This is a genomic window from Nocardiopsis suaedae (assembly GCF_027706745.1).
Lineage (GTDB): Bacteria > Actinomycetota > Actinomycetes > Streptosporangiales > Streptosporangiaceae > Nocardiopsis_A > Nocardiopsis_A suaedae.
On the sequence record NZ_JAQFWP010000058.1, the window covers coordinates 1 to 47,072 of the forward strand.

Annotated in this window: 57 protein-coding genes; 23 read left to right on the plus strand and 34 right to left on the minus strand. The window is 73.5% G+C overall.

All coding sequences use genetic code 11. The features are described 5' to 3' along the window. Positions 1–65: 65 nt before the first annotated feature. Together O4U47_RS23820 and O4U47_RS23825 are read right to left on the minus strand one after the other, a co-directional pair. Positions 66–1,457 (minus strand): condensation domain-containing protein, encoded by a 1,392-nt coding sequence (locus O4U47_RS23820; protein WP_270680187.1) that lies wholly within the window; start codon positions 1,455–1,457, stop codon positions 66–68. Positions 1,458–1,775: 318 nt separating this feature from the next. Continuing rightward, the gene (locus O4U47_RS23825; RefSeq protein WP_270680188.1) at positions 1,776–2,378 is read right to left on the minus strand and encodes a CGNR zinc finger domain-containing protein; all 603 of its coding nucleotides are present in this window, start codon (positions 2,376–2,378) and stop codon (positions 1,776–1,778) included. Positions 2,379–2,471: 93 nt separating this feature from the next. Here O4U47_RS23825 and O4U47_RS23830 point away from each other — a divergent pair, with 93 nt between their 5' ends. Next, positions 2,472–3,170, plus strand: coding sequence for a haloacid dehalogenase type II (locus tag O4U47_RS23830; protein WP_270680189.1), 699 nt, complete (start codon positions 2,472–2,474; stop codon positions 3,168–3,170). A 62-nt stretch (positions 3,171–3,232) separates the two neighbouring features. Then, entirely contained in the window at positions 3,233–3,970 is a 738-nt protein-coding gene (locus tag O4U47_RS23835; protein ID WP_270680190.1) for a VOC family protein, read from the plus strand. Positions 3,971–4,043: 73 nt separating this feature from the next. Here the strand turns inward: O4U47_RS23835 and O4U47_RS23840 are convergent, their stop codons facing one another. Further along, the gene (locus O4U47_RS23840) at positions 4,044–4,529 is read right to left on the minus strand and encodes a cupin domain-containing protein (RefSeq protein WP_270680191.1); all 486 of its coding nucleotides are present in this window, start codon (positions 4,527–4,529) and stop codon (positions 4,044–4,046) included. 80 nt (positions 4,530–4,609) lie between these two features. On the opposite strand from O4U47_RS23840, the gene O4U47_RS23845 reads away from it, so the two are divergent. Beyond that, positions 4,610–5,470 carry a LysR family transcriptional regulator gene (locus O4U47_RS23845; protein ID WP_270680192.1) on the plus strand — a complete coding sequence of 287 codons (861 nt, stop codon included), beginning with the start codon at positions 4,610–4,612 and terminating at the stop codon, positions 5,468–5,470. An 80-nt stretch (positions 5,471–5,550) separates the two neighbouring features. Here O4U47_RS23845 and O4U47_RS23850 read toward each other — a convergent pair whose 3' ends face one another. Next, a complete protein-coding gene (locus O4U47_RS23850; protein WP_270680193.1) occupies positions 5,551–6,741 on the minus strand; it encodes an MFS transporter in 1,191 nt (396 codons plus the stop codon). A gap of 95 nt (positions 6,742–6,836) precedes the next feature. On the opposite strand from O4U47_RS23850, the gene O4U47_RS23855 reads away from it, so the two are divergent. Further along, positions 6,837–7,280 carry a winged helix-turn-helix transcriptional regulator gene (locus tag O4U47_RS23855; protein WP_270680194.1) on the plus strand — a complete coding sequence of 148 codons (444 nt, stop codon included), beginning with the start codon at positions 6,837–6,839 and terminating at the stop codon, positions 7,278–7,280. Positions 7,281–7,327: 47 nt separating this feature from the next. Here O4U47_RS23855 and O4U47_RS23860 read toward each other — a convergent pair whose 3' ends face one another. The 7 genes from O4U47_RS23860 to O4U47_RS23890 form a co-directional block, all read right to left on the minus strand. Then, positions 7,328–8,557: a GDSL-type esterase/lipase family protein gene (locus O4U47_RS23860; protein WP_270680195.1), complete on the minus strand. Its 1,230-nt coding sequence runs from the start codon at positions 8,555–8,557 to the stop codon at positions 7,328–7,330. 127 nt (positions 8,558–8,684) lie between these two features. Beyond that, positions 8,685–9,383: a TetR/AcrR family transcriptional regulator gene (locus O4U47_RS23865; protein WP_270680196.1), complete on the minus strand. Its 699-nt coding sequence runs from the start codon at positions 9,381–9,383 to the stop codon at positions 8,685–8,687. 246 nt (positions 9,384–9,629) lie between these two features. Then, positions 9,630–10,220: a TIGR03086 family metal-binding protein gene (locus tag O4U47_RS23870; RefSeq protein WP_270680197.1), complete on the minus strand. Its 591-nt coding sequence runs from the start codon at positions 10,218–10,220 to the stop codon at positions 9,630–9,632. Positions 10,221–10,289: 69 nt separating this feature from the next. Beyond that, positions 10,290–11,009, minus strand: coding sequence for a hypothetical protein (locus tag O4U47_RS23875; RefSeq protein ID WP_270680198.1), 720 nt, complete (start codon positions 11,007–11,009; stop codon positions 10,290–10,292). 193 nt (positions 11,010–11,202) lie between these two features. After that, a complete protein-coding gene (locus O4U47_RS23880) occupies positions 11,203–12,369 on the minus strand; it encodes an OmpA family protein (protein WP_270680199.1) in 1,167 nt (388 codons plus the stop codon). Positions 12,370–12,516: 147 nt separating this feature from the next. Next, complete coding sequence (locus tag O4U47_RS23885; RefSeq protein ID WP_270680200.1) at positions 12,517–13,446, minus strand: aminoglycoside phosphotransferase family protein; 930 nt, start codon at positions 13,444–13,446, stop codon at positions 12,517–12,519. A gap of 114 nt (positions 13,447–13,560) precedes the next feature. Continuing rightward, on the minus strand, positions 13,561–14,118 hold the full coding sequence (locus tag O4U47_RS23890) for a hypothetical protein (protein WP_270680201.1): 558 nt from the start codon (positions 14,116–14,118) through the stop codon (positions 13,561–13,563). Between the two features lie 198 nt (positions 14,119–14,316). Here O4U47_RS23890 and O4U47_RS23895 point away from each other — a divergent pair, with 198 nt between their 5' ends. Continuing rightward, positions 14,317–15,123 carry a helix-turn-helix domain-containing protein gene (locus O4U47_RS23895; protein ID WP_270680202.1) on the plus strand — a complete coding sequence of 269 codons (807 nt, stop codon included), beginning with the start codon at positions 14,317–14,319 and terminating at the stop codon, positions 15,121–15,123. After that, positions 15,120–15,434 carry a DUF397 domain-containing protein gene (locus O4U47_RS23900; protein WP_333563669.1) on the plus strand — a complete coding sequence of 105 codons (315 nt, stop codon included), beginning with the start codon at positions 15,120–15,122 and terminating at the stop codon, positions 15,432–15,434. Before O4U47_RS23895 ends, O4U47_RS23900 begins: the two co-directional genes overlap by 4 nt. Positions 15,435–15,493: 59 nt before the next feature. On the opposite strand, the gene tenA is transcribed toward O4U47_RS23900, so the two are convergent. Further along, entirely contained in the window at positions 15,494–16,150 is a 657-nt protein-coding gene (gene tenA / locus O4U47_RS23905; protein WP_270680203.1) for a thiaminase II, read from the minus strand. Between the two features lie 301 nt (positions 16,151–16,451). Here tenA and O4U47_RS23910 point away from each other — a divergent pair, with 301 nt between their 5' ends. Further along, on the plus strand, positions 16,452–16,874 hold the full coding sequence (locus tag O4U47_RS23910) for a hypothetical protein (RefSeq protein ID WP_270680204.1): 423 nt from the start codon (positions 16,452–16,454) through the stop codon (positions 16,872–16,874). A gap of 14 nt (positions 16,875–16,888) precedes the next feature. On the opposite strand, the gene O4U47_RS23915 is transcribed toward O4U47_RS23910, so the two are convergent. Further along, positions 16,889–18,007, minus strand: a complete 1,119-nt coding sequence (locus O4U47_RS23915; protein ID WP_270680205.1) for a winged helix DNA-binding domain-containing protein — start codon at positions 18,005–18,007, stop codon at positions 16,889–16,891. A gap of 302 nt (positions 18,008–18,309) precedes the next feature. On the opposite strand from O4U47_RS23915, the gene O4U47_RS23920 reads away from it, so the two are divergent. Then, positions 18,310–18,627, plus strand: coding sequence for a hypothetical protein (locus O4U47_RS23920; RefSeq protein WP_270680206.1), 318 nt, complete (start codon positions 18,310–18,312; stop codon positions 18,625–18,627). Continuing rightward, a complete protein-coding gene (locus O4U47_RS23925) occupies positions 18,624–19,601 on the plus strand; it encodes a hypothetical protein (RefSeq protein WP_270680207.1) in 978 nt (325 codons plus the stop codon). Before O4U47_RS23920 ends, O4U47_RS23925 begins: the two co-directional genes overlap by 4 nt. A gap of 239 nt (positions 19,602–19,840) precedes the next feature. Here the strand turns inward: O4U47_RS23925 and O4U47_RS23930 are convergent, their stop codons facing one another. The 4 genes from O4U47_RS23930 to O4U47_RS23945 form a co-directional block, all read right to left on the minus strand. Continuing rightward, complete coding sequence (locus O4U47_RS23930) at positions 19,841–20,440, minus strand: dihydrofolate reductase family protein (RefSeq protein WP_270680208.1); 600 nt, start codon at positions 20,438–20,440, stop codon at positions 19,841–19,843. Continuing rightward, positions 20,437–21,291 (minus strand): metalloregulator ArsR/SmtB family transcription factor, encoded by an 855-nt coding sequence (locus O4U47_RS23935; protein ID WP_270680209.1) that lies wholly within the window; start codon positions 21,289–21,291, stop codon positions 20,437–20,439. The genes O4U47_RS23930 and O4U47_RS23935 overlap by 4 nt, the downstream gene beginning before the upstream one ends. A gap of 134 nt (positions 21,292–21,425) precedes the next feature. Next, positions 21,426–22,187, minus strand: coding sequence for an ABC transporter permease (locus tag O4U47_RS23940; protein ID WP_270680210.1), 762 nt, complete (start codon positions 22,185–22,187; stop codon positions 21,426–21,428). Further along, complete coding sequence (locus O4U47_RS23945) at positions 22,184–22,834, minus strand: ABC transporter ATP-binding protein (RefSeq protein ID WP_270680211.1); 651 nt, start codon at positions 22,832–22,834, stop codon at positions 22,184–22,186. Before O4U47_RS23945 ends, O4U47_RS23940 begins: the two co-directional genes overlap by 4 nt. A gap of 211 nt (positions 22,835–23,045) precedes the next feature. On the opposite strand from O4U47_RS23945, the gene O4U47_RS23950 reads away from it, so the two are divergent. Continuing rightward, complete coding sequence (locus tag O4U47_RS23950) at positions 23,046–23,330, plus strand: YiaA/YiaB family inner membrane protein (RefSeq protein ID WP_270680212.1); 285 nt, start codon at positions 23,046–23,048, stop codon at positions 23,328–23,330. A gap of 43 nt (positions 23,331–23,373) precedes the next feature. On the opposite strand, the gene O4U47_RS23955 is transcribed toward O4U47_RS23950, so the two are convergent. Both O4U47_RS23955 and O4U47_RS23960 read right to left on the minus strand, forming a co-directional pair. Beyond that, on the minus strand, positions 23,374–24,816 hold the full coding sequence (locus O4U47_RS23955) for an FAD-dependent monooxygenase (RefSeq protein WP_270680213.1): 1,443 nt from the start codon (positions 24,814–24,816) through the stop codon (positions 23,374–23,376). A gap of 192 nt (positions 24,817–25,008) precedes the next feature. Further along, a complete protein-coding gene (locus O4U47_RS23960) occupies positions 25,009–25,731 on the minus strand; it encodes an NADPH-dependent F420 reductase (RefSeq protein ID WP_270680214.1) in 723 nt (240 codons plus the stop codon). A gap of 190 nt (positions 25,732–25,921) precedes the next feature. On the opposite strand from O4U47_RS23960, the gene O4U47_RS23965 reads away from it, so the two are divergent. Beyond that, positions 25,922–26,857, plus strand: coding sequence for a helix-turn-helix transcriptional regulator (locus tag O4U47_RS23965; protein ID WP_270680215.1), 936 nt, complete (start codon positions 25,922–25,924; stop codon positions 26,855–26,857). Positions 26,858–26,901: 44 nt separating this feature from the next. Here the strand turns inward: O4U47_RS23965 and O4U47_RS23970 are convergent, their stop codons facing one another. Further along, positions 26,902–27,258, minus strand: coding sequence for a VOC family protein (locus O4U47_RS23970; protein WP_270680216.1), 357 nt, complete (start codon positions 27,256–27,258; stop codon positions 26,902–26,904). A gap of 150 nt (positions 27,259–27,408) precedes the next feature. On the opposite strand from O4U47_RS23970, the gene O4U47_RS23975 reads away from it, so the two are divergent. Together O4U47_RS23975 and O4U47_RS23980 are read left to right on the plus strand one after the other, a co-directional pair. Further along, complete coding sequence (locus O4U47_RS23975; RefSeq protein ID WP_270680217.1) at positions 27,409–28,230, plus strand: TetR/AcrR family transcriptional regulator; 822 nt, start codon at positions 27,409–27,411, stop codon at positions 28,228–28,230. Between the two features lie 85 nt (positions 28,231–28,315). Further along, positions 28,316–28,822, plus strand: coding sequence for a methyltransferase family protein (locus tag O4U47_RS23980; protein WP_270680218.1), 507 nt, complete (start codon positions 28,316–28,318; stop codon positions 28,820–28,822). Between the two features lie 107 nt (positions 28,823–28,929). On the opposite strand, the gene O4U47_RS23985 is transcribed toward O4U47_RS23980, so the two are convergent. From O4U47_RS23985 to O4U47_RS23995, 3 genes are all read right to left on the minus strand, one after another. After that, positions 28,930–29,586, minus strand: a complete 657-nt coding sequence (locus tag O4U47_RS23985) for a maleylpyruvate isomerase N-terminal domain-containing protein (protein ID WP_270680219.1) — start codon at positions 29,584–29,586, stop codon at positions 28,930–28,932. Positions 29,587–29,721: 135 nt separating this feature from the next. Beyond that, positions 29,722–30,177: a DUF1801 domain-containing protein gene (locus O4U47_RS23990; protein WP_270680220.1), complete on the minus strand. Its 456-nt coding sequence runs from the start codon at positions 30,175–30,177 to the stop codon at positions 29,722–29,724. An 89-nt stretch (positions 30,178–30,266) separates the two neighbouring features. Beyond that, complete coding sequence (locus tag O4U47_RS23995; protein ID WP_270680221.1) at positions 30,267–30,776, minus strand: MarR family winged helix-turn-helix transcriptional regulator; 510 nt, start codon at positions 30,774–30,776, stop codon at positions 30,267–30,269. 184 nt (positions 30,777–30,960) lie between these two features. Here O4U47_RS23995 and O4U47_RS24000 point away from each other — a divergent pair, with 184 nt between their 5' ends. Further along, positions 30,961–31,872 (plus strand): dioxygenase family protein, encoded by a 912-nt coding sequence (locus O4U47_RS24000; RefSeq protein ID WP_270680222.1) that lies wholly within the window; start codon positions 30,961–30,963, stop codon positions 31,870–31,872. 92 nt (positions 31,873–31,964) lie between these two features. On the opposite strand, the gene O4U47_RS24005 is transcribed toward O4U47_RS24000, so the two are convergent. From O4U47_RS24005 to O4U47_RS24020, 4 genes are all read right to left on the minus strand, one after another. After that, positions 31,965–33,107, minus strand: coding sequence for an NAD(P)/FAD-dependent oxidoreductase (locus tag O4U47_RS24005; protein WP_270680223.1), 1,143 nt, complete (start codon positions 33,105–33,107; stop codon positions 31,965–31,967). Positions 33,108–33,186: 79 nt separating this feature from the next. Continuing rightward, positions 33,187–33,969: an SDR family NAD(P)-dependent oxidoreductase gene (locus tag O4U47_RS24010; protein WP_270680224.1), complete on the minus strand. Its 783-nt coding sequence runs from the start codon at positions 33,967–33,969 to the stop codon at positions 33,187–33,189. A gap of 38 nt (positions 33,970–34,007) precedes the next feature. After that, positions 34,008–35,174 (minus strand): acyltransferase family protein, encoded by a 1,167-nt coding sequence (locus O4U47_RS24015; protein WP_270680225.1) that lies wholly within the window; start codon positions 35,172–35,174, stop codon positions 34,008–34,010. A 429-nt stretch (positions 35,175–35,603) separates the two neighbouring features. Then, on the minus strand, positions 35,604–36,245 hold the full coding sequence (locus O4U47_RS24020; RefSeq protein WP_270680226.1) for a TetR/AcrR family transcriptional regulator: 642 nt from the start codon (positions 36,243–36,245) through the stop codon (positions 35,604–35,606). A gap of 118 nt (positions 36,246–36,363) precedes the next feature. Between O4U47_RS24020 and O4U47_RS24025 the strand changes: the two genes are divergently transcribed. Further along, on the plus strand, positions 36,364–36,831 hold the full coding sequence (locus tag O4U47_RS24025; RefSeq protein ID WP_270680227.1) for a GbsR/MarR family transcriptional regulator: 468 nt from the start codon (positions 36,364–36,366) through the stop codon (positions 36,829–36,831). Positions 36,832–36,873: 42 nt separating this feature from the next. Here the strand turns inward: O4U47_RS24025 and map are convergent, their stop codons facing one another. Next, a complete protein-coding gene (gene map, locus O4U47_RS24030) occupies positions 36,874–37,641 on the minus strand; it encodes a type I methionyl aminopeptidase (RefSeq protein WP_270680228.1) in 768 nt (255 codons plus the stop codon). Positions 37,642–37,727: 86 nt separating this feature from the next. Here map and O4U47_RS24035 point away from each other — a divergent pair, with 86 nt between their 5' ends. Continuing rightward, positions 37,728–38,015, plus strand: a complete 288-nt coding sequence (locus tag O4U47_RS24035) for a helix-turn-helix domain-containing protein (RefSeq protein WP_270680229.1) — start codon at positions 37,728–37,730, stop codon at positions 38,013–38,015. 39 nt (positions 38,016–38,054) lie between these two features. Here the strand turns inward: O4U47_RS24035 and O4U47_RS24040 are convergent, their stop codons facing one another. After that, positions 38,055–38,693 (minus strand): pyridoxamine 5'-phosphate oxidase family protein, encoded by a 639-nt coding sequence (locus O4U47_RS24040; RefSeq protein ID WP_270680230.1) that lies wholly within the window; start codon positions 38,691–38,693, stop codon positions 38,055–38,057. Between the two features lie 141 nt (positions 38,694–38,834). On the opposite strand from O4U47_RS24040, the gene O4U47_RS24045 reads away from it, so the two are divergent. Both O4U47_RS24045 and O4U47_RS24050 read left to right on the plus strand, forming a co-directional pair. Next, positions 38,835–39,344, plus strand: coding sequence for a methylated-DNA--[protein]-cysteine S-methyltransferase (locus O4U47_RS24045; protein ID WP_270680231.1), 510 nt, complete (start codon positions 38,835–38,837; stop codon positions 39,342–39,344). Then, a complete protein-coding gene (locus tag O4U47_RS24050) occupies positions 39,341–39,889 on the plus strand; it encodes an HIT family hydrolase (protein WP_270680232.1) in 549 nt (182 codons plus the stop codon). Before O4U47_RS24045 ends, O4U47_RS24050 begins: the two co-directional genes overlap by 4 nt. Here the strand turns inward: O4U47_RS24050 and O4U47_RS24055 are convergent. Next, on the minus strand, positions 39,825–40,082 hold the full coding sequence (locus O4U47_RS24055; RefSeq protein ID WP_270680233.1) for a hypothetical protein: 258 nt from the start codon (positions 40,080–40,082) through the stop codon (positions 39,825–39,827). The two genes, O4U47_RS24050 and O4U47_RS24055, sit on opposite strands and share 65 nt — an antisense overlap. A gap of 324 nt (positions 40,083–40,406) precedes the next feature. Between O4U47_RS24055 and O4U47_RS24060 the strand changes: the two genes are divergently transcribed. Beyond that, positions 40,407–41,615 (plus strand): macrolide family glycosyltransferase, encoded by a 1,209-nt coding sequence (locus tag O4U47_RS24060; protein ID WP_270680234.1) that lies wholly within the window; start codon positions 40,407–40,409, stop codon positions 41,613–41,615. Positions 41,616–41,726: 111 nt separating this feature from the next. Continuing rightward, positions 41,727–42,089 carry a VOC family protein gene (locus tag O4U47_RS24065; RefSeq protein ID WP_270680235.1) on the plus strand — a complete coding sequence of 121 codons (363 nt, stop codon included), beginning with the start codon at positions 41,727–41,729 and terminating at the stop codon, positions 42,087–42,089. Positions 42,090–42,233: 144 nt separating this feature from the next. Here O4U47_RS24065 and O4U47_RS24070 read toward each other — a convergent pair whose 3' ends face one another. Then, complete coding sequence (locus tag O4U47_RS24070; protein ID WP_270680236.1) at positions 42,234–42,692, minus strand: Lrp/AsnC family transcriptional regulator; 459 nt, start codon at positions 42,690–42,692, stop codon at positions 42,234–42,236. 63 nt (positions 42,693–42,755) lie between these two features. On the opposite strand from O4U47_RS24070, the gene O4U47_RS24075 reads away from it, so the two are divergent. The 3 genes from O4U47_RS24075 (at position 42,756) to O4U47_RS24085 (ending at position 44,408) form a co-directional block, all read left to right on the plus strand. Next, positions 42,756–43,475, plus strand: coding sequence for an AzlC family ABC transporter permease (locus O4U47_RS24075; protein ID WP_270680237.1), 720 nt, complete (start codon positions 42,756–42,758; stop codon positions 43,473–43,475). Beyond that, the gene (locus tag O4U47_RS24080; RefSeq protein WP_270680238.1) at positions 43,472–43,798 is read left to right on the plus strand and encodes a branched-chain amino acid transporter permease; all 327 of its coding nucleotides are present in this window, start codon (positions 43,472–43,474) and stop codon (positions 43,796–43,798) included. The genes O4U47_RS24075 and O4U47_RS24080 overlap by 4 nt, the downstream gene beginning before the upstream one ends. A gap of 154 nt (positions 43,799–43,952) precedes the next feature. Then, complete coding sequence (locus tag O4U47_RS24085) at positions 43,953–44,408, plus strand: SRPBCC domain-containing protein (RefSeq protein ID WP_270680239.1); 456 nt, start codon at positions 43,953–43,955, stop codon at positions 44,406–44,408. Between the two features lie 171 nt (positions 44,409–44,579). Here O4U47_RS24085 and O4U47_RS24090 read toward each other — a convergent pair whose 3' ends face one another. The 3 genes from O4U47_RS24090 to O4U47_RS24100 form a co-directional block, all read right to left on the minus strand. Next, positions 44,580–45,509 (minus strand): ribonuclease Z, encoded by a 930-nt coding sequence (locus O4U47_RS24090; protein WP_270680240.1) that lies wholly within the window; start codon positions 45,507–45,509, stop codon positions 44,580–44,582. An 86-nt stretch (positions 45,510–45,595) separates the two neighbouring features. After that, on the minus strand, positions 45,596–46,312 hold the full coding sequence (locus tag O4U47_RS24095) for a cation transporter (protein WP_270680241.1): 717 nt from the start codon (positions 46,310–46,312) through the stop codon (positions 45,596–45,598). Then, positions 46,312–46,650, minus strand: coding sequence for an ArsR/SmtB family transcription factor (locus tag O4U47_RS24100; protein WP_270680242.1), 339 nt, complete (start codon positions 46,648–46,650; stop codon positions 46,312–46,314). Before O4U47_RS24100 ends, O4U47_RS24095 begins: the two co-directional genes overlap by 1 nt. Positions 46,651–47,072 lie beyond the last annotated feature (422 nt).

Consider the following 47,072-nt stretch of genomic DNA (forward strand, 5'->3'; position numbering starts at 1 on the left):
GGGGGGGGGGCCCCCCCCCCCCCCCCCCCCCCCGCCCCGCTGCTGTGCCCGCCCCGGGGCGGGGGTCAGAACTCGCCGGTGTCGGCGAGGCCGGTCAGGACCTCGGTCAGGGTGGTGGTGAGTGCGGCCTTGGTGCGGTGGGCCTGTGGGGTGTCCGCGTAGATCGCGTTGACGTGCATGCCGGTCGCGTTGCGGTGGAACCAGAAGCAGATGCCGTTGCTGTGCGAGGCCCACACGTGCTTGCGGGCCTGCAGGGCGTGCTGGCGCTCGCCGCCGGGGCTGCGGCGGAAGTCCAGGTAGGAGAAGAAGTTCACCGCGTACGGCCAGGAGCGCAGGTCGGCGTATTCGGGGGCGAGCAGCTGCCAGGCCTTGACGAAGGGCACGTCCAGGTGGTCGCGCATGGCGCTCGCGGCGTCCCGGACCCCGGCCACCACCTGCGCGAAGCCGGCCCCGGCCGGGACCGGGAACTCGATGGGCATGGTGTTGACGAACCAGCCCATCGCCTCGGCGTAGCGGCCGCGGCCCCGGTCGCTGACCGGCATCAGGCCGCGGTACACCTCGGGGCCGCCCTCGCGGCGCAGCGCCTCGCCCACCGCGGCGAGCACCCCCATGAACACCTTGCCGTCGGCCTTGCGGCAGTGCGCCTCGAAGGCCTCGGCCCCCGCATCGGTGAGGAGCGTGTCGGTGTCGTTGACGGTGCCGTACATCTCCCCCGGCGCCACGCCCAGGTCGAGCGGGAAGGGCGGGAAGAACCCGCCGTTGCGCCGCATGAACGCCTTCCAGTGGTCCAGGCGGGCGTCGTCGGCGCCGAGCGAGGCGTACCGGAGGCGCTGCTCGTGGCCGAAGTCGAGGTAGCTGCCGACCTCGGGCAGGTCGGGGGCCGCGCCGCGGGCGGCGGCGGTGTAGGCGGTGGCGATGTCGTTGACCGCGATCGGGCTGGACAGCCCGTCGGAGACCAGGTGGTCGAAGCCGAGGAAGACGGTGGTGGACCCGGGCCGGACGACGGCGCCCATGACCAGCAGCGGCCACGACAGCGTGTCGATGCGGTGGAAGCAGCCGTCGACGTGGTCGCGCACCCCGTCGCGGGTGGTGACCGGGCCGATGTCGACCGGCTCCAGGACGGCGTCCCCGGCGGCCATCGGCCGACAGGTCAGGTCGCCGGAGAGGTGCCGGAACTCGCAGCGCAGCACCTCGTGGCGGCGCACGAAGTACAGCAGCGCGGCCTCCAGCGCCGTGCGGTCCAGTGGGCCGGGCAGTTCGAAGGTGCAGGCCACGTAGGAGCCCAGCGGATCGTCGTCGGCGCGGGCGTCCAGCGCCGCGCTGAAGTGCTTCTCCTGGTTGAAGGAGCCGTTCCTGTCCTCCCACGCGGACGTCCCGTGGGACCGCGGCGTGCGCAGCCTCCACTCGACGACGTGTCCGGGGGCGATGTCGAGCTCGGTGATCGGGGCCTGAAGCACCGGTGAAAGACCTTTCGGTTGTCGGCGGCCCTCCCGCGGCGCCTGCGGCCGGACGGGAGATCGGGTGATGCGGGCGCGGGACCCGTGCGCCGCTGGAACCGGCGGAGTGTTCCGGCTGTCCCGAAGGGGGGAAACTCCGCACCGTTTCCATTCGGTCGCTCAAAGCTACAAGTCCGTCCCGGGTGCGGTCAGGCGGATTGGCGAAATTGGTGACGCGTTGCGGCATTGCGCCTCTGTGGGCCCCGGGGGCGAGGTCCGGGCGCGCAGCACGATGGTCTCCGGATGCCTTCGGCAGGCCCCGACCGGAGGGGCGCCCGCCTACGACGGGTGGGCCTTGCGGGCGCGGTGGTTGGCCACGTTCACCCGGTTGCCGCACAGGCCCGGCATGCAGTAGCGGCGGCGCCCGGGCCTGGTCGTGTCGATGAAGGCTCCCCGGCACGTCGGTGCCCCGCACGGGCGGAACCGCTCCTCCCCCAGCGCGCGCACGGTGCCCAGGATGCCGATCCCGCAGACCAGCGACAGCGCCTCGGCGATGCCCGCGCCTTCGCGGAGGCGGACCGCCCAGTCCGTCCGGCCCGGGTGTGCGGGGTCGGCGACCAAGGTGGGCCCGCCGCCGGGGGCCGTCAGGCCCGTCGCTCCGGAGATGAGGCGGTCGCGGTCGGGGCGGTCGATCAGCGCGCGCACGGGGCCGCGCAGCGCCCGCACCGCGTCCAGGTCGGCGGCGCCCGCGCGTCGCGCCAGGGCCGACAGAGATGCTCCGGTCCCGGGGTGCGCCGCCCGCCCTCCGTGCCGGTCGGCGAAGTCGACGAGGGCCGCCGCGTCGGGTAGCCGGTCGGCGCCGCGCCACACCTCGCCGGTGGTGTTGACCAGCTCGGTGGCGACCCCGGCCGCCCACGCGTAGTCGTCCAGCGCCGCTTGCATCCCGTGCCGACCTCCGACTAGCTTCGGTTAAAGACCATTTTACCCCTTACATGGCCGGTCGGCGTCCGCCGGTCGGCCGAGGAGGCCCCGCCCATGCCCGTTCCGCACCCCGACGCCCTCGTGTTCGACGTGCTGGGCACGCTCGTCGACGAGCCCGCCGGGATCCGCACCGGCATCCGCGGCTCCGCCCCGGCCCTCGACGACGTCGCCACCGAACGGCTCCTCGCCCTCTGGCAGCGCCGCATCGAGCGCGAGCAGGCCCGCATCGCCGACGGCGAGCGCCCCTATCGGGACTCGGCGGCCCTGGACCGGGAGGCCGCCGAGCAGGTCGCCGCGGCCGCCGGGGCCGGCGCCACCGGCGGTGCGGACGCCGTCGAAGCGCTGGCCCGCTCCGCCCGGCGCCTGCCGCCGTGGCCCGACACCGCCGCGGGGCTCGCCCGCCTCGCCGAACGCTTCCCGCTGGTCGGCCTGTCCAACGCGAGCCGGGCGGCGCTGCTGGAGCTCAACGCCCACGCCGGGCTGCGCTGGCACCTGGCCGTGTCCGCCGAGGACGCCCGGGCGTACAAGCCGTCGCCGGAGGTGTACCGGCTGGCCGCGGAGGCCTCAGGGCACCCGCCCGAGCGGCTGCTCATGGTCGCCGCGCACGCGTGGGACCTGCGCGGAGCGCAGAAGAGCGGCATGCGCACCGCCTACGTCCGCCGCCCGGTCGGCGACCCGCCCGCCCCTTCCGACCGGTTCGACCTGTACGCCGAGGACCTGGCCGACCTCGCCGAGCAGCTGGGCGGCCCCTGAACCCGCCCCGCGGTGCCGGAATACGGTCGCGTTCCGCGGGGGCCTCTGGAAGACTCCCGGCCATGGCTCTCCGATTCGTTCAGGTGAACATCAACGCATCCGATCCTTCGCGTTTGGGGCGGTTCTGGGCGGACGCCCTCGGCTGGGAGGTCACCAATGACACCTCCTACGAGGTCAACCTCGAACCGGCCGGGTTCGCCTACCCCGAGCCGAGCGCGCTCGTGATCGACCTCGTTCCCGTGGACGACCCGAAGACCGTGAAGAACCGCGTGCACCTGGACCTGGCCTCGCACTCCCCGGAGCACTACGCCCGGACCGTGCGGCGGCTGGAGGGGCTGGGCGCGACGCGGATCGACATCGGGCAGGGCGAGCGGTCCTGGACCGTCCTCGCCGACCCCGAGGGCAACGAGTTCTGCGTGCTCGAACCGCGTGACTCCTACAAGGACACCGGCCCGATCGCGGCGGTGGCGATCGACTGCGCCGACCCTGCGGCCCAGGCGCGCTTCTGGAGCGAGGCCACCGACTGGGAGGTCCAGGACGTGGAGGAGGACGGCGCGAGGCTGCGCTCGTCCGCCGGGGTGGGACCCTACGTGGAGTTCATCCCGGTCCCGGACGCGAAGGCCGTCAAGAACCGCGTCCACTTCGACCTGCGCCCCTACCCGGGCGACGACCAGGCCGCCGAGGCCGACCGCCTGCGCGCGCTGGGCGCGAAGGACGTCAACGTCGGGCAGAAGGACGAGCCGTGGATCGTGCTCGCCGACCCCGAGGACAACGAGTTCTGCATCCTCACGGCCAAGTAGTCCCCCGCTCTCAGGGGCGGGCCGCCGGGCGGCAGCGCGGCGGCCCGCAGGCACCTGGGCGCGCGGGCGTCCGTCAGACGGCGGGCCCGGTCGCGTAGCGGCTCATCGCGTCGAGGTTGGCCTCAGGCGTCAGCGGGCGGCCGTCGGCCAGTGCTTCCTGCAGGTCCCGGAAGTACTGCACATAGAAGTCGGGCGTGAACGTGCTGAGCATGCGGGCGGGCCGGCCGGTCACGTTGGCGAAGGTGTGCGGGGCGCCCGGCGGCACCACCACCAGCGTGCCCGCCACGGCGTCGTGCTCCTCCTCCCCCACAGTGAACCGCACGGTCCCCGAGAGGATGTAGAAGCCCTCGTCGTGTCGGGCGTGGCGGTGCTGCGGCGGCCCTTGCGTGTGCGGCGGCACCACGGATTCGGCGATGGCCAGCCGGTGCCCGGTGGTGCCTCCGTCCTCAAGGACGCGCATGCGCGTGGCGCCCAGAACGATCGTCTCGCCTTCGCCGGGCCCCACCACGGAGACGCCGGGGGCGGCCTGGGGCACGCCGGTGTTGGATTCGTCGGTCATGCCCACGAGTGCACCGCCTCGGCCCGCCGGTGTCCAAGACCCGATCCGCAGCGCCGATACCCCGCGGATATCGTCGCACCATGGAGCTACGGGCCTTGCACTACTTCGTGACGGTGGCCGAGGAGCTCCACTTCGGCCGCGCCGCCACCCGCCTGCACATGAGCCAGCCCCCGCTGAGCCGTGCCATCAGGCGGCTGGAGGCCGACGTCGGGGCGCCCCTGTTCACCCGATCTCCCTCCGGCGTCGCGCTCACCCCTGTGGGAGCGGTGCTCCTCGACGAAGCGCGGGCATTGCTCGACCACGCCGACCGTGTCCGCGCGCGCGTGGGCGCGGCCGCCGGTGCCAGGGCCCTCACCGTCGGCATCCTGGGCGGTGTCGCCGACCCGGGGACGGCCCGCCTGGCCGCCGCCTTCCGCCGCCACCACCCCGGCGTCGACGTCCGCGTCCGCGATACCGACCTGACGGATCCGACGTGCGGGTTGCACGCCGGGCTAGTCGACGTCGCCCTGACCCGGGCCCCGTTCGACGAGACCGCCCTGGCGGTGCGCACTCTGCGGACCGACCCGGTGGGGGCGGTCCTGCGCACCGACGACCCGCTGGCGGGCCGCGACCGGCTGCGGCTGGCCGACCTGGCCGGCCGCCGCTGGTTCCGGTTCCCGCAGGGGACCGACCCCCTATGGCGGTCGTACTGGAACGGCGGCAGGGAGCGCGAGGGCCCCGTGGTGCACGCCGTCCAGGAGTGCCTGCAGGCCGTGCTGTGGAACGGCACGGTCGGCCTGGCTCCGCTGGGGCACGACCTCCCCAAGGGGCTGGCCGCCGTTCCGGTGTCCGACATGGCGCCGAGCCGGGCGGTGGCGGCGTGGAACGAGGGCGACGCCAATCCGCTGGTGCGGTCCTTCGTCGAGGCCGCGACGGCCGCCTACGGCCGCCGCGGCTCCTGAACGCCTCCATGGGGGCGGTGGACGCACCACCCGATCACCCTCCAGACGGTTGCACCACCACGCCGAGTGCCGACAGGAGGTCATACACGCGCCTGGGGCGCCGCCCCGGCGCCGTGAGCGGCAACGCCCGACCGGGCCCGCGCCCAGACGAGGAAGGCGAGCAGCGCGTACGCGGCCCCCGCCAGGCTGGAGGCCCACCACCCACAGGCGGTGTAGGCCCAGGCCGTGGTGACCGCTCCGAGGGCCGACCCCAGGGAGTAGAACATCATGTACGCGCCGATGACGCTGCTCGCGCGGTCCGGGTGCGCCGCGGTCAGCAGGTGCTGGTTGCCGACGTGCACGGCCTGGACGGCGAAGTCCAGCAGGACGATCCCCGCGATGAGGGGCAGCAGTGTGGGCCCGGTCTGGGCGATGAGCGCCCAGGAGGCGACCAGCGCCGCGAGGGACCATCCGCTGGTCTTCCGGGCGTGCCCGCCGTCGGCCCACCGCCCCGCACGGGAGGCGCCGAGGGCTCCGGCGAGGCCGGCCAGCCCGAAGAGTCCGATCGCGCTCGTGCCGAAGGACCAGGGCTCGGCCCCGAGCGGGAGGGCCAGGCCGCTCCAGAGGGTCCCGAAGGAGGCGAAGAGGAAGAAGGCGACGGCGCCCCGGCCGAGGAACAGCCGGTCGGTGGCCACGAGCCGCGCCATTGCGGCGATCACCTGCCCGTACCGCTCCCGGGACGCCCTGGGGTCCGGGGGCAGGCTCAGGCGCACGGCCACGGCGAGCACGAGGCAGAGGAGCGCGAGCACCAGGTAGACGGCGCGCCAGCCGGCCGCGTCGCCGAGGACGCCCGCCAGGACGCGCACCCCGAGGATGCCGGTCACCACCCCTGAGGTGACCGCGCCGATGCTGCGCCCGCGCTCGCCCGGTGCGGAGACGGCGGCGACGTAGGCCACCGCGACCTGCACGACGACCGCGAAGAGCCCGGCTGCCGCCAGCCCCGCCGCCGCGACCGGCCCGTCGGGGGCCAGGCCCGCGGTCACGGCGCCGGCGGCGACGAGCACGAGGTGCGCGGCGATGAGCCGCCGCCGGTTCACGACGTCGCCGAGGGGTACCAGCAGGACCAGCCCCGCGACGTAGCCGAACTGCCCCGCGGCGGCCAGCCACCCCAGCGCGCCGGGCGCCACGCCCAGTTCCGCGCCCGCGGCCTCCAGGACCGGCTGGATCGCGTACACCGTGGACACCGCCACGGCGCACACCGCGGCCAGGACGGTGCGCCGCGCACCCGTCACGCCCGACACCGCGCCACCCCCAATCGGTTTCATTTTGAAACCCCTGCAGGCTAGGGCAGAATGGTTTCAAAGTGCAACCGATAAGGAGGGGTCCGATGGCCGCCACCGGAGCCGACCGCGACTGGACCGACCCCGCATGCCCGGTCGCCCGGACCGTCGACCTGGTCGGCGACCGGTGGAGCCTGCTCATCGTGCGCGACGCCATGGAGGGGCCCACATCCTTCACCGACTTCCGGCGCCGCCTCGGGGTCGCCCGCAACATCCTCAGCGACCGGCTCCGCAGGCTGGTCGACCACGGGATTCTGCGCACCAGCCCGAGCGGCAGGCGGCACGTCTACGAGCTGACCGAGGCCGGAAAGGACCTGTTCACCGCCATCGTGGCGCTGAGGCAGTGGGGAGAGCGCCACGCCTTCGCCGACGGCGAGCCGCATTCGCGCCTGGTCGACACCGAGGGCCGGCCGGTCGCCGAGCTCCGCCCCCAGGGGCAGGGCGGCGCCCCGGTCACCGGCGAGACGACCCGGGTGGAGCGGGTGGAGTAGGCGCCGCCCTCTCGGGCGGGCCGTGTCGGATCACGGGCTGCATCGGATCAATCGAACAGGGAGAGGTCGATGGACCGCGCAAGCGCCGCATAGCCCGCGTCGTTGCCGTGGATGTGGTCGCCCGCGTGTAGGCCGCTGCGGATGCGGGCAGGGTCGTCGGGGTCGCGCCATGCGGCGTCGAAGTCGAGTACGCCGTCGAAGGCGCCGCTCGTGCGGATCCATGAATTGACCCGCCGACGTGCTCTTTCGCCCTCGGGCGAGTACATCTCCGAGCCGCCGTAGGGGGCGATGGTCGCCGCGTAGCTCTTCACGCCGTGCGCACGGGCCCGAGCCGCCGGCTGGAGGTGGGCGGCGATGATGTCGTCCGCGGTGACGGGCCCTCCAGAGAGCATGTCGAGGAACCCGGCCGTCTCCGCGGTGCGCGGGGCGAAGGAGAAGACGAGGTCGTTGCCTACCGCGATCACCGTGTGGCCGAGGCCCGGCGTGGCGAGGACGTCGCGGTCGAAGCGGGCGAGGGCGGCGGTACCGATGCCGTCGGCGAGCATGCGGTTGCCGCCGATGCCCTGGTTGACCACGCAGGTCGTCCGTCCGCCGCGAGCCGCCAGGCGCTCGGCGAGCAGGTCGGTCCAGCGCCGGTCCGCGCCGGGGGTGGAACCGGTGCCGTCGACACGGGAGTCCCCGAGCACCGCCAGTGCCCGGGTCGGCGCCCCGGGCTGCACTTCCACGGCTGTGATCAGGGCCTGCGCGGACAAAGGGGCGGCTTCCTCGGGCAGCGAGGCGGACGCGGCCGCGTCGCCGGGGATCAGCCAGCCGAGCGTGTGGAAGGTCCCGTGGCACGTAGGGGTGTCGACGCGGCCGGGCAGGTAGAGGCTGATGGCCAGCCGCGACAGCGCGGGAGCCGGCAGATCGACGGGATCGCTGAGGACCGGTGCGCCCGCAGGGACGGTGATCGCCGGCCGACCGCTGAAGGCCACCGCATGGACGCTTCCGTCCGGGACTCCGCCGTCGGTGTCGGCGATGGCGACGCGGGCGGCGCCGATGGTCAGCGGCGCGGTCCCGTACTCGTTGCTGATGCGGAGGCGGACGCGCCGTCCGCCTCCGCTGATACGGACGACGTGCCGCAGCGTCGCGTTCTCGAAGGGCTCGACGAAGCCGACGGAGTCGTCCGGCGCCTGTGGTGAGGCGCCCCAGGTGCGGACCCACGGAACCCACGGGGTCGTGTCGGGGGCGGAGTCTTCCGGGCCGGAGCGGGGGTCGACGGCGCTCTTCATGGTCATTGCCCTTCGGTCGAGGACGGAGAGGACGGAACAGCCGGACGGGGCCGCCCCCGCGATGACCACGCCGTGCATGGGGGGCTTCCTTCTGGAACCGGCACGGGGGCCGCCCGCCCCCGGGTACGGCGGGTCATCGCAGGTGAGTGAGGCCGTCGAGGATGACGGTGATGCCGGTGAGGAACTGCTCGCGGTCGTCGTGCTCCCTCATCTGGCCGACGATGGCGTGCATGAACGGGTACTCCTCGGGGTCGAGTTCCTGCCACGCCGCCGAGGTCGCGCCGAAGAACTCCTCACGGTCCGCATCAGTGCCGATCCCTGATGTGTCCCCCTCGATCCGGGCGTTCTGGCTGACCGCCCCGAGGATGTAGTGCACGATCGTGGAGGCCGCGTCGAACCAGCGGGCGCGCGGCACGCCCAGGGCGCCCGCCTGTCGGCCGATCCGCTCGAAGATCCCTACCGTCACCGGGCCCATCGGGTAGCGGATGACCTGGAGTGTCAGGCGCGTGGCGAGCCAGGGGTGCTCTGCGATCGCATCGAACAGGGCCAGGGCGACGGCGCGGATCTCGTCCGTCGGCGCCGCCCCCGCTCGGGCGGGCCTCGTCGCCAGGGCGGCGGTGACGACGTCCTCGGTCGCCGCGTCCAGCAGGTCGTCCCGCTTGCCCACGTGGTACGCGATCGCGCCGGCCCCGGTGGACAGGCGCTCGCTCAGCGCCCGGACGGTCAGCGCGCCCTCGCCGCCCGCATCGAGCAGCTCGACGGCGGCCTCGATGATCCGCCCTCGGGAGAGCACCTGGTTACGCCGCTGAGTCCGGCGTGCTCGCGTCGGCATGCGCCCATGGTGCCATGTTTGGTGCACTGTGCCAAGTTAGTGCAGTGCACCAAATGCCCCGCACTCCGCTCCGCCGCACCGGCCGGGGCTCCGGTTCGGCCGGGACATGCGGCGCGGGGCGGCAGGCCGCGGCGGCCGCACGGCCGGGCCAACCGGTCGATCCCGCCGTTCTCGGTACACGCGCGTTCGCGGATGCCCTCCCGCACGTCGCGGGACCGCCGATGGGCCCCGCCCTGCGGCGCCTGATCAGGGGCGGCGTCCCGTGAAGGAGGCCAGGCGGGTGTAGATGTCGGCGTCGTCCGGCACCGGCACGACCGGGCCGAATGGGCCCCGCTCGTCGCGGACCTGCGGCGGCGCGAACTTCGAGAACCCGTCGAGGGCCCACGCGGCCAGGTCGGGGTCAAGGTCGGCGAGGCGCCCCGTCGCGTGGGCGAGGTCCCAGGAGTGGACGGTCAACTCGCAGGTGTAGGCCTCCACGGCGGTCCGGCCGGGCAGGGTGGCCCACGTCAGTTCGATCATGCGGTCGAGCTTCTCGTCGTCGGCCCACACCTCCTCGACCTCGCTGCGGCCGCGGGCGAAAGCGTCCGCCCAGCCGTCGTCGGCGATGCCGTCGATGACGTCGGGCACGTCGCCCGCGTCGCCGCCCCGCCCTGCGCGGGCGAACTTGTGCAGCACCGCCACCACGTGCCCCAGCAGCGCTCGGACGTCGTAGTCGGCGCAGGGGGTGCGGCCGGTCAGCTCATCGGGCCCCACTGCCGCGACCTGCCGCTGGGCCTGGTCGAGCGCCCTGGCGAAGGTCGGGCGGGGGTCGTCGGCCGTGCTCTGCTCTGTGGTCATGGCCGGACCCTACGAGGCCCCACCGACAGGCGGTACCGGCCATACGTCGGTTGCCGGGCCGTGTGCTCCTCAGGCCAGCGGCCGCCAGTCGAGCGCGTCCTTCCAGCGCTCGTGGCCCTCGGCGTAGCCCTGGAAGGCGTGCACCATCTCGTCGGGGTCCGAGACCAGCACGCGGAAGTGCCGGTCGGCGCTCCCCTCCCGGTACTCCAGCCCGAAGACGCCGTCCGGAAGCCTGCCGGCCCGTTCGCCGACGCCGACCTGCATGAACCAGCCGGGCCGGGTCTCCAGGCAGGCGAACCAGTTCCGGTGGTCGACCTGGCCGAGCAGCGCGGGGAGCTCGTCGGGGCGGGGGTCGGCGACGATGCCGCCGTCGCGGAAGTCGAGGCGGGAGCCGTCGGGGGCGACGATCTCCTCCGGGTTGTGGATCCGCATCGCCTGCGGGTCGAAGCAGACCAGACCGTGCGTCTCGGCGAGCTCGACGATGAACGGGGCGGCCTTCGGCGCATCGGAGAAGCCCATCGTCGTGATCACGAAGAGCCCGGGGACGTGTTCGGGGGTCATGCTCCAGGGAGAGGCCTCCGCGTCGGCCTCCGCCAGTCCTTCCAACGGGGGGTACTCGCTCAGGAGGTCGTCGCGGAACGCGTCGACCCGCTCGTCCGTCTCGATCCCGAGGTCCTCCCGGCCGACGTCCGCCGCCCTCTCGTCGCCGCACAGCCACCGGTAGGTGCGGAGGGCGTGCGGGGACGTGAGGGGCCGGGTCTCACGCCACACGCCAAGGTCGAAGCTCATCGTCTGCGCTCCCGGGTCGGCTTCGTGATCGAGCGCACATCAGACGTGCCGACGGGTGGGGCCGTTCCCCTCCCCCGCCCCCCGTTGTTGGTCTCGGGAGAAACGACGCCAAAACCACGCCTGTAGCGTCGTTTCTCCCGAGCTCATCGAGGGGCCGGGCCAGGAGGGTGCGCCGGCGTATCGGCGCGGGCGCCTAGATCTCGGCGGAGATCACCACACGCCGGTTCTTCTGCTTGCCCTCGTCGTCGTCATTGGAGGCGACCGGCTTGCTCTCGCCGTAGCCCGTCACGGTGAACCGGTCCGCGTCCAGCCCCGCCTCGTCGACGAGCCAGTCCACCACCGACTGGGCGCGCCGCTCGGACAGGTCCTGGTTGTGGTCCTCCCCGCCGTCGGCGTCGGTGTGCCCGTCGACCTTGATCGGGGCATCCGCGGGAAGCTCCTGGCCGATCTGGTCGGCGACCTCGGCGAGCGTCTCCTCCGCGTCCTGGCGGACCTCGTCGGAGTCGGTCTCGAAGAGCACGTCGGCGTCGACGTTGAAGGCGATGTCCCCTTCGCCCTCAAGGATGTCGACCTCGCCGACCCGGCGGGCGTCCAGCCGGTCCGCGTCGATCTTGACGGAGTCGACCCTCACGGAATCCACCCTGACCGACGGCACCCGGACCGACGGGATCTGCGTTCCGTCCTCCAAGCGCGCGCTCGACCGCATGATCGACGACCGGAGGACCGAGGACCGCAGGATCGACGAGCGCAGGATGGACGGGCGCAGCACCGAGCCGATCAGCCCGCCCTCCCCGGCCTCCTCCTCGGTGATCTGGCACACCTCGTCGGCCTTGGCGCCCTCGGTCTCGACGCCCTCGGAGGTGACCGCCTCGGCCACCTCCTCCTCCAGCTCGACGTCGCCGTACTCGAACGCCGGGATCGTCGTCTCGGGGATGGTGACCTCGGGCAGCGCCGTCGGCGGGATCACGGCCTCGCCCAGGCACCCGGCCGGGGCCTCCTCGACGGTCGCGCACTGGGCGGGCACGCGCTGGTCGGGGATCTCCACCCCGGGGATCTCCTGCTCCTCCTGCACGACCTCCCCCGCCTCGTTCTCGATCTCGGGGATCACCACGGGTTCACTGGTCGTCCCGGGGATCTCGACGGCCTCGATGAAGACGCTGTCGCCCGTGCACGCGTCCGGGTCGGCGTCCTCGGCCTCAAGGGGGTTGGCGGCCTGCTCCGACGAATCGCCGTCGGCCCCGTCCCCGCCCGAGCCGCCGCCGGACGAACCTCCGGTTCCGGAGTCGCCGCCGGCGGAGCATCCGGCGGCGAGGAGCGCGACGGCGAGCGGCAGCGCGAGCAGTGGAAAGCGGCGTTTCACAGATGTCCTCCGTCAGTTGGTCATGGGGGCGACGGGTAGGACGTGGGAATCGGGGCGCCGGTTCTAGGGACGACGGCCACAACCGGCCCCCACGAAGGCCTGATCAGGGTCCACTCTCCCGAGACCGACATCGGCGCCGCGTTGGCCTCAGTCCAGGTCGTCGAGGATCTGTTCCAGGTCGCGCAGGGCGGCCTCCGCACGGTCGGGCTTCGCCTGGAAGTAGGGGTCGTCGGGGACCGGCAGGGACGAGGCCAGCGCCCACCCGCGACCGCGCGCCCACGTGGCGTCGTCGACGCCCAGGGCCTCCCGGAACACGCCCCGCGCCTCGGCGGGGAGGAACTTCCACGCCGGGAGGAGGTCGACGGCGGGGTCGCCCACGCCCACCGTGCCGAAGTCGATGACCGCGCTCAGGTTCCCGTCGACGGACAACAGGTTTCCGGTGGCGAGGTCGCCGTGGAACCAGACCGGGGGCCCGTCCCAGGGCGGCGCGGCAAGAGCGTCCTCCCAGGCGGCGGTGGCCCTGTCGGTGTCGACCAGGCCCTTGAGGCCTTCGATCTTGGGCCGCACGCGGGCCTCGACCGCGATGGAGTCGCGGTCGTCGCCCATGGGGACGCCCCGGAAGGCGTTGCTCGCGCGCGGGCCCGGACCGCCGGTGGCGTCGACCTTCTGCAGGGCGGTGATGAAGGCGGCCAGGTCGAGCGCCGCGCGCTCGGGGTCGGCGAGCGCGGCGCCCTCAGCGGTCGCCCCGTCCAACCAGCGGTAGACCGACCAGGGGAACGGGTACCCCGCGCCGGGCTCGCCCTTGGCGAGGGGGCAGGAGACGGCCATGGGGAGCTGCGGCGCCAGGAAGGGCAGCCACCGGTGCTCGCGCTCGACCTGCTCGGCCCAGCGCCCGAAGCGGGGCATGCGCACCGACATGTCGTCGCCGAGGCGGAAGGTCGCGTTGTCCATTCCGGAGACGGGGACGGGTGTGACGGGCAGGTCCGCCCACTGCGGGAACTGCTCGGCGATGAGGCGGTGGGCCAGATCGGCGTCGATGGGGACTTCCACGTCGTCGTCGGTGTCGTCGGTGGACATGCGCGCATTGGCTCCTTGGAGGAGGGGGCGGTGGGCGGCTGAGAGTTCGGGCCGCGTTCTTTCTAAGGCGCGCGGGAAAGGGCGCGCAATGGATTTTCGCTGCGGCGGCGGGTGTCACGGGATCGGGTGCGCGTAGCGCTCCCAGGCGCCGTTGCGCAGGTAGCGGAGGAGGGACCAGCCGAAGCGGGCCCCGGCGAGCGCCGTAGTGCACAGCAGGCGGCCGGTGGTCGCGTCGACCTCCCAGACGTCGAGAACCCCTCCCCCGGTGCGCAGCCGGTAGACGAGGACCGCCGAGCCGTCGAGGGCGTCGATCCGGCCGCGCGGCGGCAGGGCGCCGGGGTGGTCGACGGGTATCGGTTCTGGCTCTCGGTCGGGCGTCCGCGTGGGCTGGTCCGGGTGCGCGGTGGGGCGCGAGCTGGTGACGGCGGCCGCGAGGAGCCGCGTCGCGTCGGCGTGCCCGAGCCCGCCGAGGCGGAGGGTGTCGGCGGCGACGCCGTAGGAGACCCGGGAGACCTGGAGGGCGTCACCGCACGCGAGGCTGAAGGGGCGCTCGGGGTGGGCGTGGTCGCACTCGACGGTCCACCCGTCGGAGGTGACGGTGGTCCGGAAGCCGGAGACGTCGACCCGGACTTTTCGGTGGTCGGGAGGTAGGCCGGGACGGTGGAGCGTCATATGACCCTCACCCACCACATAATGCAGATGTAGGGACGAATCCGGTGTTTTCTGGGGCGCTTCATGGCCATCGACCTCCCGGTTGGGTGATGGCCCCAAAGAAACAGATACACCGGCTGACCTGCCATGATGGATACATCTCTGGGTCTTTTTGGGGAATGGGTAGCAGTCCGGAGCCGCCTGGTTCACCCTGTATCCATGGGTGAGCGGGTGCATGAGCAGTGGGTGCGGTGGGGGCGTGAACTGGGGCGGTTGCGGACCCTGGCTGGGAAAAGTCAGGGGGACGTGGGGTCTGATGTCCAGCGGAGCCGTCAGCAGGTCGGCAAATTGGAGAAGGCGACTCGGACACCATCCCGGGACGATGCGCAGAAACTCGACACGGCCCTTGCTACAGGCGGTGTGCTTGAACGGCTCTGGCTTGAGGCGGCACGCGCTGGCGGCTTCCCGGACGAATGGCGTGACTTCATAGGGTTGGAACGGAAAGCAGTCGAAATCCACGAGTATCAGATGGTGCTCGTTCCCGGACTGTTGCAGACGTTCGACTACGCCCGGATGCTCCTGAGGCGCGCAAGGGTTCGGCGCACTAATGAGCAATTGGACATGCTGGCCAGGAATCGTACGGAGCGTTTAGGTGCGCTCGACAACGGCCCTGAGCTCTGGTTCGTACTCGATGAGATCGCACTCACCAGGACGTTGGGGACTCCAGCGGTCATGCGAGACCAGCTCGACCATCTGATTCGATTGATCGACGCCGAAGCGGTGAAGATATCGTTGATGCCGACCGATGCCCCGCATCATCCGGGGCTGAACGGTGCCTTCCGGACGATGATGCTCTCCAATGGGGAACATGTAGCGCACACCGACCACCTCTTCGGGGAGACGCCGGTCAGCAGTCCGGAGCGCGTGGCCGCCTGTATGAGTCTGTTCAGCAACCTCTTGGCCGAGGCACAGAGCCCCGGAAGGTCAGCGGAACACATCAGGAACATACGGAAGGGGTTTGAGTGATCGGCAACGATGGACGGCATTGGCGTAAGAGCAGCTACAGCGACGGCGGGGGAGGCAACTGCCTGGAAGTGTCACTAGCCGCCTGGAACAAGTCCAGCCATAGCACAGGTGCCAACACCTCGTGCGTGGAGGTCGCCCTCCCCTGGCAGAAGAGTAGCTACAGCGGGGCCAACACCAACGCGTGCGTCGAAGTGGCCAGAGGGGCGAGAACCCTCGTCCGGGACACCCAGAACCGCCCCCTCGGGCACCTCGCCTTCCCCTCCTCCGAGTGGCAGGCGTTCCTCAGGGCCACCTCCGTTAGAGCCCTGTAGCGCGTAGCGGCCCCGCACCCCCAGCGCGCGGGGCCGCCCGTCGCCTACTCCCTCAGGCCTCAGTCCCCGAAGGGCCACGCCTCCTTCTTCCAGGCGGCGTCCCAGAACTTCCACTCGTACGTCGTCGCCTTCACGAACGCCTCGCGCATGCGCTCCACGGTCGGCTCGTCCGACCGCTCCGCAATGGCGTCCGTGATCTCGCGTGCCTTGCGCGTCGACTCGGCGAACGCCTCGTCCGCGTACGTCGAGATCCAGTCGCCGTACGGGTGCCCCGCGAGGTCACCGGCCTTCTCCATCAGCCGCGACCCGACGTCCATGTACACCCAGAAGCACGGCAGCACCCCCGCCGCCAGCTCCCCGTATCCCCCGGTCTGCGCCAGCGACATCAGGTACGACACGTACGCCGTCCCGGTCGGCGAGGGCTTCGCCCCCTCGACGCTGCCCACGTTCCCCTCGTGCAGCGCGCTCTCCACCACGATGCACTCGTGCGCCGACTTGGCGTAGAACGCGATCTCCTCCGACCGGTCGGCCCGCGCGGCGGTCGTGGCCAGCGCGCGCGCATAGCCGTGCAGGTACAGCGCGTCCTGGACCATGTAGTAATCGAACCGGTCCCGCTCCAGGGAGCCGTCGGCCAGCCCCTTTACGAACGGCAGTTCATCGATGGCCGCGCGGGTCTCGGCGGTCGCGTCCCAGACCTCATTACAGAATCCGCCCACAGCAGGCGTCCCTTCGCTAGTTCGAGCTAGTGCAGGTTCGACGGGTGTGATCTCAGCACCGGCGGCGGTCCCGCAGCGCGGAACCCCGCCGACGCACCCCGCGCCGTGCCCCAGACCCTACAATTCGGCCTTTTCCGCGTCCGCCCGGGGGCGAGCCGGGGGCGGGGCGGGCGTACCGGGCGCAACGGGTGCGATCCGGCCGGGAACCTCCTCCACGGCACCCGCGTCGGACCCTCGTCACCGCTCGCTGTGGGCGGTCCCATTCCCCGTTTCCGCGACCTCACCGAGTTCGGAGGACTCCTTGTCCGTCCTCATCACACTCCGCCTGATCCCGATCGTGATCCTCGCTTCGATCTCGTGCGCCTTCGGCCTGTACTCCATCGCCACCGGGGAGGTCGAGCGCGGGCTGCAGTCGCTCGGCGCCGGCGGCTTCCTCTTCCTGCTCGGCGCCGCCTACTTCTTCGTCACCCGGGCCAGGGCCAGGCAGATCAACGACCGCCTGAACCGCAGGCAGGCGGCCAAGGCCGCCCAGCAGCAGCAACAGCACCACCAGCAGTACTACCCGCAGCAGCATGCCCAGCAGTGGCCGGGGCAGGCGCACGGCCACCCGCAGCAGCAGTGGCACGGCCAGCCCCAGCACGGCGGGTGGCACGGTACCCCGCAGGGATACCCGCAGCAGCACCCTCAGCAGCCCTATCACCCGCCCTACCCGCCGCAGCACTGAGCGCGGGGCGCCCTTCAGCCCTTCGGCGCCCCCACCCGCACCCTGCGGCTGCCGCCCTCCGACAGGAACGACGCCGTCTCCTCCCCCTCAGCCCCGACAGCCTCCCGCTCGGCGCGGTCCAGCGCCCGCAGCGGCGTGACGACGACGGTCTCCTCCTCGACGTTCCAGGTCGCCGACACCCGCCCGTCCGCCAGGACGACGCGCTCCCCGGCCACCGACACCCACCGGTGGTCGTCGTCGATGATGCGGCCGCGGTCCTGGTAGCCAAGGACCGCGTTGTCGAAGGCCGGGAGGAACCGCACCGGCGCCGGGGTGGCGGGGTCGGGGCGCGAGGCGTCCGGCAGGTCGAGCAGTTCCCGGCCGCGCTCGTCGCGGAAGGACACCAGCTCGCCGCGGACCGCCTTCACCGCGCCCGGCAGCCCCGCCAGGCCGCACCACGCGCGCAGGTCGGCCGAGGACGCGGGTCCGTACGCCGCCAGGTAGCGCCGCACCAGCTCGCGCCCGACCGGGTCGGAGCCGTCGGCCCCCTCCGGCGCGGCCAGGTCGACCTCCCGGCCCGCCCAGGCCGCCAGCGGGACGTTGCGCACTCCGCCCTTCTCGCGCCACAGTCCGCGCGGCGGGAGCTGCACCACCGGGACGAGTCCCATCAGCATCTCCCCCAGCGCGCGGGTGCCCGCCTGACCGACCGCGTCCGGGCGGCGCTCGGCGACCGCCCGGACCAGGTCGGCCGACGAGCGGCCCTGCCCGTCGGCCAGCACCTCCCGGCCCGCCGATGCCAGCGCCTCCAGGTCGACCCCGTCCAGTTCGTCCCGGTAGGCGGTCGCACCGCGCTGGAGGAGCATGGACTGGTGGCGGGGGCGCCAGGCGACCGCGTCGTCGGTGGTGACGAGGTGGACGGTGCGGCGCATCAGGTGGGTCCGCGCGACCTTGCGGTCGTTCAGCAGCCCCGACAGCTCCCCGGGGGCGAAGCCGCGCAGCCGTGACCAGAGCCCGATGAACGGCTCCTGCGGCTCCTGGGCCTGCAGGCCGCACAGGTGGGCGACGGCGTCGAGCGCCGTCGTGTCGGCCCGTTCCAGGAGCATCTGCCGGGCGAGCGTCGCGCGGTTGAGCTCCCGGGCGGTCAGAACGGTCATCGGGGCGTGCTCCCTCTCGGTCGTCGGCGGACGCCGGTGCCCCGCTTCGGCGCGGTGCGGCCGCGGCGGGCGAGCGGCGGTGTCCCTCCTGCTCTGACCCCACCTTCACACGCCTTCAGGTCAGATTCTGTCCTCAAGGCCAGGGGTGATCCACCTGACCGACGGGAGCAGACCGATTAGCCTGCCGGGCGGGGGCAGGTGCGCGAGGCGCGCTCCGAGCGAGACCCGCCGGTTCGCGCCCTGCCTCCCCGATACAGGTCGACCGCCTCTCTCACCCCCCGTCAGGAGAGGAGCACACCCGAATGGGCGAGAACGACGAGCCCCGGCCCAGGCGGCGCCGATGGCGGCTGTGGAGGAGGAAGGAGACCGCCGAGGAGGCGGGCGCCGAGCCACAGCCTCAGGAGAGACCACCGTCCCGGTACCCGCCGCCCGACGGGGGTCCTCCCGTCGGTTCCCCTCCGGACGGGGGCCCACCGCAGCAGGGGCTCCCCGGGCACGCCCTGTCCGTTCTGTGGTTCCACTGCGAAGCGCACGGCGAGGAACTGGCCGTCGACTACTTCGACCCCCGCGACCCTCCGCGTTGCAGCCACGGCGACCCCATGGCCAGGAAACCTGAGTGAACACACTTCTCGAAGTCGGCCTCGGCAGCGCCGAGAGGATCCTCGGCTCCCGCTTCCTCCTGGCGTTCCTGCTGCCCGTGGTGCTCGCCGCAGGCGCCTCCGGGGCGCTCGCGATGGCCGCGGCCGACGCCTCCCCCGGCGACGCCCTGCGCGCATGGCAGGGCTTCAGCGCTTCGAGCCAGCTGATGGCCGCCCTATGGGCGGTGCTCTCGCTGGTAGGGGCGGCCTACCTGCTGGCCCTGTTCCATCTGCCCTTCCTCCGCCTGCTGGAGGGCTATTGGCCGGAGACCGCCCTGCTGGACGGTCTGCGCGAGCGCCGGACCGAACGGCACCGCCGCGCCGCCGAGGAGCGGTGGCGGCAGGTCGCCGAGCTGCACGCGAAGCAGGAGCACACCCGGGCGTCGGCCCTGGCGGGCGAACTGGCCGCGCGCTACCCGCCCCGGCCCCACCTGGCGGACGGGTGCCTGCCCACGGCCCTGGGCAACCGCCTGCGGGCGATGGAGTTCTATCCGCTCGACCGGTACGGGATCGACTCCGTGGTCATCTGGCCCCGGCTGGTGCCCCTGCTGCCGCCTGAGGCCACGGCCCGCGTCACTTCGGCGCGCACGTCCTTGGACGTCGCGGTGACCCTCCTCGGGCTCTCCGCCGTCTTCGGTACGGCCTGGCCGCTGGTCCTGCTGGTGCTGGAGGGCCCCGGTCTCCTCGCGGCCCTCTCCCTGCTCGCCTGGCTCCTGGCCTGGGGCGCCTACCGGGCGGCGCTCCAGGCGGCGACGGCCTACGGCCAGGAGGTGGCCGTGGTGTTCGACCTCCACCGCACCGCGCTCCCCCGCCACCTCGGATTCGCGGTGCCGGTGAACCCCGCCGAGGAACGGCGGATGTGGGACGACCTGGCCCAGTTCTACCTGCGCAACCTCCCGCTGCCGGACCGCTCGGCCCACGGCGGGGCGGCCGCAGGAGGCCTTGGCGCGCAGTAAGGGCGCGTGCGGATGGCGGGCGGAGCGCTGTGGGCCCGGACCCGCGAACCCGCTGCCGATCTCGGGGAACCCGTTCTTGGGATGTCCGTTTCAACCCCGGCTCGCCGGAGATCGACAAGGGCGCGTCCGCCTGTCCGCGCGGGTTCTGAGGGGCCTGCCCCGCCCCTGGTCGGCGCGGCAGGGGACGGTGTCCGCTGGAGGGAGGGACGCGCCCCGGCCCCGCGTGCTCCGCCGCGTGCTCAGCGGACCCGGTCGTAGACCAGGGCCATCACCCCCGGGTCGCCGGCCTCCTGCTCGACGAGCGTCCACTTCGTGGCCGGGAGCCCGTCCTCGAACAGCCGCTGCCCGCCGCCGGCGACCTCCGGGACGATGAGCAGGTACAGCCGGTCGACCAGGTCGGCCTCCAGCAGCGGCTTGATGATGCTGGAGCTGTTGTTGGCGAGGATGTCGCCTCCCTCCTCGGCCTTCAGGTCGGCGACGACCTCCGGGGCCGGGGCGTTCACCACGCGCGTGCGCTCCCAGGGCGCCTCGGCCAGCGTCCTGGAGAAGACCACCTTCTCCGCGTCGACCAGCCACGTGGCGTATCCGCGGTCGTGCGGGTCGGCGGTGTCGTCCTCGGCGAGCGGCGGCCAGTAGGCCATGAACCCCTCGGCGTTGAGGCGGCCGATCAGCGCCGTGCTCGCCTCCGGCCAGATGCGGGACATCTGCCTGCGGGCGACCTCGGACCCGACGTAGGGCGCGAACGCGGCGAAGTCGCCGGGCCCACCGGGTCCGTTGTAGCGGCCGTCGATGCTCAGTACCAGGTTGGCGGTCACTCTGCGGCCGTTCGCGGCGGTCATGTCGTTCTCCTCGTGTGGGTCGTGTGCGTGGGGCCCGGCTCGGCGGCGAGGGCCGCCGCGAGCCGGTCGAGGGTCTGGCCGAAGCCGATCTCGATTCCCGCGACGAAGTCGGCGGAGCCCGTCGTGCTGTCGGTGATGCGGTAGTGGACGCCCAGGTCGGTTCCGGCGGCGGTCGGGGCCAGGGTGATCTCGACGCGGGCGGTGAACGCCGGTGAGCCGTCGGGCAGCAGCGGCGAGGACCGGTAGGCGAGGCGCTCGCCGGGGCGGACCTCCTCCACCGTCCCCTCCGCGTACCCGGCGACCGGGTCGGAGCCGTCCGTGTCCTCGGCATCGCGGTAGGCGTGCACGATGCGCCCGCCCGGCCGCGCCTCGAAGACGAGCTCGCTGATGCGCAGGTCCTCCGGCGTCCACCAGCGGGCGAGCAGGTCGGCCTCGGTCAGGTGCCGCCAGACCTGTTCGGGTGGGGCGGGGAGTGCGCGCCGGAACGTGAACGTGCGGCCGTCGGCCCACCCCGGCCCTTCGGCGGCGGCGCGCTCGGTGCGCAGGCGGTCGTCGTAGGCGTCGAAGGCCGCGTAGGCGCCTCCGGCCCGTTCGGCGGTGTCGGCCAGCCGGTCGAGCGCGGCCGCCAGCTCCCGCAGCGGGGCCGAGTCGAGCGCGTAGATGCGGCGCGTGCCGCTGCGCTGCGAGGTGACGACGCCCGCCCGTTCCAGGGCCTGCAGGTGCTTGGTCGTCTGCGGCTGGCGCGCCCCGGCGAGCCGCGCGAGCACCCCGACCGGGCGGGGGCGCTCGGCCAGCAGGGCCACGAGCCGCCACCGGGCCGGATCGGCCAGTGCGGAGAGGAGTGCGTCCATGCACCGAAGTATTCCCCATAGAGAATATTCGTGTCAAGGAATACATTGGGGCGCATGGCGGTTCCCGTCTCCGTTCGGGCGCTCAGGGCGGCGAGGCCACGGAACCGCACGCCCCGTGGCCCCCGCCGCGGCCGTCACTCCTCGGGCGCCTGGGCCGGACGGAGCCGGTGCGCGGCGTCGAAGGCGGTGAACTGGGCGAGGTAGGTGGTGAGCACGGCGGTGACGGTGGTGGTGCCGAGCAGCATGTACATGACGATGATCTGGTAGCGGACCGCGGTGAGCGGGGCGACACCCGCCAGGATCAGACCGGTCATGGCCCCGGGCAGGCTGATCAGTCCCACGACCTTGGCCGCGTCGATCGCCGGGATGAGCGCTGTGCGGGCGGCCGCACGCGTATGGGGCGCGAACGCCTGCCGGGCGCTCAGCCCCAGGCACAGGCGCGCCTCGATCGCGGGACGGGCCTCGTCGATGGCGGCCCGCACCTGGCGCAGCGACAGTGTGGCGGCCTGCATCGCCCCGGACACGACCATGCCGCCCAGCGGGACGATCGCTCGGGGGACGGGAGCGATGACACCGATGGCCAACAGCAGAGTGAGCGTGGCGGTGCTGCCCGCGGCGACAAGGCGCGCGCGGTGCAGGCCCCGCCCGCGGTACCCGGCCACCTGCCCGGCCAGCACGACCATCGCGCCGACCCAGGCCAGGGACCCGGGCACCCCGGCCACGGCGAACACCACGCCCAGCACCGCGCCGACGGCGGCCAGCTGCAGCGCGGCGCGGGCCGCCGCCCAGACCAGTTCCCGGGTCAGTGCGAGGCGCCGGGCGTGGGCCAGGGCCACGGCCAGCGCGACGAACACGGTGCACAGCGCCACCGCGCCCCATGACGGTGCCGCGGTCATGGTTCCTCCGGCAGGTAGTCCAGGGTCTGGGGCGGCCCGTGTTCGGCCAGGCGGCCTCGGTCGAGCACGAGGACGGAGTCGGCGGCGCGGACCCAGCGGCGGTCATGGCTGACGGCGACCACGCTGGTTCCGGCGGCCGTGAGGGTGCGGGCCAGGTCGAGCATGACCTGGGCGGCGGCCCCGTCCAGCGCGCTGGTGGGTTCGTCCAACAGCAGCACCTCGGGCTGCAGCGCCAGGGCGCGCGCCAGGCACAGGCGCTGGGACTGGCCCCCGGACAGGCCGGCGGTGGTGCGGGAGAGGAGTTCTTCCGGGAGGCCGACGCGGTCGAGAAGGCCGGCGTCGTCCCGGCCGAGGCCGGGGCGCCCGACGCGCAGTTCGGCGGCGACGCTGTCGGTGAGCAGGACCGGGTGCTGGGCGACCAGCACCACGCGGCGGCGCAGGGTGAGCACATCGAACTCGTGCAGGGGGCGGCCCTGGAAGGCCAGCCGCCCGCGGGCGGGCTCCGCCAGGCGGTTGAGCAGGCGCAGCAGTGTGGACTTCCCGGCGCCGCTGGGGCCGGTGACGACGGTCAGCCGGCCCTGGCCGACGTCGGCGTCGATTCCGTCGAGAAGAGGGGTCCCCTGCCGGTCGAATCCGACATCGGTCATGGAGAACGGCACGCTCGCACACTCCCTGTCCCGTGCGCCCCACATACGGATCGTCATGAAATCACGGGCACCCCTGGCACGGGGGCGGTGGGCGTGCTGAGCGGCCGCTCGGCCGAGGGGACGGAGGCGTCCGAGGCCGTCGCCGAGCCGTTCGGCGCGATTGAGTAGCCGTACTCATCCCCGCGGCCCGCGGGCGGGGCATCCTGGCGGCATGACGACACCCCCTGTGAACTCCAAGGTCACCCCCGCCTTCTACCTCCAGTCGGTCATCGCCTTCGGCGTCTCCAGCACCGGGATGTGCGCCGGTGTGGCACTGCTGCCCGTCGACATCTGGATCCGGGCCTTCCTGGGGATGGCGCTTCTCTTCGTGATCACCTCGACGTTCACCCTCGCCAAGGTCATCCGCGACCGGCAGGAGGAGGCCGCCATCGCGGCCTGGACCGAGCAGGTCCAGGCCTACTCCTCCGGCAACCAGCACGCCTTCGCCAAGAACTGAGGCCACGGATGCGGCGCCGTCCGGAAGGACCGTCCGGACGGGGTCAGCCGCCGGGCGCGCCGAACCAGCGGGTGAGGTGCGCGTCCAGGTCCTCCTGGTCGTCGCCGACCCAGGCCGCGTACCCGTCCGGCCGCACCAGGACGCACGGCGCATCCAGCGCCGCGGCGGGCGCCGCGACGCGGTCGACCCGGTCCTTCCAGCCGTCGGCGGCCAGGCGGCCGGTGCGGTCCAGCAGCAGGCCGCGGCCGAGGTGCATCAGGCCGTAGAGGCGGCCGTGCCCCAGGTCGAGGTCGGGCATGCGGCGGCCGACCAGGTCGGGGCCCACACCGAAGTCGTAGCGGATGCCGGTCGCGGTGATCTTCTCCAGCAGGCGGCGGTTCACCGCGTCGAAGCCCATGAGCTCGGTGACCAGCCTGCGCACGGCCTCCGGTCCCGGCCCGGCGGCCAGCAGCACCCCCTGTGCCCGCGTGTTGTCCAGGACGTCCGCGGCGGCCGGGCGCCGTTCGGCCTCGTAGCTGTCCAGCAGGGCCTCCGGCGCCTGGCCGCGGACCTGTGCGGCCAGCTTCCACCCCAGGTTGAACGCGTCCTGGACGCCCAGGTTGAGGCCCTGGCCGCCGGTGGGCGGGTGGATGTGCGCGGCGTCCCCCGCCAAGAGCACCCGCCCGGCCCGGTAGCGCTCGGCCAGCCGGGTGGCGTCCCCGAAGCGGGACGACCAGCGCAGGGTGTGCACGCCGAAGTCGGTTCCGGCCACCTCGCGCAGCCGTCGGGCGAACTCCTCGAGGCCGGGCGGTTCCGCGCGGCCGCTGATCCCGGCGGCGGGGACGATGACGCGGTAGGTCCCTCCCCCGATGGGCCTGAAGCTGAAGGCCCCGCCGGTCTCGTCGACCTCGGCGGCCCTGGCCGCGATCTCCTCCTGCGGCGCGTCCGCCTCCATCTCGCCCATCAGCGTCTCGGTCCGCGAGGGCTCGCCGGGGAAGCCGACGCCGAGCTGTTTTCGCACCGTGCTGCGCGCGCCGTCGCAGCCGACGAGGAAGCGCGCGCGCAGGCGTTCGCCGTCGGCCGTCTCGACGCCGACCCCCTCCTCGTCCTGCCCGAAGATGGCCACCGCGCGGCCGCGCCGCACCTGCGCCCCCAGGGCGGTGGCGTACTCTTCGAGCAGGTGCACCAGGACCGGCTGCGGGATGCCGAGCTGGTAGGCGTGCGCGGAGCCCAGGTCCTCGGGTGCGGGGCGGGCGATGGCCGCGAAGGAGCCGCCGACCGGGCGCCGCCTGCCGTGGGCGAGGATGCGGTCCAGCAGGCCGCGCATCGCCATCAGCTCGATGCTGCGGATGTGCAGGGAGACGATGCGGGCCGCTGAAACGGGCTCGGTCCCCTTCTCCAGGACGATGACCCGGATGCCGTGCAGCCGCAGTTCGGCGGCCAGGACCGCGCCGGTCGGGCCGCATCCGGCGATGATCACGTCGTGGGCGGGGCGGGGAGGTCGCATGGGTGGCCGCCTTTCGGGAGCGCCTTGTCGTCGAGGCGCTCCCGGCGGCCTACCTCAACCGCCCGACCGCGACCGGAAGGGGAGCACCCGTGCTGCGTTCATGGGTCTCACCTCCCGGGGTGGAGTCGCGGTCGTCAGGGGCAAGCTACAGGCCCGGTCCTCCCCGGTTCCACCCCTTTTCCGGCCAAGGGGTCACATGTCCCGGTAGCGCTTGGAGCGGGCCAGGGCCTCCCGCACCTTCTCCGCCGAAGCCGGGGCGCCGGGGCCCGCGTCGAACTCCTTGTTCGGGCCGGGGGTGTCGTACCCCTCCCCGATGTACAGGGCCGTGTAGCCGGCCGTGTCCCGCTGGAAGCGCCACCCCTCGGCCAGCGGACCGGCGTCCACGGTGTCGTAGCCGAGCGAGTCCAGCAGCCGGGCCGCCTCCTCCTTGGCCCCGGCGTCGTCCCCGGCGATGGGGAGCGCGGTCCGCTCCGGGGCCCCTGCCCCCAGGTCCGGCCGTGCCAGGTTGCGCAGGTGCTCGAAGTAGATGTTGTTGAAGCCCTTGACCACCTTCGACTCCGGCAGGTGGGCCTGCAGCATCTCGCTGGTGGTCGTGGTCTCGGCGTCCAGGTCCGGGATCCGCCCGTCGCGCTCGGGGTAGTAGTTGTTCGTGTCGATGACGGTCTTGCCGCGCAGCTCGGCCACGGGGACCGAGGTGTAGGCCTCCAGGGGGATGGTGACGACCACGATGTCCCCGGCGGCGGCCGCCTCGGCCGGTGTCGCCGCCGTGGCCGACGGGCCCAGGTCGGCGACCAGGTCCTTCAGGGTGTCGGGGCCGCGCCGGTTGCTCAGCACGACCGTGTGCCCGGCGTCGACCGCCAGGCGGGCGACGGTGCCGCCGATGTTGCCGCTTCCGATCAGTCCGATGGTGCTCACAGCACGGTCTCCTTCGGTCCGGGTGTCCGGTGCCGACCCGCCCGCGGATCCGGGGCGGTGTCGGCCTCACCACCCACCCTCGCGCCCGGCCGGGCCGCGCGGGCGCCGTAGACGGGCCCGCCCGAACCTGGGTCCGACTGGGCCACCCTCGGCGGGCCGGGCGGCGCCACGTGCGGTGATACTGGGCCGCATGGACGGAAACTCCGAACTCGGCGGATTCCTGCGCTCGCGCCGCGCGCGGCTGAGCCCCCAGGAGGCGGGTGCGCCCCTCAGCGGCGGGGTGCGCCGCGTCCCCGGCCTGCGGCGTGAGGAGGTCGCCCACCTGGCCGGGGTGAGCACGGACTACTACACCCGGCTCGAACAGGGGCGGCACCCGCACGTGTCGGAGTCGGTCCTCTCGGCGGTCGCCCGTGCGCTGCGCCTGGACGGTGTCGAGCGCGACCACCTGTTCGAACTGGCGCGCCCCCGCACCGACGCGGGGGGCTCGGGCGCGGGAAGCGGGGGCGTGCAGCGGGTGCGGCCGGAGGTCCACCGGATGCTGGAGGTCTTCAACGGCGTCACCCCCGCCCTCGTGGTCAACCACCGCAAGGACGTGCTGGCGGCCAACCGGCTGGCGCGGGCGCTGATCGCCGATTTCGAGGCGCTCCCCTACCGTGAGCGGAACCTGGCCCGGCACGTCCTGCTCGAACCCGACGCCCGGGAGCTGTACGCGGACTGGGAGGGGGTGGCCGAGGAGGTGGTGGCGAACCTGCGCCTGTCCAGCGGCCGCCACCCGGAGGACCGGCTGCTCAACGAGCTGGTGGGCGAGTTCATGGCCAAGGTCCCCGAGTTCGCCGGCTGGTGGGACCGGCACCGGGTGGGGCAGTGCTCCTATGGCCCCCAGCGGTTCCGCCACCCGGTCGTGGGGGCGCTGACGCTGCAGCACGAGACGTTGGCGCTCCCGGCCGACGAGGGGCAGACGGTGTGCGTGTACACCGCCGAGCCGGGGTCGGAGTCCGAGCGCACCCTGGGCCTGCTGGCGAGCTGGAGCATGACCGACGGCACACCGGACACGGCCCCGGACCGGGGGGGGAGCGGCGGCCGCCGGGCGGCGCTCGAACGCGTTCTGAAGGACGGCCCGGAGTAGGCCCGGAGTAATCGCCACGCGGCCGGGCCCGGCCGACGCCTCCGTCAGGCGGCCTGCGTCCATACGGCCAGCACGTTTCCGGCCGGGTCGGCGAAGTGGAAGCGGCGGCCGCCGGGGAAGGCGAACGGTTCGGTGGTGACCGTTCCTCCGGCGGCCTCGACGGCCGCGCGGGAGGCCTCCAGGTCGTCGCTGTAGACGATCACGAGCGGCCCCCCGGGTTCGACCGCGTCGACGCGGGCGAGGCCGCCGGCCTCGGGGCCGCCGTCGGCCCCCTTGATCCCCGCGTAGGCGTCGCCGTAGTCGGTGAACTCCCAGCCGAAGGCGGCCCCGTAGAAGCGCTTGGCGGCGGGCAGGTCGGTCACGCCGAATTCGATGTAGTCGATGCGGTGGTGGCGGTTCATGCGGTGATGCTAGCCGTCGGCGGCGACGGTCTCCGGGCGCGGCGGCCGGACGGCGCGGCGCGGGCGGGGCGGGCGGATCTGCCTGGGGCGACGGGGGAACCGCACTCTGACACGTGACACGACGCTAGATATGGTCTAGTATCAGGTGTCATGAAGGATCGAGTTCCCCAGGAGTTCGTCGACGCCGCCCTCGCCGCCGCCCGCGAGCGCGGGACCGACGTCGCATCGGTGCCGGTGACCGCCATCGCGGCCGCCGCCGGGGTGTCCCGCAGCACGCTGCTGCGGCGCCTGGGCGGCACCCGGGCCGCGCTCGACGAGGCCGTGCGCGCCGCCGGGGTCGACCCCGGCGCCCGCACCCCCGTGCGCGAACGGGCGATCACCGCCGCCGCGCGGATCATCGACGAGCACGGGCTGGGCGCGCTGACCATGGACGCCGTCGCCGACGCGGCCGAGTGCTCACTGCCCGGCCTGCACGCCGTCGTCGACGGCCGCGACGGCCTCCTCGCGGCGGTCTTCGAGCGCTACGGGCCGGTGCGCGAGCTGGAGCGCCTGGCCGCCGAGCCGCCCGAGGGCCTGGAGGGCACCGTGCGGGCGCTGCACGCCGCGCTCGCCGCCGCCTTCCAGCGCCGCCCCCGGGTGATGCCCGCCCTGCTCGCCGACACCGCGAGTCGCCCCGACGGTCCCGGCAGCGCGATGTTCCGGGCGGGCTTCCCGCGCCTGTTCGCCGCCATGGGCGGCCTGCTCCTCCCCCACGTCCGCGCCGGACGCGTGGTGCCGATGCCCCTGCCGCTGCTCATCCAGCAGATCCTCGGCCCGGTGGCGGTGCACCTGATGCTGCGCCCGGTCCTGGAGACGCGGGACGAGGTGGAGCTGCCGCCGCTGGAGGAGACGTGCGAGGTGCTCGCGGACGCGTGCCTGCGCGCGATCGCGGTGCCGGGAGCGGGCTCCGCGGGCGGAGCGGGCGGGGCCTGAGCCCCTCGGAGGACGGCGGGAACCGAGAACGGCAGGACGAGAAACACGACGGAATCGACGGTCACGAGAGAACGGAGAAAGTGCCATGCGTTCCATCAAGGCGGCTGCCCTCGGCAGCACCCTGTTCTTCATCGCCGCCCCGGGCACGGTGGTCGGCGTCATCCCCTGGCTGATCAGCGGCTGGCGGCTGCCCGAGGCGTCGGCGGCGTGGATCCCCGCCCAGGCGGTGGGCGTGCTCCTGATCGGCGTCGGCGCGGCCGTCCTGGTCCACGCCTTCGTCGAGTTCACCCGGGCCCGGGGCGTGCCCATCCCCGCGGTCCCCACCGAGCACCTGGTGGTCGACGGCTTCAACCGGTTCGTGCGCAATCCGATGTACGTGGCCATCGTCGGGGCCCTCATCGGCCAGGCGCTGCTGTTCGCCTCGGCGGGGGTGCTGGTGTACACGGCGGTGGCGTGGGCGATCGCCGCGACGTTCGTCCGGTTCTACGAGGAGCCGACGCTGGTCCGCCTGTTCGGCGAAGAGTACACCGAGTACCGCAGGCACGTGCGGGCCTGGCTGCCCCGTTTCACCCCCTGGTCCCCGGCCTCCTGACGGCCGCCGGACACGGACCGGGCGCACCGCCCCCGACCGGCGCCGGATGGCCCGCCTCCCCTGGGCCCTCCGGCGCCGCACCCGTGTGGCGGGGGGACCCGGCGCGGTCAACCGAGGACGAAGGGAAGGCGCGCGGCCAACGGCCCCAGGGCCGAGCGCTCCTCTTCCGTGGGAGTGCGGCGGCCGGTCCCCACCAGGAGGGCGCCGGTGTCGGAGAGGGAGGCGGGGAAGGCCTCCCCGGCGATCTTCTCCAGCACCGTGCGGGACCGTGCCAGGCCCTCCTCCGGCGGCCCGGCCGCGCCCGGCAGGTGGGCGACCAGGTCGAGGTGGTGCAGCGTCCACTCCATCACGTAGGCGGACAGGTAGTCGGCGACGGTGAGGACCTGGTCCTGAGTGCTCACGGGCTGGGCCGGGTCGGCGAGGCGCGCGGCGCGTCCGGCGGCCGAGCCGACGTCGTCGAGGTGGAACGTGAGCAGCGCGGGATCCCCGTAGGCGGCGGCCAACCGCACGGTCAGCGCATCCAGGGGGTCGTCGCCCGAGGGCGGTTCGGAGGCGACATGCCAGTAGGCCGCCTCATCGTGCGTGGGCTCGGCGTCGACCGGGGTGGCCAGCGTGATCAGGACGTCCTGGGCGTCGATGACCAGGTGGCACACCAGGTCCCGCACGAGCCAACCGGCACAGCCGGAGGGGAGGGAGAAGTCCTCGCCGGACAGGTCGGCGACGGCGGTGAGCAGGGCGTCCCACGTACGCGAGAAGAGGTCCACGGCGGCACCGTAGAGGGGCGCGAACCGGATGGCAATCGAATTGCGCCGCCGGTCATGCAGGGGCCGGGCGCAGGCGCCCCCGTGTGGGGTCGGCTGGGGACGCCTGCCCGGGTGCGGCGGAAGGATCCGGCGCGGTCAGCTCATCGCCTTTTTGACCAGGTCCCGGATGGCCGCCTCGCCCTCCTCGGTCAGCTCCTCCGTCAGGGCGTAGGCGGTCGGCCACATGCCGCCCGGCTCGTCCAGGCCGGCCTCCGGGGTGAAGCCGAAGGCCGAGTACCGCTCCTTGTCCACCTGCCCGCTGCGGAAGAAGCACACCACCTTCCCGTCCCTGGCGTAGGCGGGCTGGCCGTACCACAGCTTGGGCGCCAGGTCGGGGGCCGCGGTGGTGACGGCCTCGTGGACGCGTGCGGCCAGCGCTCCGTCGGGGTCGGGCATGTCGGCGATCTTCTTCAGGACCGCCGCCGCGTCGGCGGCCGCCTTCTTCGCGCCGCGCCCGCCGCGCGCCTCCGCCTTCAGCTCCTCGGCGCGCGCCTTCAACGAGGCGCGCTCCTCGTCGGAGAAGCCCGGGGCGCCCTTCGAGTCGTCACTCATCGTGATTCGCTCCTGGTCAACCGCGTGAAATGGATGTTCCCACGCTAGTCGCGGCCATACCGCGGGCACTTCTCGATTCCTGACCGCCTTCAGGCGTCCTCCTCGTCCGGCCCGTCGTGGCGCGCATAGATCGCCGACATCGTCCCTGACGGGTCGAGCCTGGACAGGAGGGCGTCTCCGATGTCGGCGAGCTGGTCGACCTGCTCGTCGGTGAGCGCGTCGATCACGTTGCGGCGTACGGCGTCCACGTGGCCGGGCGCGGCCCGGCGCAGGGTGTCCCATCCGGCCCGCGCCAGCCGGGCATTGGTCGCCCGCCGGTCCTCCGGGCAGGGGAAGCGCTCCACCATCTCCCGGCGCTCCATGCGGGTGACGACGTGCGAGAGCCGGGGCAGCGTGGCGTTGGTGCGGGCCGCCAGTTCGGTCATGCGCAGCGTCCGCTCGGGGGCCTCGGACAGCACCGCGAGTACGAAGTACTCGAACTCGGTGATGTCGGAGTCGCGCCGGAGCTGCGCGTCCAGAACGCCGGGGAGCAGTTCCAGCACCGCCCGCAGCCGGATCCACGCGCGCAGTTGGCGCCGGTCGAGCCAGGGAGTGTCCACGGTCACATCCTCACCAGGAATGGTTGTAGTGACAAGTTCGCTGGGCAAGATGAAGGTTGTCGCGACAACTGATTCTGTCAGACCGACACCCCGCCCCCGGCGACCACGAGCATCCCAGGCGCGTCGGCGGCGGGACCGCCACGCGCCGCCCGCCGCCAGCGGCCGCACACCCGAGGAGCCCTCCATGACCGCGTCCCGCCCCACCGCGACCGCCGAGGCCGACGCCCGCATCCCGGCCGCGCACCCGTTCGCCGCCCACCTGCGGCGCGCGGCCGAACTCCAGGCCGCCGAGCCGCACCGGCCCTGGACGCCTGCGGACGGCCCGCTGCCCAGCCTCTACCTGTCCCACGGCGGCGGGCCCATGCCCTTCCAGAGCCCCGAATGGCTCGCCCCCCTGCACGAGTGGGCCCGCGCCCTGCCCAGGCCCAAGGCGATCCTGGTCGTGTCCGCGCACTGGGAGTCCGCACCGCTGTCGCTCAGCGCCGACCGGCCCGAGGACCTGGTGTACGACTTCTCCGGCTTCGACCCGCTGTACCACGGCTTCCGCTACGACACCCCCGACGCCGGAGACCTCGCCCTGCAGGTCGCCGGGCTCATGCCCGACACCGAACAGGTCCACCGGCACGCCCGGCGCGGCCTGGACCACGGGGCGTGGGTGCCGCTGAAGATCATGTACCCCGAGGCCGACGTCCCGGTCCTGCAGCTCAGCCTGCCCACCGAGGACCCGGACCGGCTGCTGGACATCGGCGCTCGGCTGCGCCCGCTGCGCGAACAGGGCGTGCTGGTCGTCGGCTCGGGCCACATGACCCACGGCCTGCCCTACCTGACCCGGGAGATGTTCCAGGAGAACACGGTGCCCGGCTGGTCGGCCGACTTCGACGCCTGGGCCGCCGACGCCCTGGCCCGGGGCGACGTCGCCGAGCTCGCCCGGTTCCGCACCTCCGCCCCGGGAATGCCCTACGCGCACCCCACGGTGGAGCACTTCACCCCGCTGTTCGTGACGCTGGGCGCGTCGACCGACCCGACAGCGCCGGTGACCACGACGCTCGACGGCTACGGCGTGGGCCTGTCCCGGCGCTCGTTCCAGGCCGCTTGATTCCGGCGGTCGCCGCGTTCGGCGCGGTGGGGGCCTTCGGCGGCCATGACCGGTGTCGGAGGGCGCCCGAAGGCCGCCCGCCGAGCGGCGACCTACCCGGCGGCTCCCGCCTCCGGATCGGGGGCCACCCGGTCGGGGCGGAACGCCGACAGGTCGGCCTCCGGCTCCTCGCCGACCGCCAGCGTCGCGGCCACCGCCCCCTGGTAGGGGCCGAACGTCAGACCGTTGGCGCCCAGCCCCGTGGCCACCACCACGCCCGCGAGCGCCCCGACCGCCCCCAGAAGCTGCAGGTCGTCCCGGCTGCCCGGGCGGAAGCCCACCCGTGTCTCCACGACCGTGGCCTCGCCCAGTGCCGGGACCGCCGACACCGCCTCGGACAGCCCCTGCAGGACGCCGTCGACGGTGGCGCGGTGGTCGAACCCCGCCCACGGCTCGCGGGTGCCCGACAGCACCACACGGTCGGGCGGCATGCCGAGCATGTACCGGTCGGTCCCGGGGAAGCGCAGCACCGGCCAGTCGCGGGTGTGCGCCCCGGGCAGGGCAGTGTGCACGATCTGCCCGCGCACCGGGTACACGGGCACGTCCACCCCGAAGGGGCGCAGCAGTTCGGCGGTCCAGGCCCCGGCCGCGACGACCACCGCGTCCGCCGTGAGCTCCTCCCCCGCCGCACGCACCCCGCTCGCCCGCCCTCCGTCGGCCACGAGCTCGGCCTCGCCTTTGAGGTAGCGCAGGCCGCGCTCCTCGGCGGCGGCGAACAGGGCGTCGCGCACCATCGCCCCGTTGACGCGCGCCATCCCCTCCACGTGCACGCCCTCGAAGTGCTCGGGCAGGGCCGGGAACAGCTCGCGCGGCCCGCCGCGCTCCAGGCGGAGCACCCGCCCCAGCCCTTCGTAGCCGGGAAGGCCGCGCAGGTCGGTGAGGACCTGGGCGTCGCGGTCGAGGATGCGGGGGTCGGTGCCCACCGACAGCCCGCCCACCTTCCTATAGCCGGTGGCGCGCCCCTCGGCCTCCAGGGCGCTCATGAGGGCCGGGTAGTGGGCGGCGGCCCGCAGCGCGAACGCCTGGTGCTGCGGGGGCTCCCACGGGAACGGCCAGGGGAAGACGATTCCGGCCCCGGCCGCTGTGGCCTGGCCCGGCCGCGCAGCGTCGACCAGGGTCGTGGCCACACCGCGCCGCACCAGGTGGTAGGCGGCGCTCGCTCCGACGATGCCCCCGCCGATCACGATGACGCTCATGGGCCAAGCCTGCCAAGAGCGCGCCCCCGGCACCAGGCAGCCCGCCGAAGGGGCCGCGGCCCCATCGGCCGAGGCGTCCTCAGTCGGCGTCCGCGGCCGGAGGCTCCACCGCCATGAGGGACAGCGGGTCGGGGGACCCGTAGCGCGCCGCACCGCCCCTGTACGGGATCCACGCCTCGCCGTCGCCCGGCTCGGCGACGATCCGTTCGACCAGTTCGGCGACCACCTCCGGCGGGATGACCGTCTCGGCCTTGCCGATCTGCTCGATGAAGCCCTGGATGCCGGCGATCATCGGCGTGTCCACGAATCCGGGGCAGACCGCGTTGAACGTGACCGGGTCATCCGCGAAGGTCGCCGCAAGGGAGCGCACGAGGCCGACGACGGCATGCTTGGTGGCGGCGTAGACCTCCCCGTACGGTGTGCCGGTCAGCCCCGCGATGCTGGAGGTGACCACCACCGACGCGCCTTCGCGGCGGCGCATGTGCGGCAGCGCTGCGTGCACGCCGTGGACCACACCGTCCAGGTTGACCGCGACCGTGGTGCGGTAGGCCTCCAGGGAGAAGGGGACGCCCTGGTCCGCCAGCCCCTCGCTGGGGCCTTCCACCCCCGCGTTGAGGTGGAGTACGTCCAGCCCGCCGGTCTCCAGGGCCGCGGCCACCGCCGCCTCCATGTCGGCGAACCGCGTGACGTCGGTGCGCACGAACCGCGCCCCGGTCTCGGCGGCCAGCGCGCTGCCCGCCTCTTCGGCGACGTCGGCGATCAGCACCCGGCCGCCGTCGGCCGCCGCGCGCCGGACCGTGGCGGCGCCGATGCCGCTCGCGCCGCCGGTGACCAGGACGGTCTTTCCGTTGAAGGCGCCCATGCCGTCCTCTCTCTCAGATGTCGGTCGGTCGTAGGGGGTCAGAAGACGCGCTCGGCGTACGGCAGGGACCGCAACCCTTGGGCCGCCGCCCAGCAGACCGGGAGCGCGATCGCGCCCAGGACCGCGAACTTCGCCAGAGCCGGGGCCTGCCACCCCGACAGGAGCATCCCGCCGCCGACGAGCACCAGGGGGTGGAGGAAGTACACGCCGTAGGCGTTGTCGGACAGGAAACGGGCGAGTGGGCCCTGGCGGTCGAAGAAGCGCTGGAACAGCCAGAGCAGGAACAGGGTGGTCCCCACCGCGAAGAGGCCCTCGTACACCGGGTCGACCAGCGCCTGCAGGGTCAGCGGGTCGACCCGCTCAGGCGCGTCGAGACTCAGCGGGAGCAGCGCGCACCCGGCGGCGGCCATGGCCAGGCCGCCCCAGCCCGCGGCGCGGGGGACGTGTTCGAGCCGGCCGCGGCGGAAGGCGAGTACGCCGACGGCGAACATGAGCGCGTACTGCGGCAGGAAGTACGGGGTCGGCAGGCCGACGACCGGCCAGGCGGTGCCGACGGGGACGATGATGCGCCAGGCCCAGGTGGCGGCGATGAGCGCGGCGGTGAACCCGGCGACGGCGGCTGCCCCGGGGAAGGCCCCGCCCTGCCGTGAGGCCGGTCCGGCGGGGACCGCGGGGGACTCAGGCGCCTCCGGGCGTCGGCCCAGGCGGCGGATCAGTACATAGGCCAGGCAGAACACCAGCAGCGTCTCGACGAACCACATCGGGCCGGGGTCCCAGGAGACGAGGTAGAAGAGCCAGTAGGGCACCTCGGAGGCGTACTCCTGGTAGATCCCGGCCGTGACGAGGGGCCGCAGGAGGAGTGCGAAGAGCAGCAGCGGTACGCCCAGGCGCACGAGGCGGCCGCGCATGAAGCGCCGTCCGCCCTTGCGGTCGGCCGACCCCGGGACGAACAGGCCCGAGATGAGGAAGAACATCCCCATGAAGAAGGCCTGGTTGACGATGACGAACAGGTCGAGGACGAGGCCGGTGGGGTCCTGGGCGGGCTCGGTGAAGTACCAGACGGGGATGGTGCCGTAGGTGACCGCGCAGTGGTGCAGGACCACGAGGACGGTGAGCAGGATGCGCAGGTTGTCGATGAAGGCGAGGCGCCGTCCGTCCCCGGCGGTCGGCACGGGCCGCGGGGCGGGCGCGGGACGGGTGGTCATGGGGGGGTTCCTCCCACCGTGTGGACACCAGGTCAATTTTCTGGCCAGGTGGCCAGATTCCCGCACAGGTGGACAGGATGCAATCGGGTATTCCCCTGAGACCGCCCCTGAGGGGATCCCTGTCGCACGGCCCCCGACGGCCCCCGACGGCCCGGGTGTGAGGCGGAGACCAGGGACGACGGAGTCGGCGTGGAGGGGCGGGGCCCTGGCGGCGCCACCGCCGGCCGCATGGTGTGCCGGTGGTCGCCTTCGCCGCGGCGACGGTGGACGGGCGTCCGTCCCCCGGAGGTGAACCGGCGGGCCGTCCGTTCAGGTCAGAGGAATGGAAACGCCCACGCGGCGATGGAATCCCGCCCGCGTGCGCCCACGTGGAATCCTGCCCGCAGTGGGCGCGGTGACGGCGGCGGGGCGACGGCGCCGCCGCCCTCCTCAGGCCCGCGTCGCGCGGTCGAACAGCTCGGCGACCTCTCGGGCGTGGTTCTCCAGGTCGTGGTCGGGGGTGGCGGCCCAGTAGCCGAACATCGCGTCGATGGCCCCCTGCATCGTCACCGCCATCACTCTGCGGTCGAACTCTCGGAAGGCCCCGCTGTCGTGCCCTTCCCGGAGCATCTCCTCCAGGGCCGTGTAGATGGGCTCGTTGCCCGCGAACCCGTACTCCGGCTCGCCCTCCGGGCTGCGCGCCCCCGCGAAGATGCCGCCGAGGGCCATGAGCTGCTCGCGGTTCTCCCGCATGTAGTCGGCCACGGCCAGCACGTAGGTGCGCACCTTCGCCGACGGGCCGGGGGCGGCGTCCAGGCGCGGCGCCATGTGTTCGGCGATCCGGGTGTAGACGTGCACCACCACCTGGTGCATCAGTTCGTCCTTGCCGGTGAAGTGGTAGGAGATCACGCCCTTGCTGATGCCGGCGTGGCGCGCGATGCGGGCCAGCGACGCCGCCTCGTACCCGTGCTCGGCGATGGCCCCGATCGCCGCCTGCACGATCTGCGCGCGCCGCGCCTCCTCGATGAAGGTGCGCTTCTTCCCCTGCTCGCCCGCGGCCTGCTGGCCGCCCGGCTCGGTTTCCGACCGCATGGCCGAGAATCTAGCAAGAGGGGGTCCGGGCCGCTCGCCGACCTGCACCCGCCCGTTTTCGGAAGTTTCTGAATGGCGACTATCATGGTGGGCGACACCCACCGGACCGGAGGCCGCCTTGTCCGCCCAGAACGCCCAGCGCCACCAGGCCGAAGAGCTCGCCCTGATGCTCTCCGACTTCGGCATGCAGCGCATGTCGGCGCGGGTGATGGCGGCGTTCCTGTTCACCGAGAAGCCCTCGCTCACCCTGGGCGAGCTGGCCGAGGAGCTGGACGCCAGCCAGGGGTCGGTCTCGGGGGCGCTGAAGACGCTCCACCAGGTCGGCATGCTGGAGCGCGTACCCGTGCCGGGCAGCCGCCGCGACCACCACCGGCTGCGCCGCGACGCCTGGGAGCGGCTGTACAGCAGGCAGAACGAGGTCGTGCGCAAGATGATGGCCGCGGCCGAGGAGGGCATCGCCGCCACCGGTGAGGACAGCCCGGCGCGCGAACGCCTGCAGGAGATGTACGACTTCTACAACTTCATGTTCGATGAGCTGCCGCTGCTCTTCGACCGCTGGAGAGAGAAGCGCGGCTCCCAGGGCTGACGCCCCCGCGCCTATGCCGGTACCCGTCGGCGCCCACCGGCCTCAGAGCGCGGTGAGCACCCAGGGGCCCTCGGCGGTCACCGCCACCGTGTTCTCGTGGTGCGCCGCGCGGGAGCCGTCGGCCGTCGCGATGGACCACCCGTCGGCCAGCAGGCGGCTGCCGTCCGCCCCGCCCTCGGTCAGCAGCGGTTCGATCGCCAGCACCAGCCCCTCGCGCAGGCGCGGCCCCCGACCGGGGCGCCCGGTGTTGGACAGGTGGGGGTCCTCGTGCATCTCGGTGCCGATGCCGTGGCCCCCTTGGTCCTCCAGGACGCCGAACCCCTGCGCTCGGGCCGTGCTCTCGATGGCGTGGGAGAGGTCGCTCAGGCGCGCACCGGGCACCATGTGCGCCAGCGCGGCCTCGTAGGCCTTCTCGGTCGCGGCGATGAGGCGTCGCGCCCCAGGGTCCCCGGGGCCGACGGTGAAGGTGCGGGCGGCGTCGCCGTGGTAGCCGTCGACGACGGCCCCGCAGTCGATGGACACGACGTCCCCCTCCTTGAGGGGCACGGTCCCGGGGATGCCGTGGACCACGGTGTCGTTCACCGAGACGCACAGCACCGCCGGGTAGGGCGCGTAGGCGGGCGTGGGCCGGTAGCCGGTGAAGGAGGGGCGCGCGCCCGCGGCCGCGATGAGGTCGGCGGCGACCCCGTCCAGCTCCTCGGGGGTGGTGCCCGGGCGGGCCGCCTCCTGGGCGGCGGCCAGCGCGCGGGCGACGACACGCCCGGCTTCGCGCATGCGCCGCAGTTCCTCGGGGCCCTTGATGGTGACCATTGCGGAGTCTCCGTCCCATGACTGTATAGATCGACTGGTATTTTTATACCAGTCGATCTATACGCGCAATGGGTTATCGTTCGGACATGGTTCGCACTCCCCTGACCGAAGGCCAGCGCGACCGGGGCCGCGCGCTGGGCCAGATCCTGCGCGCGGCCCGGGCGCCCCGCACGGCCGCCGAGGTCGCCCACGACGCCGGGATCTCCATCGACACCCTGCGCAAGATCGAGCGAGGGGCCATCCCGAACCCGGCCTTCTTCACCATCGCCGCACTCGCCAGAGCCCTGGGGATGGACATGAACGACCTCGCGGCCGGCCTCGCGGCGGCGGAGGAGGCGCCCCAGGGGCAGGACCGGGGACTACAGGCCTCCTGACCCCGGCCCCCGCAGGCCCCGGCGGTGTCCGGCCCCGGGTCAGTACAGCTTCTTCGTGTACTCGTCGCCGTAGTACCGCTCCAGCTCCTCCAGGGGCTCGTCGGGGCGGTCGACCATCTTGGCGATGCGCGGACGCGAGGGCACATCGGCCCCCGCCTCCTCCCACGCCTCAGGGGACCACAGGCGCGAGCGCAAGAACGCCTTGGCGCAGTGGTGGAAGACCGTGTCGATGTCCACCACCAGCGCCAGCAGCGGCCGGTTCCCCTTGACGACCATGTCGTCGAAGAACGGGGCGTCCCGCACCAGGCGCGCCCTGCCGTTGATGCGCAGCGTGTCCCCGCGTCCCGGAATGATCGACAGCAGCCCCACATGGGGGTTGGACAGGACGTTGCGGTACCCGTCGACACGCCGGTTGCCCGGCCGCTCGGGGATCGCGACGGTGTGCTCGTCCAGCACCTTGACGAAGCCGGGCGGGTCGCCCTTGGGGGAGACGTCGCAGTTGCCCTCTGCGTCGCTGGTGGCGACCAGGCAGAAGGGCGAGGCGGCGAGCCAGGCCCGGTCGACGTCCAGAAGGGAGGGTCGCTCCTTGTCCCGCGCGATCGGCAAGGGATCGGGCACGAGCTCTCGGAGCTCTTCCAGGGAGGTGATCTCGGTGAACCGCTGCGTCGGCGTGGTCATCACGGCCTTCCCGGGTCGGTGATCCAGGGCCGGGCGTCCGCCCCGCCCCATGGCGATCCTAGGACCGCACCCCGCGCCGACTCGGCCCTGCCGTCCGATTCCCGCCAGCCTGGCACGGGCGGAGGCGGCAGACTCGACACCATGAGCATGAGCCGAACCGACACCGACACGGCGCGCGCGGCGCGGGTGCACGCCGTCTTCGACAGCCCGGTGGGGCCGCTGACGGTCGTCGCCCAGGACGGCGCACTGGTCGCCCTCTACATGGGCGACCAGACCCACCGGTCGGACCTGGGCGTGGAGGACCGCGTGCCCTTCTCCGACACCGAGCGGCAGCTCGGCGAGTACTTCGCCGGTGAGCGCACCGCCTTCGACCTTCCGCTGAGCCCGCACGGCACGCCGTTCCAGAAGAGCGTATGGAAGGAACTGGCGGCCATCCCCTACGGCGGCACCGCGACCTACGGCGAGATCGCCGAACGCATCGGCCGCGCGCCGACCTCGGCCCGCGCGGTGGGTTCGGCGAACGGCGCCAACCCGATCGCCATCGTGGTGCCCTGCCACCGCGTGGTGGGCGCCAACGGCAGCCTGACGGGCTATGCGTGGGGGACGGACCGCAAGCGCTTCCTGCTCGACCTGGAACAGGGCACGAAGTGAACCGGCGCCGGGCCGGGCACGACGCCCCGGCTGACTGGCGGGACGACCGCGTCGGGTCCGCGCGGCGGGGCGACAACCCCACCGTCCTGCTGCGCATGCGCAGCGGGTGGGCGGTGGTCGGCGACACCCAGCACCTGCCCGGGTACTGCGTCCTCCTCCACGACGGCGCCGCCGACCGCCTGACCGACCTGCCGCGCGGCGAGCGGGCGGCGTTCCTGTTCGACCTCGCGCTGCTCGGCGAGGCGGTCGAGCGGGTGTGCGGAGAGCGCGACCCGGCCTTCTCCCGGGCCAACTACGAGGTCCTCGGCAACTCCCTGCACGACCTGCACGGGCACGTACACGCCCGTTACTCCTGGGAGCCCGCCCACCGCAGGGTGGGCCCCGTGTGGCTCTACGGCGCCGAACGGTTCGCCCCCGAGCACGCCCTCGGGCCCCGGCACGACGGACTTCGGGACGCGCTGACCGCCGCCCTGGCGGCGGTCACGCAGGAGGCGTACGGCCCCGGTACCCCGGGCTCCGCATCACCCGGCGCACCGACTCCTTGAAGGATTCCACGTCGTAGCGCTCCTCCAGGGCCTGGGTCGGGACCGAGTGGACGTCGTCGAGGATGGCGACGAACAGGTGCTCGGTCCCGACCACCGGCCGCCCTTCGCCGTCGGTGACACCGTGCTCGGCGGCGATCCGGCGTGCCCGCGCGACGGCCTGCTGGAGCCTGGGTGTGAAGGCGGTCTCGCTCATACGGCCGACGCTAGACATCCGGCCGCCCTCCTAGGGCCGTCGGGGAGCCGGGCGAGGTTCCGCCGAGCCGCGGACCTCTGGCCCGGCCCCGGGAAAACCAGGTGCGGCACCGGACAGCGCGGCGCTATCGTCGAGCCATGCACTTGCAGATCTACGGCTAGCCCGAAGCCGCCCGACGCGGGGCGCCACGCCCGCCCCTCCGGGCCCCTTCCGGAGCCTTTCCCTTCCTTTGCGTCCGGCCTCCCGGCCGCGCCTTCGGCATGCCCGCAGAGCCGTCGGCCCCCGGACGCGACCGATCCGTCGTAGACCTGCATTGGAGCACCCGTGCACCGCAAGCGCCTTCACATCGCCATGGTCGGCATCCCCGCCATCAGCCACGTCATTCCGAGCCTGGAGGTCGTCCGCGAGCTCGCCCGGCGCGGCCACCGCGTCACCTACGCCAACGACCCCCGCATGGAGGAGCTGGTCACCGGCGCGGGGGCCGAGCTGGTCCCCTACACCAGCACGCTCCCGGTCGACGACCACTCCTGGCCCGAGGACCCCATCGCCGCCACGGAGCTCTTCCTCGACGACGCACAGGCGGTCATGCCGACCGTCCGCGCCGCCTACCAGGACGACCGCCCCGACGTGTTCCTGTACGACATCGCGGGATACCCGGCGCGCGTGCTCGCCGAGAACTGGGGCGTGCCCGCCGTCCAGCTCTCCCCCACCTATGTGGCCTGGAAGGGCTACGAGGAGACCGTCGGGGCGCAGGTCGAGGCCCTGCCCGGGGCCAAGGAGTACCTCGCGCGCTTCGACGCCTGGCTCGCCGAGCAGGGGGTGCCCCTGTCCAGCGGCGACTTCGCCGGGCGCCCGCGCCGCGCGCTGGCCCTCATCCCCCGCCCCATGCAGCCCTACGCCGACACCGTCGACCCCGACGTGGTGTCCTTCGTCGGGCCCTGCCTGGGCGAGCGGGCCGAGCAGGGCGCGTGGAGCCCGCCGCCCGGCGCCGAGGGCAAGCGCGTCCTGCTGGTGTCGATGGGCAGCGCCTTCACCGAGCTGCCGGGCTTCTACCGGGAGTGCGTCGCCGCCTTCGGCGGCCTGCCCGACTGGCACGTCGTCCTGCAGATCGGCCAGAAGGTGCGCCCCGAGGAGCTGGGCGGGGTCCCCGACAACATCGAGGTGCACCCGTGGGTGCCGCAGCTGGCCGTCCTGCGGCAGGCCTCGGCGTTCGTCACCCACGCGGGGATGGGCGGCTCCAGCGAGGGGCTGGTCTGCGGCGTGCCGATGATCGCCGTGCCCCAGTTCGCCGACCAGTTCAGCAACGCCGACGCGCTGCAGGCCCAGGGCGTGGCGCGGCGCATCGACACCGAGGACGCCACCGCCGGGGTGCTGCGGTCGGCCCTGGAGGAGCTGACCTCCTCCCCGGCCGTGGCCGCGCGGCTGGCCGAGATCCGCGGCGAGCTGGAGTCGCAGGGCGGCGTCCGGGTCGCCGCCGACCTCATCGAGGCGGAGGCGGGGGCCGGGGCCGACCGGCCCGCCGGGCGCGGCTGAGGCGCGACGCGCCCGGCGGTTCCGGCTGCCGGGCGCCGTCGGCGCCCCCGGTTACGGTGGCCCGGGGCGGCACCGCGACAGGGGCGGGCCGCGCGGGCAACGGAGGCGCCGATGATCACCACTGTCGACCTCGCCGTGCTGTACGTGCGCGACCAGGCCGCCACGGTCGACTTCTACACCCGTGTCCTGGGGTTCCACACCGTCAAGGACGCGGAGATGTGGCCGGGCGCCCGCTGGATCGAGATCGCCCCGCCCAGCGGGGGCACGCGCATCACCGTGCACACCGCCTCGGAGTTCAACCGCACCCCCGGCGAGGGCGCCTACCTCACCCTGGCCTGCGACGACGCCCCGGCCACCGCCCGGGAGCTGCGCGAGCGCGGGGCGACCGTCACCGAGCCGGTGACCGAGCCGTGGGGCACCTACATCAAGGTGGAGGACCCCGACGGCAACGACGTCATGATCGCCGAGAAGTGAGGCCGGGGCGCGGGCGGGTTCCATTCCCGGAGGCCCCGCCGCCCTCGGGGTGAGCGCCTCGGCAGGCGCGGCCCCCGGCGCCGGGCTCCCGGGAGCCTCGCGGCCCCTGGGGCCGATCCGTCGGGGGCCGACCTGCGCAGGCCCTCAGTCCTCGGACTTGATCCTCTTCATGGTCAGGTGCGAGACGACCCGGAGCACGCCCGGCAGGCCGATCAGCTTCCTGGTCTGGAACTCCTCGTAGGCGGCGTGGTCGGCCACGCGGACGCGCAGCAGGTAGTCGGGGCGCCCGAAGAGCCGCCGCAGCTCGACGACCTCGTCGTAGGCGGCCAGAGCGGACTCCAGCTCCTCCAGGGTGGTCAGGTCGCTGACGCCCACCTCCACGTCGACGATCACTTCCAGGCCGCGCCCGAGAGCCGCCGGGTCCACGCGCGCCCGGTAGCCGGTGATCACCCCGGCCTCCTCCAGGCGCTTGACGCGGCGCAGGCACGGGGGCGGCGTCAGCCCCACCCGCCGGGCCAGTTCGACGTTGCTCAGGCGGCCGTCACGCGAGAGCTGGTCGAGGATTTCACGATCGATGGCGTCCAGTGCATGTTCATTGCGCACAGCACCAGTCTAGCGACATGATTCGCAATCGCGTGAGCCGTCTTGCGAACTATGATTTCTCTCATGAAGCCGCTCGCGGGCCCACCCTCGGACCCCTCCCCCGGTACCGCCGCCGACCTGCGCGCCGCGGCCGCCGACGCGGCCCCGGTGGGCCTGGGCGCCTTCCCCATGGGGGTGGCGCTGGGCCTGCTCGTCGTCCAGTCCGGGCTCGACCCGTGGTGGGCCCTGGTCGTCTCCGGGCTCGTCTTCGCCGGGTCGCTGGAGTTCCTGATGGTCGGCATGGTGGCGGCCGCCACCCCGCTGGGCCAGATCGCCCTCGCGGCGCTCCTGGTCAACTTCCGGCACGTGTTCTACGCGCTGTCCTTCCCGCTGCACCGGGTGCACGGCCCACTGGCCAAGGCCTACAGCACCTTCGCCCTGACCGACGAGGCCTACGCGGCCGCCTCCGGCGGGCGCGCCCGGCGCTGGTCCCGGCGGCGCATCCTGGCGCTGCAGGCCCTCGTCCACCTCGCCTGGACCGGCGGGTCGGTGGTCGGCGCCTTCACCGCCGGGCTGCTGCCCGGGCCCGTCGAAGGCCTGGAGTTCGCCGTCACCGCGCTGTTCACGGTGCTGGCCATCGACGCCTTCCACCGGCACCGCGACATCCCCTCCCCGGCCGCGGCCCTGGGCTGCGCCGTCCTCGCCGGGTGGCTCGCGCCCGAGAGGATGCTGCCGACCGCGTTCCTGTTGTTCACGCTGTTCCTGCTGGCGCGCTGGGCGCTGCTGCGACGGAGGCGCCGATGACGGAGACCGGGTACCTCCTGGCGGCGGTGGCGGTCTGCGCCGGGATCACCTGGGCGCTGCGCGCGCTGCCCTTCGCGCTCCTGTCGCGCCTGCGCGACAGTCCGGTGGTGGCCTATCTGGATACCGCCATGCCCCTGGGGGTGATGGTGATCCTGGCCGCCTACACGCTGCGCGGAGTGGACTGGGGCGCCTCCGCCTCGCTCGTGCCCACCGTTTCGGCACTGGCCGTGACCGTCGGGCTGCACCTGTGGCTGCGCAACGCCGTGGCCAGCATCTTCGCCGGGACGGCGGTGTACGTCGCCGTGCTGGCGCTGGTGTTCTGAAGGAGCCGTCCCCCGGTGCGGGCGGCGTCCGCGCGCCTCGGCCCGCCGCCACAGCGCGCCTCCTCGGTGGCTCGGGGCACCGGGGAATACGGTCGGATGCGGGCGGGCTCCGGCGCGGGGCCGGCCCGCAGGGCAGCATGCCGAGGAGGGGCGCGTGAGTACCGTGGACGAGATCTCCTGCACCGTGACCGTGGATGCGCCGCCCAAGAGCGTGTGGCGCCTGGTGACCTCGGCCGACGGGCTGCGCCGCTGGTTCGCCTTCGACGGCGCCGAGCTCGACCCGGTGCCGGGCGGCGCGGCCGCCTTCACCTGGAAGGAGCACGGCACCTACCGGGGGGTGGTCGAGCGCGCCGAGCCCGGCGAGGTGTTCGTCTTCCGGTGGTCCCTGGAACCGGACGTACCGCCCGAGCCGGGCCACAGCACCCGCGTGGTGCTGCGGCTGCGCCCGGAGGAGGGCGGCGGGACGCGGGTGGAGCTGCGCGAGGGCGGGTTCAGCGCGCTGCAGGGGCCCGACGGGGTCCGGCACGACCACGCCGAGGAGAACGCGCGCGCCTGGAGGGTCGGCCTGGCCCTGCTCAAGGAGGCGGCCGAGGCCGACCGGCACACCTGAGGGCGGCGCCCCAGGCGCACGCCGACGGACCGGGGCCGGGGCGGGTGGCCGACGGCATCGGCGGTCGCGGCGCTCCGGGCACGTGCCCACGGCATGGCCGAGGCACCGCCCACGACGCGCGCTGGGACGGTCTCAGCCGCCAGGCGCTACGCGGGCGCGCCGGTCGCAGCCCTATGCGCGGCGCTTGGGGACCTTGATCCGGTCCAGGTCCTGGGCCAGGACGATGGTGCCGCCGAAGTGGGCCGCCGCCTGTTCGACGAAGCGGGGCTCGTCGCCGGCCTCGTAGCGCTCGGAGATGTGCGTGAGCACCAGCAGGCGCGCGCGGGCCTCGGCGGCGATGCGCCCGGCCTGCCCGGCGGTCAGGTGCCGGTAGTCCGAGGCCAGTTTCGATTCGGAGTCCAGGTAGGTGGACTCGATGACGAGCATGTCGGCGTCCTCGGCGAGCCGCACGGCGTTGTCGCACACGCCGGTGTCCATCACGAAGGCCATGGACTGGCCCGGCCGGGTCACCGAGCACTCCTCCACCGTGACCCGGCGGCCGCCGGCGCCGAGCACGTGCCCCTCGCGCTGCAGGCGGCCCACGCCGGGGCCGGACACGCCCAGGGCCGCCAGCCGATCGGGCAGCATCCGCAGCCCGTCGGGCTCCTGGAGGCGGTAGCCGAAGGCGGGCATGCGGTGGTCCAGCGGGAGCGCGGTGATCCTCAGCCCGTCGCCGTCCAGCGGGCATGCGCCGAGCCCGTCGACGGGCTGGGCGGTGATGACGTCGGTGTCGCCGAAGGCGGTGGCGTGGCGCAGCCGCTCCCAGTAGGTCTGGCCCGCCGCGGGGTAGGCGGCCCGAACCGTGTGCTCGACGCGGTCGCGGGCGATGCGCTGCACCACGCCGGGGACGCCCAGGGAGTGGTCACCGTGGAAGTGGGTGATGCACAGGCGGGTGATGTCGTGGGCGGCGAGCCCGGCGTAGCGCATCTGCCGTTGCGTGCCCTCTCCCGGGTCGAAGAGGATCCCGTGGTCGTCCCAGCGCAGGAAGTACCCGTTGTGGTTGCGGCGCTTGGTGGGCACGGCGCTGGAGCTGCCGAGGACGACCAGTTCACGTACGGACATGGGGGTGATCATCCCAGCAGGCGCGTGGGGCGGGCCACCGGGTTTCCGGCGGCCCCCCCACGCGGGGGTCCTGAGGCGGGGCGGCCTCAGCAGCAGGAGCAGCCGTCCCCGCACCCGCAGCCGTCCGCCTCCGCGTCGGCCGTTTCGCCGGGGGCGACGGCCAGGGCCATCCCCCCGGTGGCGCAGCAGGCGTCGCCGCGCCAGGCCTCCACGCCTTCGCGCACGGCCACCGCGGCGATGACCAGCGCGACGACCGGGTCGGCCCACGTCCAGCCGAGCACGGCGTTGGCCAGCAAGCCCACCAGCAGCGCGGCCGACAGGTAGGCGCACAGCATGGTCTGCTTGGAGTCGGCCACCGCCGAGGCCGAGCCCAGCTCGCGGCCGGTGCGGCGCTCGGCCCACGACAGCAGGGGCATGATGGCCACGGACAGCGCGGCCAGGGCGATGCCGACGGTGGAGGGTTCGGCCTCGGCGCCGGTGAAGGAGCGGAACGCCTCGAAGGTGACGTAGGCGGCCAGGGCGAAGAAGGACACGGCGATCACGCGCAGGGCGCGGCGTTCGCGCGATTGGCGCACCGCCGCGTCACGGGAGGAGAACTGCCAGGCCACGGCGAGCGCGGAGGACACCTCCACGAGCGAGTCCAGGCCGAACCCGATGAGGGCCGCCGAGGAGGCGAGGGAGCCGGCGGTGATGGCGACGACGGCCTCGACGAGGTTGTAGGCGATGGTTCCGGCCACGATCAGGCGGATGCGCCGGGTCAGCGCCTCGCGCCTGCGCTCGGGGGTGGCGGTGCGGGCGGGCATCAGCAGCAGTCCTCCCCCTGGTGCGCGTCGATGCAGGTCTTGTCGTTCTCCACGGCGATGACGGCCGAGCGCAGGTCGTCCAGGGCGTGGGCGAGGCGGGGGTCGGCGAGCTCGTAGCGCACCCGCCGCCCGGCGGGCACGGCCACCACCAGGCCGCAGTCGCGCAGGCAGGCGAGGTGGTTGGACAGGCGGGTGCGGCTGATGCCGAGCACGTCGGCCAGGTCGGCCGGGTGGGCGGGGGCGTCGCGCAGGACGAGGAGGATGCGACAGCGGATCGGGTCGGCCAACGCCCGCCCGAACCGGGCGAGGGCGTCGATGTCGGTGGCGATGCTCAGCATGGGGACAAGAGTACAGGGTTCGGTGAATTCAGGGAATAGTGGATTCATGGGGCCATGGACCGTGCGGGCGGGCGCCGTGCAGCGGACGCCTCTGCGGCCGGCCGAGGCCGAACCGACCGCCGGGAGCGCGGACGGACCAGGCGTTTCAAGCGGCAAGCGGCTCGGCAGGTTCCCCGCTCACGGGTTCCGGCCGTCCGCCGGGTCACTGCGGTGCGGGGTGGAGAGCGGCGACGACGAAGGGGCGGTGGCCCTAGCGGCAGCACTGTCGGCCGCGGGGCATGTACGTGGTCGTGGCACTCGGCGGCGACGGCGAGAGCCGCGTGGTTCCCCGGCCCTGCTTACCGGGCGGCGGGTTCCTCGCGGTCCGGGTGGGCGGCGGCTCGGCCGGTACCCCGCTGACGGGCCCCGGCCGTCCGCCGGGC

Bases quoted from the DNA above. Each gene is read 5' to 3' on its own strand.
- O4U47_RS24010 (WP_270680224.1), bottom strand. From the start codon at position 33,969: ATGGGCGCCTTCAACGGAAAGACCGTCCTGGTCACCGGCGGCGCGAGC.
- O4U47_RS24055 (WP_270680233.1), bottom strand. From the start codon at position 40,082: ATGAGCGAGACCGCCTTCACACCCAGGCTCCAGCAGGCCGTCGCGCGG.
- O4U47_RS23875 (WP_270680198.1), bottom strand. From the start codon at position 11,009: ATGAGCTTCGACCTTGGCGTGTGGCGTGAGACCCGGCCCCTCACGTCC.
- O4U47_RS24075 (WP_270680237.1), top strand. From the start codon at position 42,756: ATGAAGCCGCTCGCGGGCCCACCCTCGGACCCCTCCCCCGGTACCGCC.
- O4U47_RS23975 (WP_270680217.1), top strand. From the start codon at position 27,409: ATGAAGGATCGAGTTCCCCAGGAGTTCGTCGACGCCGCCCTCGCCGCC.
- O4U47_RS24040 (WP_270680230.1), bottom strand. From the start codon at position 38,693: ATGACCACGCCGACGCAGCGGTTCACCGAGATCACCTCCCTGGAAGAG.
- O4U47_RS23920 (WP_270680206.1), top strand. From the start codon at position 18,310: ATGGGCGAGAACGACGAGCCCCGGCCCAGGCGGCGCCGATGGCGGCTG.
- O4U47_RS24020 (WP_270680226.1), bottom strand. From the start codon at position 36,245: ATGCGGTCGGAAACCGAGCCGGGCGGCCAGCAGGCCGCGGGCGAGCAG.
- O4U47_RS23940 (WP_270680210.1), bottom strand. From the start codon at position 22,187: ATGACCGCGGCACCGTCATGGGGCGCGGTGGCGCTGTGCACCGTGTTC.
- O4U47_RS23845 (WP_270680192.1), top strand. From the start codon at position 4,610: ATGGAGCTACGGGCCTTGCACTACTTCGTGACGGTGGCCGAGGAGCTC.
- O4U47_RS23990 (WP_270680220.1), bottom strand. From the start codon at position 30,177: ATGAGTGACGACTCGAAGGGCGCCCCGGGCTTCTCCGACGAGGAGCGC.
- O4U47_RS23825 (WP_270680188.1), bottom strand. From the start codon at position 2,378: ATGCAAGCGGCGCTGGACGACTACGCGTGGGCGGCCGGGGTCGCCACC.
- O4U47_RS24095 (WP_270680241.1), bottom strand. From the start codon at position 46,312: ATGCCCGCCCGCACCGCCACCCCCGAGCGCAGGCGCGAGGCGCTGACC.
- O4U47_RS23980 (WP_270680218.1), top strand. From the start codon at position 28,316: ATGCGTTCCATCAAGGCGGCTGCCCTCGGCAGCACCCTGTTCTTCATC.
- O4U47_RS24035 (WP_270680229.1), top strand. From the start codon at position 37,728: ATGGTTCGCACTCCCCTGACCGAAGGCCAGCGCGACCGGGGCCGCGCG.
- O4U47_RS23890 (WP_270680201.1), bottom strand. From the start codon at position 14,118: ATGACGCTCCACCGTCCCGGCCTACCTCCCGACCACCGAAAAGTCCGG.
- O4U47_RS24045 (WP_270680231.1), top strand. From the start codon at position 38,835: ATGAGCATGAGCCGAACCGACACCGACACGGCGCGCGCGGCGCGGGTG.
- O4U47_RS24080 (WP_270680238.1), top strand. From the start codon at position 43,472: ATGACGGAGACCGGGTACCTCCTGGCGGCGGTGGCGGTCTGCGCCGGG.
- O4U47_RS23965 (WP_270680215.1), top strand. From the start codon at position 25,922: ATGGACGGAAACTCCGAACTCGGCGGATTCCTGCGCTCGCGCCGCGCG.
- O4U47_RS23945 (WP_270680211.1), bottom strand. From the start codon at position 22,834: ATGACCGATGTCGGATTCGACCGGCAGGGGACCCCTCTTCTCGACGGA.
- O4U47_RS23860 (WP_270680195.1), bottom strand. From the start codon at position 8,557: ATGACCATGAAGAGCGCCGTCGACCCCCGCTCCGGCCCGGAAGACTCC.
- O4U47_RS23950 (WP_270680212.1), top strand. From the start codon at position 23,046: ATGACGACACCCCCTGTGAACTCCAAGGTCACCCCCGCCTTCTACCTC.
- O4U47_RS23895 (WP_270680202.1), top strand. From the start codon at position 14,317: ATGGGTGAGCGGGTGCATGAGCAGTGGGTGCGGTGGGGGCGTGAACTG.
- O4U47_RS23855 (WP_270680194.1), top strand. From the start codon at position 6,837: ATGGCCGCCACCGGAGCCGACCGCGACTGGACCGACCCCGCATGCCCG.
- O4U47_RS23830 (WP_270680189.1), top strand. From the start codon at position 2,472: ATGCCCGTTCCGCACCCCGACGCCCTCGTGTTCGACGTGCTGGGCACG.
- O4U47_RS23935 (WP_270680209.1), bottom strand. From the start codon at position 21,291: ATGGACGCACTCCTCTCCGCACTGGCCGATCCGGCCCGGTGGCGGCTC.
- O4U47_RS24100 (WP_270680242.1), bottom strand. From the start codon at position 46,650: ATGCTGAGCATCGCCACCGACATCGACGCCCTCGCCCGGTTCGGGCGG.
- O4U47_RS23840 (WP_270680191.1), bottom strand. From the start codon at position 4,529: ATGACCGACGAATCCAACACCGGCGTGCCCCAGGCCGCCCCCGGCGTC.
- O4U47_RS23955 (WP_270680213.1), bottom strand. From the start codon at position 24,816: ATGCGACCTCCCCGCCCCGCCCACGACGTGATCATCGCCGGATGCGGC.
- O4U47_RS23835 (WP_270680190.1), top strand. From the start codon at position 3,233: ATGGCTCTCCGATTCGTTCAGGTGAACATCAACGCATCCGATCCTTCG.
- O4U47_RS23930 (WP_270680208.1), bottom strand. From the start codon at position 20,440: ATGACCGCCGCGAACGGCCGCAGAGTGACCGCCAACCTGGTACTGAGC.
- O4U47_RS23970 (WP_270680216.1), bottom strand. From the start codon at position 27,258: ATGAACCGCCACCACCGCATCGACTACATCGAATTCGGCGTGACCGAC.
- O4U47_RS23885 (WP_270680200.1), bottom strand. From the start codon at position 13,446: ATGTCCACCGACGACACCGACGACGACGTGGAAGTCCCCATCGACGCC.
- O4U47_RS24090 (WP_270680240.1), bottom strand. From the start codon at position 45,509: ATGTCCGTACGTGAACTGGTCGTCCTCGGCAGCTCCAGCGCCGTGCCC.
- O4U47_RS23915 (WP_270680205.1), bottom strand. From the start codon at position 18,007: ATGACCGTTCTGACCGCCCGGGAGCTCAACCGCGCGACGCTCGCCCGG.
- O4U47_RS23865 (WP_270680196.1), bottom strand. From the start codon at position 9,383: ATGCCGACGCGAGCACGCCGGACTCAGCGGCGTAACCAGGTGCTCTCC.
- O4U47_RS23870 (WP_270680197.1), bottom strand. From the start codon at position 10,220: ATGACCACAGAGCAGAGCACGGCCGACGACCCCCGCCCGACCTTCGCC.
- map (WP_270680228.1), bottom strand. From the start codon at position 37,641: ATGGTCACCATCAAGGGCCCCGAGGAACTGCGGCGCATGCGCGAAGCC.
- O4U47_RS24005 (WP_270680223.1), bottom strand. From the start codon at position 33,107: ATGAGCGTCATCGTGATCGGCGGGGGCATCGTCGGAGCGAGCGCCGCC.
- O4U47_RS24015 (WP_270680225.1), bottom strand. From the start codon at position 35,174: ATGACCACCCGTCCCGCGCCCGCCCCGCGGCCCGTGCCGACCGCCGGG.
- O4U47_RS24065 (WP_270680235.1), top strand. From the start codon at position 41,727: ATGATCACCACTGTCGACCTCGCCGTGCTGTACGTGCGCGACCAGGCC.
- O4U47_RS24000 (WP_270680222.1), top strand. From the start codon at position 30,961: ATGACCGCGTCCCGCCCCACCGCGACCGCCGAGGCCGACGCCCGCATC.